Source organism: Blautia sp. St.27G3 (assembly GCF_059728505.1).
Genome location: NZ_BAAGFO010000001.1, coordinates 1,898,497 through 1,954,150 on the forward strand (window position 1 = coordinate 1,898,497; position 55,654 = coordinate 1,954,150).

Here is a 55,654-nt window from a genome sequence, read left to right on the forward strand (position 1 = left end):
AACTCACCGTCAATCACGTCAGAGTCCTGCTGCTTCTTCGCCTTGATCTTGTTTGCTGTCGGAATGACAACGTACTTAATGGCTAACCCGCCAAGCACAATCGCCAAACCAACACCAGCCGCAATCTTGAATCCCTTACCAGAACTCTTCTTCACGATCTCCTCGGTTGCTTCTGTTGCTGTTTCAACTACCTCTTCATTTACCATCATTTCATTAGGTTCCATTGTTGTTCTCCTTTCAAAAATAGAAATTTAGTGGTTCTCTCCATTAAAGTGCTTGTAAAATTTGCGAGCTGTTAGCCGTTGTTACGATAATCGTATCTGGGTTCAACATGGTAATCAATCACCAGACAAGGTGTTCCGTCATCAGCAATCTGAGAACTGAATCGGAGTTCCAAATATCCGGTATCGATGTTCCACCCAAGGTCATCACCCATACTCATATGTGGCAGGCCAACTTCGTAATTGAAATCGTTCCAGGATATAAACATTTCGTCCCGCATCCGTCGATTCAGTTCATTCTCAGCTTTTTTCAGCTTTTCCATATCCGATCTAAAATATCTTCCAGATGCAGAGTCGTAGCAGAGTGTATTTCCTCTTTCTGTTATGATAACCTGCTGAGTGCTTACGGGATGCTGCTCAATCTTTTCTTTGGCAATCGAGTCCCGTATAGCTTCTTCTTTTTTGTCGCCTATCGCCTCAACAACTTTTTCCTGATACTCCCGGAATGCTGATTCCGATAAGCTGTATGCTGTTGCTAACGCGGCTCTTCTACGAACATTTACAGAACTTGCTCCGATGAGGCAAAGTATAGATGCCGTACCGATTGCCGTTGCAGGAATATAACACCTCCATGTGGCAAGAACCAACTCTTTCGGCCTTAACTTCTCCGTTTCAAGTTCTTCTTTCTTCTCCTCAATACAAATCAAGGCTTTAGGGGTTGCCCGTACCGCCAGAACTGTTGTTGTAATCATTCCGGCAATACCAATCCCGGTAAGTATTTCCGGGCTATGTTTTCTAAGAGCATCCTCCATATTTCGGAGAGCCTTAGATAGTGGTTTTGTGTTCATAAGTGACGTTTCTCCTTTCAAAAATATAAACCGCCCACAAGGGGCGGCGATTATCTAACCAGCCAGAACTCCGGACGAACCCCGCCAGAGTACGAGGCGGAGTTGCAGCCCGCCGTGCCACCGGCGTACACATAAGCGAAATAAGCCGAAGAAACGCTTTCTTTTGTAGCATTGCGGAGCCACCACCAGCACCAGTCATCTTCAAAGTCGCAGACACGGTTTCCGCGCCGCTTCATCATCTCAAACTGCTCGTCATTATCCGGCTCAAAGTTTTCATAGAAATCGTCATGACCGAATACCTCGCCGTATGTAGGAAGCGTGATCTCCGTCACCTTGTTTCTCAGCTTATCCGGGAACGCCCGAAGAACAACTTCATTCAGCCACCGTTTCATGTCCGAACCATCGAACCCGCCCTTATTGATATTGGATTCATTCATCGGATGCCGGGCAACGACCTCATCGAACAGGAAGAGAATCCCCTTGTCCGTTACCTTCTGGGCGGTTGCCGTAAACCTGCCGAAGCCGTGAAGCTTTACATTGATCTGATCTCCTACGCAGATTTCGTTTGTTTTGAACTGCACCTTTCTTGCTACCTTCATAATTTTTCTCCTTTTCATTTTAGATTTGTTTGTTAAATGCGCAAAAATATAAAACCGCCCACAAGGGGCGGAGATTAACCTAACCGAAATACCGGACGAACCCCGAGAGAGGCCGAGGCGCAGTCGTAGTACGCATAGCCATAGTAGACCACACGAGCGAAAGAAGCCGAAGAAAACTCTAATTTGTTCTGCAACCATCCCCACTCATAGGCTTCGCCCTCGCGGATTGCGATACGATTCTTGCGGTCTGTCATAAGAGGCCATTGTTTCTTGCCGCTTGACTCGTAACCATCGACATCACCAAAGAATTCTTCCGCATACGGGATACGAAGCAGATCGCCGTTCTTAAAAGGAACCATCATATTCCTGACGGACTCAAAAATTGCCAGGACACTGTTCTTCTGAAGCTCCGTGCGTAAATCACTTGCCTCATAACCGCCCTCGTTCGTGTTCTCCCGATTCATCTTAAAAGGCTCATCAAGATACTGGTCCAGAAGAAAGAGCGCCCCCTTTTTAGTAACTTTCTGACAGGTCGCCGTATACTTTCCGATCTCAATCTGATCGCCAACCTTAAACTCACCTGCTGCCTGAATTGATACTTCCTGTTTTCTTAATGCTTTCATCTTTTTTCTCCTTTCATTTCATCGCATTTAGGATGTCTAAAATATCAGTTGCCACTTCATATGCCACAGAGAAAATTTGGGCATCGTTCTTATTATCGTGATCCATTATTGCAAAGCTTTTCATCTTAATGCTAAAATCAGCAACTGCATCAATGGATTCTTGAAAAGTCGATGCCTCTTTAACAAGTTTCAAAATCTCTCCTGCGGCGAATCTTGAAAAACTTACTTGCCTGAAATAATACTCAGGCCAGTTTCTTTGAGGATCTGTCAAATCATAAATATAATCCTCGATAGCCGATGTAACACGATTGTCCATAATATCCTCCTGCAAACAGAAAAGAAGAGTCCCTGTTAGGACTCCTCGTCTTCTTTATCTCTTTTGGCAATCGCTTCATTGACCTTTTCATCGATCTTTTCGTTCATCTGCTGGTCTTTAACCCAATCGGACAACAAATTCGCCGCTAATCCAACTACGGTTACTACCGTTCCAAGAACTTTAATGATACTGCTTTTTCCCATAAAGCGTTACCTCCTTTCCATAATAGTGATTGTAAATTTTGCGATTTAGAAATATGTTACGGTGAGTCTATGGTTTCCATCGACAATACGCCATATCTCGCCGTTCTTCCTGGCAAGCCTTATCATGGTTTTCTGATACTGCCTTTTGCCGCTGTCTACGCCGAGCTTGTATGCGATAAGCCCGGTTACAAATATGATCCCAGCACCTACTGCAATATCCATAACATCGTGCTTTGTTAATTTTGTATCTTCCATAACGTCAATCCTCCCCTACTATTTCTTCGAGTAATTCCGCTCCAAACTGCTGCGGTTCATATCCTGAAATAATTACACATTCAAGATTGTCTTCGAGAACGGTTTTTCGATTGTCAAAATCAAGCCACATTTCGCCGCCCTCATAAATCTCCTGTAAATTCCATCCCATCTCGTTGCCAAGCTCAATCCCGTTAATACCAAGGAACTCATAATACTCGTTTAGAGTGCAATATCCACGGAGCTGAAGATTACGGTTGATATGATACTGAGCGTTAATAACCGCTGCCATAGTCGTATTAAAATATCTTTTGGAGAACATGTCATAGCACAGAATACGCTCGCTCTCTGTATCCATATCCATGTTATATATCTGATACCCCCAACCACCATCAGCCACCATTGCGTCTTTAGCCATTTCAGCACAGATTTTATCGTCCGCATCCGCCCCATAGACCTTTTTAGCTGCCTGGCGATATTGCTTGTATGATTCGTTTACCATAGCATAGGCGCTGGATAACGCCGCCTGATTACGCTTATCTAAAACACCGATACCAATGATACAAGCGATTGTGGAGGCACCAACCAAAACCGGCGGAATATAACACTTCCAAGTTGCCTCTATAAGTTCCTGAGGGGTCAACTTATCTGTTTTTACCTCGTCTTTCTTAGCTTTAATCAGCACCATAGCTTTTGGTGTAGCCTGTACTGATAATACGGCAGTACCAACCACGCCGATTGCTCCTAAACAAGTTAGGATTGTTGGGGACGCTTTTCGCAGTCCCAGTTGCAGTTTGTTCATACCTCTTTTTCTCCTTTCATTTTTTTGTTTTGGCTGTAGAAAAATAAAAGAGAAACAGATAGGACTCGAACCTATGACCTAATGAGGGGCAAATTACTACCATTCCTCATTCGCTCTACCAACTGAGCTACTGTTTCTCATAATATGCTGTGTAATTTTTGCGAAAAGAAAAGAGCCGCTGTTACACGACTCCTAATTTGTTGCTGCTATAAAATATAATTTTTTTACCAAGTTCTTCAGCTTTACGAATTTCATACCTTGTGCTTTCTCCAACGTAGCAATCTACGTCTACGACAAATATGGCGTCAGACATTGCAATTTTCTCTGTATGCAATTCCAAATACCATTTCTTGTCGTGACGTTCACATCCCATCGCCGGAAATAGCACAATAAACCCCAAATCAGTAAGCTGCTGATAGACACTTACCATTTCTGTTTTATACTTATAGCTCCCACAAATAGTTATAATCTTCATACAATCACGCTCCTTTCATTAAAGAAGTTGTAAATATAACGAAACAGAAAAGAAGAGCCCTTGTTAGGACTCCTCGTTTTTAATCAAAACCGCTTCCCTTCAATATTTTTTTGAGTTCTTCCTTGCTGAGTTCCACATCAATATCCAAATGTGCGTGTGTAGTTCCGTCGTTTACAGTGACTTTCATTTCTTTAAGCCAGATATCCATATCTACACCTAACTTCTTTTTGATAATCACCTTCGCTGCTTTCGACACAAGCGCCGTTGTGAATTTTGATATAATATTCATCTCGTCCATACCTCTTTTTCTCCTTTCGGTCTATGGTTTTCATAAAGGAGCGTGTATAAATTGCGAAAAGAAAAGAGCCCTTGTTAGGACTCAATTTCTTCTAAAGTAATCCAAAGTTTTGATTTTCTAATGAGTGGCAGATACCCTACAATATCACAATACTCGTCAATTTTATACTTACAGTATGGGAACGATTTATTCGCCACATTTATAAAAGGTTGAATACGATCATATACGAGCTTACTATATTCAGGGTTAATATCTTCAATATATTCTCCGAACGCAAACTCTTTTCCCGTCACAGTCCATTCATCATTAACCACTTTTATATGCTCACGAAATATCCTCGCAACCTCATTTCGATGTTTCATAAATTCTTCTCTCATATGTTTTCGCATAAATCTTGGCACCTTTTCAAAGTGATAAAATACCTTAAAATATCTCTCTTCATACTCGTTGTTCATAACCTGAACCTCCTTTCATTAAAGAGGTTGTAATTTTTGCTAAATATTTCGTCTGTCAAAGACCGTTTCCCACCGTTCGCGCTTAATGGGCTTCATCTTCAGCGCCCACATAATTTGCCGGACGGTTACAGTAGGATATAATCCGTCCGTAGCCTCTCCTGCACGTTCGTCAAAGTACGCTTTAAAATGTGGGTGCAAATATATTTCAGCAGTAAGCCACTGATCTATTTCGCTCCACCAGGTACTTTTTGTTTCTTTATCAAATCGCTGTTGAATCACGGCGAGACCTTTTCCACTTATCTCAAATAGAGTACAACTATTATAAACCGGATGATTACAAATATAACGTCTGCCAAACTTTGTCCGTGGCATTGTCGGTTTCTTGTAATGATATCTCATTTTATTTTTCTCCAAAATGCAAGAGAAAAAGCCCTCGTCAGGACTTCCTCTCCCTAATATTACTCGTCAAATGTCGGGCATGATAATTTGCAGCTCGGATAAGGACCTCCGCAGGCTCTACATCCATCAGGTGGTACATTTCCTGCGTACATACTGAGTACCTGTTCTGTCCATTCTTCTTCCTCATCTTCTTCGTACTCATAATCCATCACGTCTATATTCCAACCGCATGATGGGCAGGTATAAATATCATTTCCACCTCTGGGATGTTCCCTCCGGTCCATAACTGCTCCGCATTTGTTGCAAATTGCATACCCTTCGTTCAGGTATTCTATTAACTCAATACCCTCCGGTTTAATAATTTGGCTCATATTATTATCTCCTTTCGTAACTCGGAGTGTACTACATATCATACACCCTTTTCATAGTTAAGTTAAGAGATTAAAGAGCTCTTTGTATCTCCATAAGAGGATATGCAATTTTGGCGAGGAAAAACGAAAAGGCGCTGTAAATCTAACGCCTCTCCGCTTTGGAATCTTCAATTCTCATCGTTTAGTCGGTTTAACGAACCGAACCAAGTTCTTCAATGTCTGAACTGTAAATGTGCCGTCCTTTTCCAAATCATATCCCATCTGATAAATCTTGGCAAAGAACACTAGCGGCACCATAAGTTCGGCCGCAGCAATACCGATTCTGATATATCGATCCTTTTTCTGCTCTGCGAGTTGCTCTTTACGAGACTGCTCATCTCTTTCCGCCTGCTCATTATGGAATTTTTCTTCCTGTTCCATCTGCTTCTTACGGAAATCATCATCGTCAATCTCTTTGTTGTACTCCATTGCAGCTTTAGAATCATCGATTCTTAACCGATACAGCTTGGCCAAACCCTCTATGGCTTCCGTATGTTCCTTGCTTCCTACTGCAAGACCGGATAAACCTCCAAGTTCGGCTTTAATCTGTTCGTCCAACATTGTGATAATGTCTTCGTTCATTTTCTTTCTCCTTTCACTGTTAAGTTTTTAAGCTTCCATAAAAGGAACTGTTAGTCGTGCGAAATATAACTTTTGAGATTTACTTTCAGCATGACCGATTTTTTAGATGCGATAAAGTCGATGCTTTTAGATGCTTCCAGAAATATAAAAGGACCGTCCGGATCAGATGTATCAACCCGTAAGGTCCCGATGCATTTCGGTCTAAGAATCACGACTGCGATTCCACACCCAATAAAAACGCCGACAATAAATATAACGACCGCTTGCATAGTGTTCCTCCTTCCATAGATTTTTTCAGATATCAAGATAGCATGTTTTTCAGTCACCTACGTACTGGTTTCTAAGCTAGATTAAAAATAAAAGAAAAGAGCCGCTGTTACACGACTCTTCCCTCTGAATCATTCGGACTCTTTTACTTCGGACGGCTCAATATTTGTCGGTAAGCCAACGCCCGTAGCGATGTAATTCATGCAGTTGAGAATTTCCGTATCGCTCATTCCTTTTGCTCTGAGCCATTCAGTCATTCTTGCTACTTCCTGAACATTCATCATTTCGGTTTTCTCCTTTTCTTCAAAATTAGAACCTTGTTCCGTCATATGTGTCCTCCTTTCATAAAGGGCGATGTATTATTTGCGAAATAAAAAACAAAAGGTATCAAGTATCGGCTTAATTATACCATTTTTTAAGCTAAAAAGAAAGAGCCCTTGTTAGGACTCCTTCCTCCTTCCAGTAAAGCATTCTCTCATAAAGTCAATCTCTTTCTGTTCATAACCATCTTCCAGTAATTCTTCATCCGTAATCTCTGAAATATGATCTTCAAGCCATCTTTTTATTGCACTCATAAATCTCACTCTCCTTTCATTAAAGGAGATGAAATTCGTGCGAAAAAGAAAGAGCCATTGCTGGCTCAATCTTCAAAACGTTCTGTGATGTCTCCGTCAACATTAAAGTCTAACCAAATACTTTCTCCGTCTTCGTCCTCCTGGATTCCAAAATCGATGTAGTTATCTCCCAACGCATTTTCCAAATCGTAAAACCATCCTACAAATAACGATAACCTTGTTACTTTAAGTCCAAGGCATTCCTGAATATCTCTCAGAAATACATAGCCTCTACATTTCAAAAGATCGTTAAAGTAGTTTTGTTGCGATTTCAAATAGATTAGATTAAACTCTCGATCCTGATCCCAGTTAGGATTACTCGAATCAAATACTTGTGAATACATACTCCTTATGTTTTCCATAAATCTCACTCTCCTTTCATTAAAGGAGATGAAATCTCTGCGACTCTTACTCCCTTTCTTTACTCAGCAACCAGAAGAACCGTCTGTACAAGTCGTAGTAGACATCTTTGCAGCACGGAATATTATACCTTACCCGCAATATGTCATAAGAACAACCCTCTGTTACCCCATGTAAAATATAACTTGCCAGTTCTTCGTCCGTATCCTCTGCGACATCCTCTATCATTGCTATTCGCTCTGCTAAGTACGCTTTTGTAACGGCGCATCTGGCAGTTGGATCACTCACTACATTGAGCTTAGCAAGTATTGGATTATCGTTCGGTCTCTTGCTCAGCCCATCCAACACCCCATACGCTTTCTTCCATGCAGGATACTGCAAACAAAAATGTTTCAGCTCATAATAACGGTGGCGGTCAATCCAGTATTTATTCTTTTCCGAAAGTTCAGGTCTTATAGTCGTACTCATACTTTTTCTCCTTTCCAAAGATATCCGGTTTGCTCGTACAGCAATTTGGGTGAGATATAGAAGTTAATCCGTCCCAGCTTGCTGTTCATTTCTTCGATCTTGGTTACGAGTTGACCATTCCTTGTGGCTTTTCCAATCGGAAGCCAGCCGGAAATAATGCCAGCTCGTACCCAGGAAGCGTCTTTACCGTATACTTTGGCGGCGACCGCGACCGGTACAGAACCAGTTTGAAATATGGCGTCCATACAGTCCTCCTTTAAAATGTTTTTCCAAAATCTCACCCCGGGAATTTTTCGGATTTTGTATGTTAAGGCTATCAGAAAAACATGTCACCTGCGTACTGTATTTAATCTAGGTTAGAAATAAGGAAAACTTTAGCAAGAAAATATAAATGTAGGAGTTGACAATTCCTACACTATTTATTATAATGCAGACGTGGAAGGAGAGTGATGCACAATGCTAATGCAATGCCCTGAATGCGAATTACAAGTAAGCGATAAAGCGACATTCTGTCCGCACTGTGGATACCCTATACAGCCGGACGTAAAACCGAGGAAACCTCGAAACAAGAATAATAAGAGAAGAAGATTGCCAAACGGGTTCGGACAAATTAGCGAGATTAAGAACCGGAATCTCCGGAATCCTTACCGGGCTATGATTACCGTCGGCAAGACAGCGACTGGCAGACCAATTTGTAAACCGTTGAAACCGGAATCCTATTTTCCTACATACAACGATGCATATGCGGCTCTTGTAGAATATAACAAGAACCCTTACGACTTGCAGCCTGCTATTACCATGCAGGAACTCTACGACAAATGGTTCCCAGAGTATGAGAAAACCGTAAAAGACTCAAAGGCTGCCGAGAATGCCTGGGAATATTGCTCTGCTGTTTACACTATGAGAGTGATGGACGTTCGTGCCAGACACATCAAAGGATGCATGGAAGAAGGTGTTGCAGTCGTCAAAGGTGTTGAACAGACTCCAACCGCAACTATGAAGAACAAAATCAAGTCGCTATTTAACTTGATGCTGGATTATGCTTTGGAATATGAAATCGTGGATCGGAATTACTCACGAACTTTTAAACTTCCTGATGAAGTTGTAAAAGAGTGTCACAATGTCAAGCGAGAACATATTGCTTTTTCGGAAGATGAGATAGAGCTTTTGTGGAACCACGTGGATGATAAGAAAGGCATAGACATTCTCCTGATTCAGTGTTATTCCGGATGGCGTCCGCAGGAACTTGGATTGATTGAACTAGCGAATGTGGATTTAACAGAGGGAACATTTAAAGGCGGTATGAAAACCGAGGCTGGAAGTGAACGGATAGTTCCAATTCATAGTAAGATTCGTTCTTTGGTGGAAAAGAAATACAAAGAGGCTGAAGAACTTGGCAGTAAGTATTTACTGAACTGGATTGACCCAAACGCCCGAAACAAGAAAAATATAAAATTGACCTACAACCGTTACACAAAAGCTTTTGATTTGATACGAACTGAATTAAATCTGAATCCAGAGCATAGACCACATGACGGTAGAAAACACTTTGTAACAATGGCAAAGAAATACGGAGTGGATGAGTACGCCATCAAATACATGGTCGGCCACAAGATTGCAGACATTACAGAAAAGGTTTACACCCAAAGAGAATTCGACTGGTTGAAAACAGAAATTGAAAAAATAAAATAGGATGTTATAATGGCGAAAGAAAGTAAAGCCGCAGTTACTTGAAAGGAGAAGTCTATTAAAGAGAGGAGGCGAATAGCTTGACAAATTATCGACAATATTATAAGCCAAGGAAAGACTTTCACCCTGTTTCTTTTTGGCATAGAGAAAACGATAAGACAGAAAGAGTTCACACACCCTATAACTCTTATTACGATCTCAACAAATGCGATAATGACAGCCCCATTTTAAATGTCAAGTTCGTATGATTCACACAAAAAGGAGATAGTTGTTACCAGCAACCGTCTCCTTTTCCTCTCTTTAATAGACTTCTCCTACTTGCATTATATGTAGGAATAGCAGTATAGGAGTGGTGCAGGAATAAAATAGGAGTTACCTACATTTTTCTGCTTTTTACCACTCTTAACCACTTCGACAATCCCGTATTTATGCGGCTTTAGAAGCCGTTAAGGGTGTAGTGAGATTTTATAGTGTATTTGTAGTATATTATGTTTACTCTTTTGTACTTGAAAATAAGTTTTATAAATGGTTATTTTGTTTTATGGTACCTTTACGGCATTCGTATTGCTCGTCAAAGACTCTACCTTACTATCTTCTATTATAGTATGTGCTCCATGTACACGATAGTAGTAACCGCGAGTTACTGAATATGTACTACTATTTGACACATAATTTGTATTCTTTGCTGTTTTCGGTCCAAGCGTAGACACATGTAGCCATCCACTCCCTTCCGTCTTCGTTTTCTGTAAATGCAATGTTACTTTAATTTCATCTACATTCTGGTAAGCTACCGTACTTCCAGCTATTTGTACTTGATTCGCACTGATAGCTGCAATAGAACCACTTCCACTACTCAGATACGTCCCCCTGGCCCACGGATACACAATGCTTACTGCCTCCTTATCGTCTGTGAGAACAGAGCCGTCAACCACCTTACCAAGTAAGTCGTCTGTGGCAGTTGCACGAACTACACCAAATGAAAAACATGTAACTAAAACTGACACCAATATTAATCCTCTAATTCTTTTCATACTTTTCCTCCTGCTATACCCATTTACATAATATAATAACGGATTAAGATAAAAAAAGTTACGTTAGTTTACAATAAATACATATTGCTTACTATTTGTTCCATTTCTTCCAAAGAGAGCCTTCCATTCAAAAGATATCTGCATTCATTAAATTCAAATTCCGCTGCATACGTTTCCTCCTTCTCATTTAAATTAATTTCCCATATTAATACTTCAATATTTTGTTCAGTCTTCATTTTATTCTGTAAGATAGCGCCGCTATCTACAGCGTAATAAGACACACCTTCGTTGTAACTACCCAACAATGTTACAATTAAACTTTTTTCTCCATTACCATAAAATAGAACTGCCTGCGGAACCTCTGGAATAGTCTCACATTTCTGGTATTCGATATTTCCTGGGAGATATGTAAAATCAATGACTGACATCCCAAATTTTTCATGGATTTTCTCCATTGCCACCATATCTTCTCTCACTGTATCCTTTGTTTCTTCACCCTCACCTAGATAAGTCGTCGCAAATAGAAATCCCATATTCCTTGCAACCCCATCCCAGGCTTTAAATATCAATCGTTTGCTAGCTTCGCCTGTCACACCAAGGCCCAAAAAAACCACCATTACAGCCGCTGCCACTCCACTATACCGAATTGCTCTTTTTCTCTTTTCCCGTTTTATCTCGCATGTTTCAAGATCATTCTCGTCACCCCTGCTTAGCTTCAACGCATGCTTATCATTTTCAACAAGCATCGCACAGGCCGTTTCCTGATATTTTTCACTGACATCCTGTTCAAGTGTACTCTTTTCCTCATTGGCCAGCGTATTGATTGTACCAACATCTGAATAAATATTTCCAGTAATTGTATCAGCTTGTAAACGCATATTTACATTCTCAGAGTATATCCTCCCGCCTGCTTTTCCAGTTTCCGTATAAGCAGTCCCATTTGCAGCTTTTAGCTTTGAGCCTGCATCTATTTCATTTGTTCCGTCTCGCGAGAAGAAATTATCACCAGTTATACCAAAACCTGAATGAATGTGCTCGTTACCCGTATGTTCATTTACATCCTCCTGCCAAAGTCCCTGTCTTTTCAATTCGTTTACAATAGAGTCGAACATTCCTTCCGGGGCATCAATGCCTTGCAGCCGGGGATCATTGTTTAAGCGCTCTTCCAATGCATCTGCTGCATCCTGCATGCTCTTTCTTAGAAATCGGTCAAGATCTGAATCTCCCAAGACTGTCTCATCAATGTCGAATTCTACAATTTTTTTGTCATGTTCAGTTTTTTTGTTTTCATCCTTCATCGAACAGGCAAGTCCCTTCTTGACTTTTTGCTAATAGCGGGTAAACTGTAAATAACAAAATATTCTGAAACTGGAGGGCGTTATGAAACGAATCGTACTTACCGGCGGCGGTACAGCCGGACATGTCACTCCGAATATCGCGCTTTTGCCACATCTGAAAAAACTCGGCTACGATATTCAATACATTGGTTCCTACGACGGCATTGAGAAAAAGTTGATCGAAGAGCTCGGCATATCCTATCACGGAATTTCTTCCGGGAAACTGCGCCGCTATTTCGATATCAAGAATTTCTCAGATCCCTTTCGCGTGGCAAAAGGCTTTTTCCAGGCAAAACAATTGTTAAAACAATTAAAACCCGACATTATTTTCTCAAAGGGTGGATTTGTTACAGTGCCTGTCGTACAGGCGGCAAAAGCACAGCATATTCCGGTTATTCTTCACGAATCAGACATGACGCCTGGGCTGGCAAACCGTCTCGCGCTTCCCGCGGCCTCAAAAATATGCTGTAATTTTCCTGAAACTGTTTCACACCTCCCGGAAGGAAAGGCTGTCGTTACCGGATCACCGATCCGCGAGGAATTACGCCATGGTAATCGTCTGGCAGCTCTTCAATTCTGCGGATTTACTGCTGATAAGCCAGTACTTTTGATTATTGGCGGAAGCCTCGGCTCTGTAGCAGTCAATCAAGCGGTCCGCAGCATTCTACCGGAGCTTCTGAAATCATTTCAGGTGATCCATCTGTGCGGAAAAGGCAATCTGGACGATTCTCTAAACGATACGTTCGGATACGTACAATATGAATACATCAAAAAAGAACTGGCCGATCTATTCGCTCTTGCTGATATCGTAGTTTCCCGCGCAGGGGCAAATGCAATCTGTGAATTGTTGGAACTTCGTAAGCCAAATCTTTTGATTCCTCTTTCCGCTGCCGCCAGTCGGGGCGACCAGCTGCTAAATGCCGCTTCTTTCCAAAAACAAGGATTCAGTGTCGTACTTCAGGAAGAAGACCTGACCTCAGATCTGCTTCTTGACAGCATTCTGAATCTCTATCAAAACCGTCAGACGTATATTAACGCAATGGACAAAAGTAGTGCCAGCAATGCAGTCGACACTATTGTCGCGCTCATAGAAACCATTGTAAATAAGTAGTCATCAAAAAAATCCCTTCTCCTCCTGTTTTATTGTTTCAGAAAGAGAAGGGATCCCCTTAGTTTTTAGAGCTTACATTCTTTGTATTCGTCTCCGAATTTCTCTTTGATATACACCCGTGCCCTGTATAATCTCGCTCTCAAAACGCTTTCTGAAATATCAAGTTTCTTTGCTGCCTCCGCATAACTCATTCCCTCTACACAGCAAAGGATCAGCACCTCATACCATTGTTCATTCACTGCCCTGACTTCCCGGAAAATTCTTCCCGCCAAATCACGACTGTACATCTTTTCCTGGTATAACTCCATACTTTTTTCTACGAGATTATTTCCATCCACCGAAACTGAATTGGTTGAGAGAACCTCCTTTTTTGTCTGCGCCATTCTCATATAATCAATTACGGCATTATTAGTACAACGAATCAACCATGCTTTTACGAATGCTGGCTCGATACGCTCCATATTCGTATAAAATGCAATAAATACCTTCTGGCAAATTTCCTGAGCTACCTGATAATTTCCAATTCTATCCATAGCAACTTTAACCACAAGGCTTCTGTACTTTAAATAATATTCCTCAAAATCCCTATTTTTCATTTCTCAATCCTTTTTTATGAGCATTCATGCTCTATTTTTCAAACAGACTAAGAATTTCTTTTTTGTCATTCTCAGTCAGTTCTCCCGGTCTCCAGGTTACGTTTACTGTATCATTCTGATATCGCGGTATAATGTGCATATGAAAATGAAATATAGTTTGTCCTGCTGCTTCGCCATTATTCTGCACAAGGTTTACACCATCCGCATGCAAGCCTTCTTGCAGCACTGCTGCAATCTGCTTTGCCAATACCATTACTTTTGAAGCTGTTTCATCTGTTAATTCAAACAAATTTGCCGCATGTTTTTTAGGAAGTATAAGAGCATGCCCCTTCGAGGCCGGACTAAGATCTAAAATTACACGGAAATTCTTATCCTCATACAAAGTCGCCGATGGAATTTCACCATTGGCTATTTTGCAAAAAATACAGTTTTCTTCCAAATATAGTCTCCCTTCTTTTTTTAATAAAATCTATGTAGCTCAAATTGAAATCTTAATACACCCAATTCATCCATTATATAGCAATAACCTAACAAAATCTCATAATTAATACTATAAAAACTATGTCGGAAATTGTCAATAAATTATCGTTGCTATTTTGTTCATATAGTGCTACACTTTGTATCATTGTTTTCACACGACATTATTAGCTGCAACATCACCACCTATTCTGCTTATTAAAACACAAAAGGAGCCAATCAAATGAAAACCTCCGTTTCATCCTTTGAAAAAACTGCCAGAGAAAACAGCATATCTGATTCTTTTTCTGAAACTGACTATCAAAACTGTATTTCCACGCTTTCTCATGAAGTCAAAAATCAGCTGACTCTTATGGACAGTTCTATGCAGCTCTTATCCAAAAAGTATCCGGAAATAGCTGAATCGCCACTGTGGCAGCAAATCTGTCAAGATCTTCATGAAACGTTTCGTGTTCTGAAAACAGCCTGCTCTTTTGCCACAAGCAAAAGTCTTTACCAGGAGCCGATTCACATAAAATCATTTCTCACAAATATAGCTCGTTCCTTTTCATCTATGATGCATGAAAAAGGAATTTATTTTGATGCAGCATTTGATGACTGCCTCTCATCTGTTTTTATTTCTGCTGATGCAACTAAACTGAAAGAAGTGCTTACAAATCTGATTCTCAATGCTGTGGACGCACTATGCCTAAATACACCAGACTCTTTATCAAAAAACCGTTGCATTTCTCTTTTGGCCGGATTGGACAGTCAAAATCTCTCCTGCCTGAATATTCATGTAAAAGATAACGGTCCTGGAATCCCTGACGAATACCTTCCGACTCTCTTCGATCCTTTCGTTACCCATAAAGCAAACGGTAACGGACTCGGACTTTTCATCGTCAAAGATATCATAAACCAGCACAGTGGTTCTATCTCTGTTCAGACATCCTCCAGTGGAAACGATACTTATACGGATTTCCGTATACAACTTCCGCTTATTCAAGTATAGCTTTTTACAGTTCGTCTCCTAAATTCAATACGTTCTATTCGCCAAATAACTATTTCCAAAATATTCCATATTTTCGTTTTATACTACCACAAAAACCCTTTTTTTACAAGCAATAAGCGTTCTGGAGTGGCTAATCTCCAGATAAATCTTTATAATCAATGATTCATTCAATACTTACAGAACTTTCATGTTTCTTTCGATACAAAATCATAGCCAGTAAAAAGCCGGACACCATACCTCCTATATGTGCCCAGTTGTCCACACCGCTGGTTGTTATTCCCTCTGCCACGGACAATCCTGCCATCAAAAGCAACCTTTTCCCAGAATAATCCTCAACTCTGCCTTTATTACGGAGCATGATCCACAAAAGCGCACCTACTACTGCAAAAATTGCGCCAGAGGCACCAGCTGACACTGTAACCTTACCTACCTTCCAGTCAGACCACAGTGACATTACGTTTCCTGCAATTCCTCCAATAAAATAAATCAAAAAATAGTTCATTTTACCTGCGACTTTTTCTAAGACATCTCCCATAAAAATCAGCACCAGCATATTATAAACAAGATGCTCTGCGCCAAAATGCAGAAACATACTGGTCACCAGTCTGTAATACTCCCCGCCTTCAAGAACCGCAGACGTATAATTTGCTCCGTGTCTTATCATAAAAAGCAATTCTTCCGTATCTCCAATAAAACTCAGTGCAATAAAAAGAACAATATTCGCACCCACAATCGTCAGATTTACGATCTGCCTGGAGCAAATAAATGAACGTAACTCCTGCATAGTTTCCCTTTCTGTACACTATTTTACATCTTTGCGTATTCATTCAGAAATCTTCTCTTTGCTTATTGTAACAATTCTCAAGGCACAAAGCAACGCTGTTTTATACATTTATTTTAATTATTGATTGAAATCTTTTCAACTGATATAATCAATATACTATTATTTTTTGATATTTGTATAAAAACACAATTTAAGGACAATTTATATGAATCATACCGCTTATATTAAATTAATAGAAGAACTTTCACTGAACGCTTGGCCTTCTCACAAAATAGAACTGTATGACGGATGGCTTATTCGCTTTTCTCATAACTATTCTCACCGTACAAACAGTGTGGAACAAGTCGGAGTATCCTTGTTACCCGTGCAAGAAAAGATTGTCTACTGTGAACAGATTTATAAAAATTATCATACACCTTCTATTTTCAAGATCAGTCCATTGCTGGAATCATCTTTTGATCATCTGCTTGCATCAGCTGGTTACGAAATACAACATACTACAGAAGTGATGACCATGGATTATTCCCAACTCCGTGCATGGCCTCCCTCCTCTGCTGAATATGGACACCCTGGAGAAAACTGTGCTCCTGCATCCTTTATCACTTTTCCAGGTGACATTACTGTTCAGCTTCAAGATCAAATTACCGATGAATGGATCTCTTCGTTTTTCAGTCTGAATGGAACCACAAATTCAATCCATCGCCGGATTGTTCCTTCTATGTTCAAGGCAATTCCAAAGCAAACGATTGTTGCAAGCATCCGGATGGATGGTCGTATGGTTGCCTCAGGTCTTGGCATTTTAGACCGTAGCCACGTCGGACTCTATGCAATCTATGTCGATGCTTGTTTTCGCCGTAAAAATTTTGCCAAAGCCATCTGTTCTTCCATACTTCACGAAGCCCGAAAAAAAGGAATGACACATGCGTATCTTCAGGTAGTCCAGGGAAATATTCCTGCAAAACAGTTGTACCATGCGCTCGGTTTCCATGACCTATATACATACTGGTTTCGAGTAAAATGATATATGATACTGCCATAGGATTTATACTCAGGAAAAGGATGAAACCCTTCGATATTCGATTTCTGCAAATGCAATAATATCTCCTTCCTGAATCGTTCTTTGTTCCTGCGGGCGGAGACGCTCGCCGTTACAAAACGTCCCGTTTCGGCTGTTTAAATCTTTCACGCTACAGCCCTGATCATTTTGTATTATCATCGCATGCATTCTGCTAACCGTAGGCGAATTCAAAAATATATCAGATTCTCCTTTCATTTTTCCTATGTAAACCGGCTCTTTCCCTATCACAATATCAGGATATTGTGTAGCTTTGTTTCCTGATTGCACACAAACAAAGCGTATACGTCTTTCGTAATCATCCCGTACAAGACAACAGGTCTCTTCTATCTGATCCGCTTCTTTTTCTACTGTTTTTTCATACATTTCCTCCTGCAAAAAGCGATACATTTCCTCATCTCTGTCTTCTTCCCAACGGTTCTCTGCTTTCTTTTTCTTGTCTTTTATCGCATGCCAATATTTATTCAACAATGCCTCCACAGAAATGATCAAAAAAAAGATGCCTCCTGCTTCCGTTACATCCAACAACCCGAAATAATATACCGCTTCAAGCATCACGGTTAAAAATAAGCCGGAAAGAAGCACTGCCGGATGAATTGCAGAAAACACCTTATCTGAAAACTTCTCTGTACATCCGGCTTGATCTTTACGCTTTTTATGCACCACTTCATACTCATTTTCTGCTTCCTGTTCTGCCCTTGTTCTTTCTATGTGATACTCCTCCATGTTCTTATGCGTTGCTATATTACTACATACTTCCGTAAAATCTCCTGATTTTTCTGTATTGTTCTTATCGCCACTATCCTTTGGCGATAATAAAATACCTTTTAACAACTCCTGCAAACTAAAGTTTTCTTTTAATGACTCCTGATAAAAACCATATCCAATTTTTACTGCCTCACCATCATCATGTTCCAGTCTTTTTAACACAAATTCTGCTAACGGGACTATTGATGTCTCGTGATAGACGCCCGGTATATAACATAAGTTTACACTGCTTCGATCAGGACGCAGAAAAATATACGAAGGAGCAAACAGAACCTGTGCAGGATTCAGCAAATACTTCTGTAATTCTTCCAGAATATTTCTTATTCCCGATAGTAGAAAGACAATGTCCTGATATCCCATCTTCTTTTTCTCGAACATACTTTCCAATGGCTGTAATGATGTAATTTCATAATTAAGCTGCAACAAACCGTCTTTTCTGCAACTATGGAACGGTAAAAGACCCTGAATTTTATTTTGTTCCAGCATACGCATCTGATAACTGTCTTCTTCTATTTCTGCTGAAATCTCCAGTATCAAATAATTATTTTGGAGATCTCTTTTATATTCTGATTTCAATCGTTGCCTCCTGTCAGGACATCCCCGATTCCTTTTATTTTTCGAATCATATCCGCCGGGTCCAAAACTTTTACACTCCATGCTCCCCTGACTGAGAATTTGTTTCCGAACAGATACCCCGTACTAAAACCAGGCATTGGATACGTTCCCTGCCATACCGCATTTACATCTTTTGTCCCAACAGCTATTCTTTGCTTTACATTCCGGCTCCCCATAAATCGTCTTCCATCCACCAGATCTTTCACAATTTCTGCTGCTTTCTTTCTCTCGTCGCTTTTTATAAAATTAGTTCCAACTGACGCTGCCTCACACGCTGCACTTTGAGCAACTGCACAGTCATGTATGTAAAATATACAGAAAATAAGCGTTGCCAATATAAAAAACATAACTGAAAATATAACCGCAGCTTCCAAGGTATAACTTCCCTTTAAATATTTATGTTTCATGCGATCCTCCACCCATAATTAATCATACTCCCACTGTTATAAGCAGTACACCCAGAAATAAGTATGGTACAAAGGCCATTTCATATTTGCGGCCTTTTTTCATTACTATAGACAAAACCAGCGCGCTCAATCCTGAAAAAAGGAATGCAAAAAGCAGAACCTGTATCACAGTCATAAACCCCAGAGCCAAACCGCAGACTATAATCAGAAAGCTATCACCATATCCGAATGCTTGTTTACTGATGCACGAAAACAAAAGGCATACACACCCTGGCAATGCACTTAAAAAACCTTCCTGCACCACTTTGTCGATATCACTTATTCCATTCGTTATCCCATAGATCAATGCATCCGTCACCCTTCCGCCAAGAAGTAAGCCCCCATACAAAAGTAATGCTTTCATGTATATTTTCCGATACCGGATATCTGTATAAGAACAAAATCCTAGCATCAGCAGACTCAATATTTTAAAATACATCCTGCTCCCTTTTTTACTCCTGAACATTTTTGCCTATCTACTGTTTACGCGCTACCACATTTGGAACAAGCCCTTTTCGCGCTCAGATCTTCTTTCCGTACCTGACGTACCGTTCGTTTCAGGCCACTGCACGAAAGAGAGCTGTGGTATTTCTCCCCCTCCCTCGTAATGTAGGCACGACCTTCCTGCGCAAGCCCTCCGCATTTTTCACAGCTATGATAAATACCGCCGTTGTTGTTTCGCAGCATCCCCAGTGCACTGGAATCGACCTCCCGAATGGACAGTTTCAAATGTGTACACTCTGGGTCCTCATGATATACGCTGCCTGTCTGCGTCATGTACACATATTCTCCTTCAGCCTCTTCGTCCTCCTTTTTCTCCCCGTATTCCGGTGGTATCCTCCCAGTCCAAGCTCTTACTCTCGCACGCTGTATAAAAAAATTACCTGGTAATTTAACAACTGACAAAGGAGAACGCAGCTGATACGTCATAATCAAATCAATTGTTTCATCCTCCTGTAAAAAAGATGATAAGGCCAGATTGGTATTTTTTACTGCTGGTGAATTGCCTGCCTGTGAGAGAACTCTTCCGTGAGCAAATGCTGCTGATAGCGCTCCCGCTGCAAACTCTGAAACTCCGTCTGTATCTCCGCCATATCTGGACACATAAGCAGACGCCGCGATAATCTTACTTGTCTCAGCAAGAGAATTTCCAAATCTCACTGCCGTTCCCATCACATTACCAAACTGCATTATACTAATCATTACAAACAGAAAAAATGGAACTATAATTGCAGCCTCAACTGTAAGTGTCCCGGGAAGCGAAGCAAAAAAGAATGCACTTGTACTCTGTTTTATTTTTTTAAGATAACATAAACAAAGGGGAGAGACTTTTTCCTTTCTGATTATTATTTTAATTGAATTTATATATGTCTTGAACTGAACTGGCATAAAATCTTGCTTGCTTCTATCAAACTGCATACCAGAATACAAATACATTCTTTTTCACCCCGCTTCCTGGTATTTCTCAATACGTAATACTCCCTTTTTGCACAAAATCTGTCCTTTTTCCTGATACCCCCATCACCGCTTGCGGAAGACTCAAAAATACCGGACGGCAATTCCACACCGTATTTGTTTCAATCGCAACGATACAATTCTCTGCCTTAAAATGCGGACTTTGATCTGTTGCCCGAAGTTCTGCCTGAATCATGTCCAGTGCGCGCATTTTCTGTGATGAGACTGAACCCATATGCAAAAGAATTCGCAGATATTCCTGATAGTTCAAACCCTTGCCTTTATCCCTGGCCCCCTCCCTGAGAATTTCCGTAATCCGGCCCAGATTTTCAATCGTAAGAGCCCATGTAGATGTATCCTTAAAAACGGGAACTTTACCTCCATCAAGCAGAATTCTCACATCAACAAGGCTTTCCCCATACGCCCATGCCAGCAGCAGCGCATGCTTTGTCGCCGCAGTAAGTGCAGGTATTCCCAGAAATCCCGTCAATGTAATTGCCAGTCCTTCTGTCTTCATACTCATATTCTGATTCTGAAGGCCATAAAGGTAATTCATTCCTTCCCGGATCAAGAGAAGTCGGTTCACAACGTATTTCAGATTTTGCTTGTCTGTATTTTTTCCACCTAATATATATTCTAACTGATAGTCAAGTGCCGTGCCTTCTCCATCGCTCAGATAGTCCGGAAAATGCATCATAAGATATTCTCTGAACAATACATCTGAAATCAATCCGCTGTGCTCCTTCTCCAGTTTCAGAGTTCCTTTTCTGTTTCTGTTTTTAGATGGAAAATTTCTGATGTTTATCTTTTTTTCTGAGATTTCTTTGTCCCATGTCACGATTTCCAGCGTACTTTTTTTGCGCAGTTTTGCAATTTCTTTCAGAGGATTATTCTTCGGTTCCTCTGGCACAAGTACGATTTCTGTTCCATTTTCTTTTGCTTCCTGTGCTTCTGACTCCATTGCCTCAAGCTTTTTCTGTTTTTTATCTTCCAGCTGATAAATCTCGTCATCGCTGTTTTTTTGGCTTTTCTCATACTTTTCCTGCCAGTTTTTAATCTCTTTTGTCTCCTTCGTGTACTCCAACAATTTATCTATTGCAAGCACTGCCGCATTTGCCTTCATATAAGAAACGGCCTGCTGATAAAATGCTTCTCCCTTTTCATCCGTTAAGAGCGCATATCCTGAAACTTCACTATCTATCAGTTCCAGATTCCAGGGGTCAAAATGCCACGGAAAAAATACATCCTTTTTCGGGTCTGCATTATAAGAAAGATATTCCTCTAAGCGCTGTTTTACTTTTTCAATACGAAAAGCTCCCTCACCATAAGAACCGTCAAGAGAAAATATACCGTATGATTCCAACAATCCATTTTCATATTCGCCAAGCAAAGAAAAATTTCCCATGCCTATAATATTTGCCGCCTGTGCTTTTGCCCCCTGAACTCTGGCGGATTCCACCGTTGCACAGATCAGAGAAAGGAACAATAGGCAAACCATACTGAAAAATACTGTTATTGATCCTTTGAATTCTTTTCTGCCCATGCTTCCTCCTTATACGTTGTTACTCTGGCTTATTATTTTACTGAAAATATTTGCAACAAGACTTGTCAGTTGATTTTTAAAAATCAAAACGAGACTGATCAGGACCACGAGAATCAAAATAATCTCCACTACTCCAACTCCATCCTCTTCCTTCAGAAATGCCTTCAGATGATACATACTTTTCTCCTTTCATGAAAATTCCCGTCCAATTGTTATCAGAAAGACAAAAACGCAGGAACCATTAGAATGACAAGTACAACGGCAAGCATCAAAACCATAGGAACTAGAAGCTTGGTTCCTGCCTGTTCTCCGATTTTTCGAGCATGATTCCTGCGGTCATTCAAAGATGTCTCAGCCTCTGTCTCCAAAAGATATGCCAGACCTTTTGCTCCCTTCTTTACATTCTGCGACAGAACACAGCCAAGCCGAATATATTCCGGTAACTGACATCTCTTGCCGAACCGCTCATATGCCTGAGCCTCCGACACACCGCTTTGCATCTCATAACACGCGCTTGTTACCTCCTCGTATACATATCTGATTGTTTTATGCAGTCTCTTCTTTTTTCCAGAGTCCTCCTTTTTCTTCCTCTGATATTCCCCGGATATCCTGAAAAATGTTCCACGAATACTGAGTCCCGCACCCAGAAGCATGGTCATCTTCCACATCAGATCCGGGTAATCAAGCATAAGCTGCGTTTTTCGGGCCTCTGCCCTCCTGTGTACCGCACTGTCCATTTCCAGATATATGCATACTGCCATTACCAGCGTCAGAATAAACATTGCCGGAAAAGGATTTTCTGCCGGATAACTCCATAGCAGATTCTTACCTTCCACGTATTCGGGCAGCCTGATTGACGTTTCGTGGCTACTTTGCGCATCCGCACGTTCCACTTCTTCTTTCAGAACCCGATTAAAACGCTCCTCTGGCGGAAGATTTGGCGGAAAAACTTTTGCGTATGATTTATATACTGCTTCTGTCCCGCCGCATGTAAGTGTCGCCTGTATCTCCACCAGAACACCAGCTTCATCCGTCACTTCCTTCAAACTTCCATCCTCTTGAATGACTCCATAAGGAATCGTCAGCCAGCTTATTTTTACAGCCCCATTTTCGCTTTCGGATGGAAAGTTCAGATTACTTCGCACTTCATCCAGAGAGTGGTTTTCCCCTGGAAGAACCTGCTCCACGTTCTGGAGCGCCTGATCGATCAGCTTTTGTTTTTCCTGGTCTGTATACTTCCTCTCCTGAACGGTAATCTCCAACTCGCGTGTGTTTTCCTCGCCCTCGACCTGTACCTTCAATGCTTCCTTCCGGTCTCCTTCTCCATAATCCGGACGGTTCAAAAGCTGTGCCATTTCCCTTTCCGGAACTGCCATATAAATGGCCAAGCCCAGAAAAGAAAACAAAAGACCTGCGAAAAGAACCATAAGCAAAACAGAAACTTTCCGGACATAATAATTTCTGACTGCCGTTTTTCCCTCCGCCGACAAAGCAATCAGCTCCTGATGTATCCCCTCTTTCCCCTTTCCCGGCCGATCCAGCTTCATGAGATCAACCAGAAACACACCCATTTTTTCAAATATCTGTCTCATACATTAAACCTCGACCCGAACAATCTTTCTTCCCCAAAAATATGCCAGAACGTATACCAGAAAACAAAGGACCATAATTGTAACTCCTGTCAAATTACCATACATGACACTTAAAAATTCCGAGGAGGTAAACTTCACATATGCTAAAATCAAAAGTGGTATCATACTCATAACATTCTGTTCCATCACTTTTCCTGCCAAAGAAGTCTCAATCTCTTGCAGGGTCTCCTGTTTTTGGCGGATGCAAAAAACCGTGTTACGTATCACTGCAATCAAATCTCCGCCGGAACGCTTTGCTGTAAAAAATACTTCTGCAAAGCTCTGTATATCATCAATTGCGCTGCGCTCTCCAAAATCCATAAAAAGATCTTCCATATTTCGGTTAACCGCAAGCTGCGTTTCCATTATTTGAAATTCCTGCAAAATAAAAGCTTCTGGTTCATATACTCTGGCAAGTTCCTTCACGGCCTCCCGGATGGAATTTTCCACAGAATATCCAGCCTGCAAAGAAACTGTCAACATCTGCATACTATCCATGAACTGACGTTTCATCTCTACTGCTCTCTTTTTCTGCAATGCCAATCTCCGTTCCCGAACAAACGGTACTGCACCTGGAAGCAACAGCACAAAAGATACCCAGGAAAAAAAGAATAAATAACTGATGCATGCATCCAGCACAGTATATAAAATCAGATACTTTATCCATTCTCTGAATGAAAACTGATAAACACTGTAATCCTGACAGACAGGCAGTATCTTTTCTTTCAGATCTGATACCCTGCCCTTTGCAGCTTTTGCCGTCGCATCAGCTCCCGCCGTTTTTTCAATGTCCCCATTATGTTGCCGCATGCATCTTCCCCCTCCTCTTCAAAGTCATACAATACCTGTGTCTGCACCTCTCCGCTTTTGCTGTCATACCCGAGAATCTCTAAAATCTGCAATACCTTCCTGCTCTTATCACGCAGCCTTCCCAGATGAACCATAATATCAATACCGGATGCTATCTGCCGACGTACCGCCGTAAGCGGAATCTCAAGCCCCATCAATACCATGGTCTCAAGTCTTGCCAGCATGTCCTCCGGACTATTGGCATGCCCGGTACTAAAAGAACCGTCATGTCCGGTATTTAATGCCTGTAAAAGATCAACCGTTTCACTTCCCCTTACTTCTCCGATCAAAATCCGGTCAGGTCGCATGCGCAAGCTTGATCGAATAAGATCCCGAATCGTAATCTCCTTCTCCCCCTCCGCATTTGCATTTCTCACTTCAAGCCGCACAAGATTCTTCACGCCCTGAAGCTGTAGCTCTGCATTATCTTCAATGGTAATAATCCGCTCATCCTTCGGGATAAAATTAGAAAGTGCATTCAAAAATGTCGTCTTTCCGGAACCTGTTCCACCTGATATAAAAATATTGTAGCCAGCACGAACCAGTTTTTCTAAAAAGTCTACAGCTTCCCGGGATACAGCGCCCCACCGTACCAGCTGTTCCATCTGAATCGGTTGCTCCGGAAAACGTCGAATTGTGATAATGGGGCCGTTCAATGCAACCGGAGGCATCACAATGTTTACTCTTGCCCCGCTATTCAGCCGGGCGTCTACAATCGGTACGGATTCATTTACAATCCGATTGCAGCTTCCTACAATCTGCTGAGCAATATCCTCCAGACGTTCTTTTGATACAAAACACTTGTCCCATAACATCAAATGACCATCCCGCTCAATAAAAATACCTTCTGTTCCATTAACCATAATTTCTGTCACGGAATTGTCGTCAATTAATTCCTGAAGGATATCCAGGCGTCGAACGGAATTAAACAGCTCCCGACGGAGCTCTCCCCGCTCAGAAAGCCGGATATAAAACTCCACACCGGTGCGCAGAATCAATTCATCAATGCTCTGATAAATTTCCTCATCCTGAACCTCCCTGTGCTTTTCCAGACTTTCCATAAGCTGTTCCCGCAGCATGGCAAATTTTTTCTGATCCATTATTTACCGGTTCTCTCCCATCCTGTTTTTCCTCCCACAACAAACTCCGTACATACTCTCCCATTTCTCCCCATACCATCTGCTGTACCAAGTCTCCTTCCTTCTGCGGCATCTGTAAAGGCAGCCTCAGGCGGTGCGTTTTCTCTAATATCTCGGTCATGTCCAGCATCCGGAGCAGTTTTTCATACTGGGCAAGTTTTGCCTGAGAAATCACGTCCTCCTGAATCGGCGTATAAATTCTGTCACAATGTTTCATAATCTGAAACAGCTCGTCTACCTGTTCACTAAGGTCAAGAATTATTACATCATACTCACAGCACCTTATAATTTCATCCAGAAAATCGAGCCATTCCTTGCCGGAAACATCCCGGATATCAGACGGTGAGATCGCCGGCGGGACATATTGCAGCTCATGAAATGTCTGAATCACGGAATTTAGACGAAAAATAAAACCATCTCCCTTTTGCCTGGAAAAATAAATCAGATCGGAAATATCCGCCCGATACGTTGTCTGAAACAACTCCTCAAAGCCTGCGAACTCCTCAAAGTTTAAATAAAGTACATTCTTTGTTTCTGACAGAATCTCACCCAGTGTCAGTGCAAAAGAAGTCTTTCTCGACCTGCCAACAGGTGAATATATGCCGTACAACTTCGTTTTCCGCCATGCATTCGCCAGTACATACGGCTGAGGATTTGCTTCCGCATAATACTCCATCACTTCGGACAGAACGATATCCGAAGATTGATATTTATATACAAACGGATACTCCTCAAGATAATCCTGAAGCGGCTCCCCCTCCGACAATATGATGGTACGGTTTACCGGAAGATTTCGGATTTCATTGCACATCGCCCTTGTCGATATCAGAAGAATTTCTATTTCATGCTCCTTCGTAAACTCCTGTAAGCTCTCCACATTTGTAAATGCCTGGACTTCAAAAGGTGTCGTACGCTTTTTATTCAGGTAATCCATAAGATTGCAGGCATAAGCTGCTTCCAGATCACAGACCGCAAATATACTTTTTTTCATTAAATACCTCCCATATAGTAAAGAATCCCCAACAATACTGGCACCGAAAAACAAAGTTTCGCATCCTCCTGCGTACCTTCCAGATAAGAATTCCACCTTCCGTCTTTTGAACAACGGCTTACATAATCCGAAAAACAGACAAGCCGCTGATTAAAATTGTGTCGATGGGCCATAAGTACCATGGAAATCACACCGCCGGAAAGAACAGCAGCCACAATACAGGAAAAACACGCGGATGGTCCAAGAAAACCGCCCACAACACACAGAAGCTTAACGTCTCCTGCTCCTATCATACGAAAATAATAAAATGCTCCAAACAGTACAACTGGAAGAAACACTCCGCCCAAAAAAATCATCGTGCCCAATATCCCTCCTGTAAACAGATGGTACGCTCCTCCCAGTAAAATTCCTGTAACTATAACACTGTTTGGGATACGCCCCCGTTGCAGATCAAAAAGCACTGCCGTCATCACTACACACAACAAAGCTAAAAGCTGTATTTCTATCAATAGCCTTTCATCCCCCTTCCAAGTTTTTTAAATATTTTTTTATTTTGTTTATTAAAATACTTTTTTAATATTTAAAAATTCCCCAATATTTTTATTTAACATTAACGTTTTTTATTTGAACTCCTACTATCAGCCCTTCTTATTCTCTTATTTATATTATATGCAACTTATTATTTATAAATGTATTATATCATACTTTTTTCATTTGTAAAGTATTTTTTGTGATTTTATAAATATTTTTTGTGATCTTTATAATTCCCTTCAACCTGCTGCGTGCTCCGGCAGACCAGAGGAATAAAATGATTGTAAATATTATGGAAATAAGGTATGATTATGAAAAAATTAATACCGGATACGGAACATCTTTCAGTCCGCATAAAAAAGAAAGAGAGGAATGTGAACGCATGATTTCCAGTCAGATTTTACAGAATACGTTAGATGAATTGCATACGATTACCAGGGTAGACTTTCTTCTGACAGATACAGATGGAAATGAAGTTGCATCCACAGTTTCAACCGAAGGTACAGACAGAACAGCCGTCGTACAGTTTGCCGGATCTCCGGCTGACAGCCAGGTCGTGCAGAGTTCTCACTTTTTTAAAGTATTTGTAACTATTCAGAGCCAACACTATTCAAAGATGAAATTAGGGTGGCCTGAAATTGCATTTTTGATTGCTTCGTAAGCATTGTATCCCTGCTTATGTGCCGTACCAACGTAGGACATGATTTTCAGATAATCTCTGGCGCCTTCTTCAGTTCGGAAGCAGCCGGATACTTTGGTCTTAACCTTTATCATCCGAAGATCACGCTCTGCCTGGTTGTTATCAAACGGAACCATGAAGTTATGGATAAAAAGGCAGACCGAGGCCTTGTGATTCGCAAGGCGTTCTACCAAGGCAAGGATTTTTCCCTTTTTCTTCCGTCCACGTTTTTTCTCTGTGGTTTCCAGAAGAGGATTTTCTTTCCTTGCCAGTTCGAGGAGTTCATCATACTTCTTATCGAACTTATGATAGTGATAATAGCTCAGAGAGTCCTTGCCTTTCTCTATCGCTTTCTCTTTGACCTTTTTCATTTCCAGTAAAAGGTTTATAAACGCAGATGTCCATTTCTGGTCAGGATGATTTTCATTTATCCCTGTCAGCTCACGGAGTAGATGGGCACAGCAGACTGCATGCCGTATATCCAAGTAGTTCCAGTAGGAAGCCCAGCAGTCATGCATGGCAATCCCTCTGAATTCTGGGAGAACACCGCATTGCTCCATGCCTTCGGTCCCACGTTTGGGACTGATATCAAGATAGGTATATTCACAGTTTGAGGCATCATGAACCCACCAGAGCTTTTTATCCACTCTGGTTCCGGTTTCATCGAAATGTCCAAGTGAGGAACCGATCATCTTATCCTTTATCTTACCGACTGTTTCACTCAGGCTGTCAGCGCATCTTTTTACCATGCTGCTGATCGTTCCTGTTGCAATCGGAATGTTAAATACTCCGGAAAGAATCTCATGAGTGCGTTTGATGCTGACTGCACCCACGGTGTTTAATGCGACAGATAGTGCCTGCAGGTTTTCACCATATTGTACGGTTGCTTTTACATCAGAAGGGAATTCTCCTCTGCGGGTGTCCCCATGCAGCATACAGATTGGAAGTTCCAGTGCCTGATGTTCTGTTACATTGACTGTAACAACCGCATCAATCACATGGCGTTTTTCTGCGATGCATGCGGTGCCTTTACACATCTGATAGTGCGGACATCCTCCGCATGAGGATGGCATATGCCTGACGATTTCGTCCGGAGCTGTTATCACCGCCAGATGTGTTCCCTGGTGTCCGCTCTGCCCGCCAGCTTTTTTCCCGGATGGCTTCCGGAGACTCTTTGGGGCAGGCTTTTTAAAGCCATCGCTGGATGGCGGTTTGGAACTGTTTTTGGAATTCTTGTTAAGCTGTTCCTTCAGTTCCTGTATGGTCTGATTGAGTTGGGCAATCAACTGAGTCTGAGCAGCGATAGTTGTTGATAATGCTTCATTTTGTTGTAATAACTGTTTAATCAGTTCATCGTTTGTCAACCGGACCACCTTCTTCCGATAAAATTTGATACTTCTATTTTAACGGAAAATGAGCCAAAAAGCGAATCATATCGTTTTGGTGTACTGTCAAAATGACGGTGGATAACCAGAAAAAATCAGAGATTAACTGCCGATAACTCTCGGATAAAATTGACAAATAGTCCATTATTAGGCTGTGATCAAGGATTGATGATGCCATAATCCACAGGCCAAAAGCACTTGGCAGTTATATTGAAAAGTTATCCACTTTTCGTGATAAAGTAATGGTAAAACAGAAATTTTATTTTCTCTGTTTTGACCAAAAATCAATATGCACTAAACGGGGTGCTGAATAGTTACAAGTATTTGATGATAAAAAGCTCGAATATATTCTGATCTCACAGGGCGCTTCCGAAGATGCCTATATGCTTGGGCGGGTAGCGGTTTGCCAGATACAAAATCTGATCGTCGCTTACCGGGAACGTTATGATAAAAATAACTATATCCAGAATCTCCTTCTGGATAATATGCTTTCGATCGACGTTTATAACCGCGCCAGAAAGCTTCATATTGAAACAGAGGTTCGCCGGATTGTTTATCTGATTGAGACCAAATACGAAAAAGACAACACGGCGATGGAAATCGTAAAAGGACTGTTTGGCAGCCGCACAAAGGATTTCATCACAGCGGTAGATGAAAAAAGTATTATTATTGTTCAGGAATTACGGGAACACGACGACTACGAAGATGTGGAACAGACGGCGCGTATGCTACGCGACATGCTCAATACAGAGGCCATGTCAAGTGTCCGAATCTCCTATGGTACGATTGTCAGCGAAATCTCTCAGGTATCCCGCTCCTACAAAGAGGCAAAAATGGCTCTTGATGTCGGCAAAATTTTTTACATGGAGCGCTCTATCGTTGCATACAATACGCTTGGAATCGGCCGGCTGATCTACCAGCTTCCGGTACCGCTGTGCCAGATGTTTATGAAAGAAGCGTTTACCGCAGATGTAACTCCGGATGCCTTTGATGAAGAAACCTTGACTACCATCAACAAATTTTTTGAAAACAGCCTGAATGTCTCAGAGACGGCAAGGCAGCTTTATATTCACCGAAATACGCTCGTTTACCGTCTGGAAAAGCTTCAGAAAAGTACTGGTCTCGACATTCGTGTCTTTGACGATGCGCTGACCTTCAAAATTGCCATGATGGTCACAAATTACATGAATTTTATGGAAAATAATCAATAGCACCAAAATTTATCCAGAAAAAGTTCTCAGTTCATACTTTTTTTGATCGCAGAAACCGAAAAGAGAGACTTCCCTGAGATTCAGAACCTACAGAACGCTGAATCTAACAGAAGCCTCTCTTTTTTAACGGTAATAAATTTTCATTCCATACTGTTTATTTATATTTTTCCACCCATGCTTTTAATTCATTTTCGTTTACATGAACTGGAAACACTTTGCCTTCCTTCAGTTCCGCACCAACGCAGGACAGCAACAGTTCTTTGTTTGTATTCCCCATACCACTACCGCCAGATGTGGCAACGGGAATAATCTTCTTACCTGTAAGGTCGTACTGCTCCAAAAATGTGTTGATAATGGTCGGAGCTACGTACCACCAGATGGGAAATGTAAGAAAGATTGTATCATATTGTGTCATGTCCTCAACCTGATTTGCAATAGCCGGGCGGAAAGATTTATCGTTCATTTCCACACTGCTGCGGCTCTTCTTATTCATCCAGTCCAGGTCAGAAGAGGTATATGGTTGCTGAGGTTTTATCTCATGCAATTTTGCTCCAGTTACCTTTGCCAATTTTTCTGCCAGTTCTGCGGTTGTGCCTGTTGCACTAAAATATGCGACTAATATGTTTTTCATCATTTTTATCCCTCCTGAAAAAATAAATTTGCTAACTCATATGTCCTATACTGTATGAATTCGCCGTTTTGCAACAGCACCGATCCTTTTTTATTTTTCAGCTCATATGTAGTTTCATTTTTACATACTCTCTTTGAGCTATTTGTTTGGAATCAACTTTAACAGACTCTTGTAAACCATCTGATAAATCGTTGGTTCCCTGAATTTTACACCTGCTAATTTCATCGCTTCTTTCTGCTTTTCGGTATGGAAAGCGAAAGGATATACGCCAAACAGTAACGCACAGAAGCTGTTGCAGAAATCCTCACATTCCATACCTGTCACATCCGGCTTATAGGCACGAAGTATATCCGAAAGAGCAGTGATACACCTTAAGTAAAGTTTTTTGAATTCCGCCAATCGTTCCACACGGCTGTTCAGTTCAATCTCAAAAAGATTCATATTAAGAATCCGCAGCAAGATTTCTTTATTTTCCAGCGTATGTGCAATCTTTTCTGAGAGCGTTTCTGCTGTATATCCACAGGCCGTCGGAATTATTTTTTCTAACTGTCCACACCAAATCTCATATTCTCTTGCAAGCAGGCCAAGAAGAATCTCCTCCTTGGTTTCAAAATAATTATAGATTGCAGGACGTGTCAAACTGACTTCAGAACTGATTTCCTTAATATTGACTCCATAAAATCCCTGGGCCTTATACACCTTTTCACAGGCATCCAGTATCTCGCACTTTCTTCTCTCTGTTCGTTCCGGTGAACCTTTCGGCATATCGTTTCCTCCTTTCATCTCGCATATTGACACTGTGTAAATATATGATACTTCTATTTTTACACAGTGTCAATATATATTTTAAATAAATTTCAGGGGAGGCAGTGATCTGTACAAGTCACTGTCTCCCCTGTTCACGGCTGCCCATTCTCTGGCAGTCTGTTTTTAAAATTTAAATACCGCAACTCCATACGCCGGCAGATCGTATGCAAAGGAAAAATCTCTTCCGTCGCATTCCTGCTTTACTGCCTTATAAATGACCGGCTGCTCCTTCCCACTGCCTCCAAACTGCAAATCATCGCTGTTCAGAATCAGCCGATACTGTTTTCTTCTCGGCACACCCACACGGTAATCCGGTCTTGCCACCGGAGTAAAATTAATCACAAAAAGCAAATTGCTCTTTTTATCCTCTGAATGACGTACAAAACTGAAAATACTGCGGAAACAGTCATCCGCATTGATCCATTCAAAACCGGACGGATTGGCGTCTGCCTGATACATGGCCGGGTGTTTCCGGTACAGGGTCAATAAAGCTCGCACATAATTTTGCATCTGCCGGTGCTTTTCCTCCCCCAGCAAATACCAGTCAAGCTCTCTTTCCTCACTCCACTCCTGAAGCTGCGCAAAATCCTGCCCCATAAACAAAAGCTTTTTGCCCGGATGCCCGAACAGAAACGAGTAACCTGCTTTGAGATTTGCAAACTTGTCATCGTAGAGTCCCGGCATCTTGTTAATCATCGAGCATTTCAGATGCACCACCTCATCATGCGATAAGACGAGCACGTATCGCTCCGAATAAGCATATGTCATTGCAAACGTCATCTTATTGTGATTATACTGACGAAAATACGGGTCCAGCTTCATGTACTCGAGAAAATCATGCATCCAGCCCATATTCCACTTCATCGTAAAACCAAGCCCATCCTCCTCCGGTTTACCTGTAACCTTCGGCCATGCCGTAGATTCCTCCGCGATCATCATCAGTCCAGGATAGCGGCCGGTCATAAGGCTGTTCAGATGTTTGAAAAACTCAATTGCTTCCAGATTTTTATTTCCGCCGTATTCATTCGCAACCCACTGCCCGTCATTTTTCCCATAATCCAGGTACAGCATGGACGCCACCGCATCCACGCGCAGCCCATCCACATGAAACTGTTCCACCCAGTAAATCGCATTTGCGATCAGGAAATTTTTCACTTCATTTTTCTTGTAATCAAATATTTTGGTACCCCAGTCCGGATGCTCCCCTTTGCGCGGGTCCGCATATTCAAACAGACAGGAACCGTCAAACTCAGCCAGACCTTGTGCGTCCCGCGGGAAATGCGCCGGTACCCAGTCGAGAATCACTCCGATTTTCTTTCTGTGCAGATAATTCACAAAATATGCAAAATCCTCCGGCGTACCGTAACGGGATGTCGGCGCATAGTATCCTGTCACCTGATATCCCCAGGAGCCGTCAAACGGATGCTCCGCAATACCGATCAGCTCCACATGCGTATATCCCATCTCTTTTACATAATCTGCCAGCTCATGCGCAAATTCCCTGTAATTATAATAACCGCTCTCCTCTTCGCCGTGCGGATGGCGTTTCCAGCTTCCCGGATGCACTTCATAAATAGCCACCGGGCTCCTGTCCTGATCAAACAGACTTCGATTGTCCATCCATACGGTATCGGACCAGCGGATTTTTGAAAGATCTACAACTTTTGACGCCGTTCCCGGGCGGAATTCCGCGTGATTGGCAAACGGATCTGCCTTGTAAAGCTTTCTTCCATCCGGTGTAAGAATCAAAAATTTGTACAGATCCCCCACCCGGGCCTCCGGCACAAACGCTGTATAAATCCCAAGCGGTTCCTGGCGCTGCATCGGATGACTCTGTTCATCCCATTCATTAAAAGAACCAATCAGAAAAACTTCTTGGGCATGCGGCGCCCACACTGCAAAATGCGTTCCCTGCTTCCCCTGCTGCTTCGTCGGATGCGCGCCAAGCTTTTTAAAAATGTCGTAATGCGTTCCCATTCCAAACAGATACTGATCCAGTTCCGTAATGAATCCCGTCTCCGTTTCTTTTCTCGTATTTTCTGCCATACTCACGTCTCCTCGTTTTACTTAAAAATATCAGACAATTGCAAAACTCTTTTTCAGGAACGCCGGTTTTCCGGGTGTTTCACAACTGCCTGTTCGAAAACATACTCAGTTCCAATCAGGGCTTCAAAAGAAGAAGCTCACAGCCCCCTGCCGGAAGCGTCCGGTTCACTCTTCCATTTTCCTGAGAAACCATTTCCCCTGTTTCCAGATTTATTATCTGGGAAGCCCCCGTTGGAAGCGGAACAGAAAGGTAGGCCTCATTTTCATCATTGTTGGCAAGCACCAGTACACTTTCCTGATCTCCGATTCTCGCATACGCAAACTGCCGCGTAGTAAGCAAAAGCTCTCTGTACCGTCCCTCTCCGATCACCGGATGCTCTCTCCTGCATCTTCCAAGGAAAGCAAGATATGACGGAAGCTCCGGATACGGCGCATGCTTCTCCATTTCCGCTAAAACAATTTGCGGCCTCAGTGCCGGGTCTCCGCCATTCGCCTTTGTGCCTTCCACACCCCACTCGGAACCATAATAAACAGAGGGATTCCCGGGCAGCGTATACAACAGCGTGTACACCGGTTTCAGGTGTCGCTTATCATTCAGCTTTGACGCGATACGGTCCACATCATGATTATCCACAAAGGAATACAAAACTCTGCCGCGGTATATCCCGCCGTTCTCATCAAACTGCCGCCGGATAGTATGCGCAATCTCAAAATAATTATGGTCATTGTGCCCGGAAAACAGCCCTTTATGCAGCTCATAATTCGTTACAGAATGAAGCACCTCCGCATTCGCCCAGCGCGCATAATCTCCGTGAATTACCTCGCCCATCAGCCAGAAATCCTTTTTCTCATTCCCTGTCATCCAGCGCATCTCTTTCATAAAGTCAAAATCAAGACAGTCTGCACAGTCCAGACGGATTCCGTCAATGTCAAACTCATGAATCCAGAAACGAATCACATCAAACAGATAGTCCTTGACCTCCCGATTTTGCAGGTTCAGATTCACCAGCTCAAAACAGTTTCTCCATGCCTCATAGCCAAAACCGTCATTGTAAGGGTTATTCCAGCCAAAATTAATCCCTTTATACCATCCGCAATACCTGGAGTTCTCGCGATTCTGCTGGATATCGCGAAAAGCAAAAAACTCTCTGCCTGTGTGATTGAACACACCGTCCACAACGATCCGCATTCCCAGCTCATGAGCCTGCCGGACAAACTCTTTCAAGTCCTCATTGTCCCCCAGTCTGCGGTCCACGGTTTTATAATCTCTGGTATCGTACCCATGCGTGGTTGATTCAAACAGAGGTCCGATATAAATCGCATCACACCCGAGCGCGCGTACATGCGGAAGCCACTTCTTAAGCTCCTCAAACCGATGTACAATCCCTTCTTCCTTATTCTCAAAAGGCGCGCCGGTCATACCCAGCGGATACATATGATAAAAAACTGCATTGTCATACCAAACAGCCATTTTTTCTCCCTTCTAATTACACGTTTCATTTCACAGCGAACAGTGCGCTTACGTGAATATTCCATACATAAACTGATTCACGAGAGAGGTGATTTTTTCCTCCTCCAGACGCTCCCCTGCATCCGCCTCGCTGTGAAGCAGCAGATAGTGCGTAAGCGTCCCGATAAATCCGATCGCAAACTGTCTCTGCCTGCCATACATGTTGCCAAGCTGTCCGGAAGCACGCTCAAACGCCTGTACCACGGTCTCATAAAATTCTGTGACATACGGTTTTACCGCCTGATAGGCCTCATTCTCCCTGGCGGAATAAAACAAAGCCATCATCAGCATATAAAATTCCCGGTCCCTCTCAAAAAAATCACAGTATGCCTTCGCCATGTGATACAGAACCGAACGGATGTCCTCTTTTAATTCCGCTGCCGCCCTGACCGCTGCATGCGGCTCCTCAAACTTCGTCTCCAGCAGCGTCTTCAGCAGCCCGAGCTTACTGCCAAAGTAGTAATAAAGCGTCGGCTTGGTGATTCCGGCCCGGTCTACAATTTCCTGTACTCCGACTGCATCATAGCCCTTTGCATAAAACAGTTCCTTCGCGCATTCCATGATACGCATTCTGTTTTCCATGAAAGCCTCCCCTCCCGTTATTTTCCCCAAAGTTTGTCTGTTCATCACTCTTTTCAATGAATTCTAATGCATTTATTATACCGTTCGGTATATCAGATGTCAAGTATCAAGCTGTGTCTATCCCTGTGCCAGCAGAGCACCCTTTGCTTCTGAATAGGAATTCGAATATGACGTACTTGCTCAAAAATCTTCAGATCAATCTCGCGTGCTGTCCTCTCACTAATTACATTGTTTTCCGCATTCTGGTTATTTTCCTGGCTGTTGGCAAAGAAATGTTTCACGGTCACTCCCACGCCCGGATTGGACTGCACGTCCCCTGTTACATATGCGCCCAATTATAGCATATCAATATGAGTACTGTCATACACAAAAATTTATTTGAAAAAAGCTGCCTCACAGGAAATCGTTTCATACCATCTGTATCAAAATGTTTCCTTTAAGGCAACTTTGTTTTACTTTTTTAACTTTTAAATTTACTCTTTGCTTTTACATTTAGATTTCAGCTTTCCATCGCATACGGCCCACAATCAGAACCGCCAGCATAAGTACAGCTGCAATCACTGATAGCCACAGCGGATACGCGACATCATAATAAACGCCACCCTCTCCCGGCTCACTCATTGGAACCGGATCATATGCCAGGCCATTGTCAACTGCCATCTGGCGCATATTCAGCATATTAACAACCGGAACGCCGCGTGCAGCATACTCATACATCAGTCCGCGGTTTTTCGTTGTCGGAATCTTAGGCGGATCTAGTACAAGCCCCATCGGGAAGTCAAGCGTGTACGCGCTCGTACCACTGTTTGCACTGGCGCCTCCCACGTTTACAAAGCAGTCAATCTCCTCGCCGAACAGCTCCAGACGCCTTGCAATGCTCTTTTCAATATCATTGTAATCAATAAACTCAACGCCTGTCTCTGCCGCCATCTCAAAGATCAGTTCTCTGGAATCCGGCCAAAGCGCGCTCTCTCCGTAATCATTTGTTCCGCCCGGCGAAACCGCCAGCAGATCAAATGTAATCAGATCATTTTCTTCCAGAATGCTCATCATACGGTACACATTAAGCTCCGGTCGCGTCGCGCCATACATAGAAGAGCAGAACGACAAAATCACCTTCACATCCAGATCCATTTCTTTTGCCGCACATAACGTCGCGATCAGAAGCCCCGGGAAGGAACCGCTCGTACCAACAGCAACCGTATCGCCCTGATTCAGTCCTGCCTCTTTAAAATAGCGCACCAGAACCGCCGCAATGTTAGGATCAAGAGACGTCCGTTTTGCATCCTCAATACCCGGCGTGGTCGTCAGCGGCGTCCACTCCGGCCCGATTAGTCCTGTCTTATTCAGGTCAATATCCTCAATCGGAATATTCTCCTCCTGCACAACCTCCAGCAACACTGCTTCGGCCTGCTGCATACGTTTTGCTGCAGCAAGCTGCAGCTCCGAATACTCCGTCGGCGTACTTCTGCGCAGCGCCCATGTCAGAAGTACGCCCAAAAAACCAATGACAAGCGCAAGCATCAGATATCCCTGGTGAATTTTTGCATTTGAACCATATTTTCTCATATACGTACCACCACCGTCAAAATCAGGCGAATCAGGAACGTACTCACCATCGCCATTCCAAGCGTGCGCACAATTCCCTGTTTGCACATATCATTTGCAAGAAGTCCTGGAATAATGTAACCGATAATACGCAGATCCTGCGAAATGCTGCTGATATAATATGCCTGACTTTCATACAGCCATCCCAGCAAAATGCCGACAATTACCGTTACCATGAAACGCCTGCGCCCATAAAGAATGACCACCTTACTCACCAGCTTCGTAATGGCATATACGATTACAGAAAGCACAAGCGTCGATAATATGCGATAAGGCTGCTCAATAAAGAAGGCCAGATATCCGGCTGAAACCAGACCCCCGGTAAAAACACCGAGCAGCTCCGTTGATAAAAATGATAAAATAATACTGAGCGTTATAGCCTGCTGCAACATAGATCCGATCCTCCCAGCGCCTCAAGGGCTTCTATTATCTGTTTTCCGTCGTTTGCAATATTTCCGATACAGAGCACCGCGCACTCCTTCTTTGAAATGCCGTCCAGCCAGTCCATGGCCGGAACTGCCAGTTTTTCTGCTGCAATCCCTGTCTTTCGGATAAAATACCGGACCGCCTTGTTCCTGTTTTCTCCCGTCACCACCATACTTGCCCCTTCGCGGGCAAGCTCCTGAACGAACGGAGCAAACTCCTGCAGCCGGAATTCCCGGTCACTGCGGTTATTAAAAAGCACGTAAACCGGCACCTGCTCTAGCTTATATTTTTCTACATTTCTCCGGAATACTGTGCGTGAAGATTCGATGTCATTCGCGGCAAATGCATTAATAATCAAACATTTACCTACGCGGAAGGGTCCCCGCATACCAATATCCGGAAGCGCACGTTTCATCCCCCGGAGCGCTGTCACCCGGTCAATATCTAGCATACGCGCTACACGCAGCGCCAGACGGATATTGTCCTCATATACCGGATACTCAAAAGATTCTATGTACGCCGGATCAATCGGCTCGTCCATGGCATCTACGCGTTCTGACGTATACGCATCGAACCGCGCGTCATCACATACAAGAGCTGTGTCTTTTCCAATTGACAGCGCAAGCGTACGAACCGTCTGTGCCTCCGTAGCCCCGATCTCCATCACATGGTCAACGCGGACATTTGTGATCACACCAATCGTCGGCTGCACAAGCTCCTCAGCCATCATACGCTGATTTTCCGGATGCAGCGCCATGCATTCTACGACTATAGCCTCTGCCCCATCCATTTTTGCCTTTTTAATAAACGGAATCTGTTCTCTTATATTTACGGGACGTTTTTTCCGGTATTCCTGTTCCGAACCATCCGGTAAAATCCATGCGGCCTGTGTACCTGTTGTCTTCGCCCATGTCCGAATACCGGCTTCGCGCAAAATGGCAGCAATCAACCGGGTCACACTCGTCTTTCCACGTGTGCCGTTTACCATGATTCGAATCGGAATTCCTTTCAGATTGCGTCTGTGGTACCATTTTTCCATTACTCCCGCAATCAGCATAAGAATACAAAGAATTAAAATGACTGTAACTGTATAATTTTTCATAAGCTTATAGGAACGGGGTTTCCGACGGGCCCGTAAGACCCTCGGAAACCCCGTTTAAATTGTGGTTTAATAAACAGTTTTAAGAATCAATTATTTTGCTTCTGTTTCTACTTCTTCCTCAACCGGTTTCATCGGTGCTGCGTTCAGAACTTCTTTGTACCAGTCTGAGTATCCCGGATTTCTGAACTCTACGATATCCCACATAAGTCTTCCCATCAGCTCATCGCCGAGGTCAAGCCAAATTTCGTACCACTCTTCAGCGGTCTTGCAAGCGTAATCTGTCAGCTCTGCAACAACTGCATCTGTCTCGCCGTTTTCGATTCTAGCTGCCCACTCTTCCTGGAGTTTAGCAACTTCTTCGTACTGAGCTGCCATGCGCTCACTACGACGCTCTTTGATGATTTCGATTGCATAGTCATAGTTAGATGTAGCTGCCTGCTGTACGTAGGAAGCGATCCACCATCCTGCTGTACGGTCAAGTTTCAGATCGTAACGGCTGCCATGGTCATACAGTTCCGGCATAGCTGTCTGAGAAGCCCACAGCGGAGTCAGGAATGTAGAATCCGGAGCGCCATATCCGTGCCATACAAGACATTTAACTTCGTCCGGAAGCCAGCTCTTGATGTTAGCAAGCATTACATAACATGTACGGAACATGTTGATCGGACGGTTCGGGTTGTTGATGTTCAGCGGGTTGCCATAATCGCCAGCGTATGCTGTCATAGAAACGTCATACTCTGTTCCCTCATAGTAGTCGCCAGCCAGTTCGAAAACATCCTGTACGGACAGTTTCTCTTCCGGAACTACATAAAGCGGGTATGTTCCTGTAGTAACTTCAACGCCAAGGCTCGGAGCTACAAGATCAATTGCACGCCACTCACGAAGTGAGCAGTACTCGTTAGCACACGGACCATAAGCCTGTGCCGGGCTGAATTCTTCGCCAGAATCTGCTGACCAGAGGCCATTCTCTTCTGCAAAGCTCTTCAGGTTCGGGGAGCACAGATAGTTCTCTGTATCTTCGAAATCAAACTCATTGATACGAGCACGGTTAGCTGCTACAAAGAAAGCATTGTCCGGAATACGAACTGCTGCCCAGAGATCAAGACCATAAGCCTCGAATACCCAGCACTCATTTCCGTCACAGATGTTGATTGTCTCACCGGAATCTTTCCAGAGATATGTCTCACACAGTTCACCCATGATTTCAACTGCTTCACGAGCTGTTGAAGCACGCTCAAGAGCGATATCCTGTGCATTCCAGCAGTCGATGATACCATTGTTGCTGCCAAACAGAACTTCCATAACCTTGTCAGCATGCTCTGTTCCACGGTCATAGCTGAATGTAGACTCACCCATTGCCACACCCTTCTCGTTCAGGAAGGAGTAACGTGAATGGAAGTAAGCGTAAGTATCTTCCGGCTGATCGATTTCAGCTACAGCGTAACCATTACCGTAATCTTTTACTTCCGGGAAGTTCGTGAAATCACCGTAGTTGTGTGAATCAACAACGAGATCACGCTTCATGCCTTCGCCGCCTTTCATAGACGGTGTCAGCCACAGACGGAAGTCTGCACTTGTTGAGTCGTCGTTGTGTGTTGCGATGGTAGATCCGTCTGTTGTAGCGTCTTTACCTACCAGGAACGTGGTACAAGCACTTGCACTCAGAGAAAGTGCGAGGGCACTTGTCATTACTGCGATTGGCAGCATGCTCAATCTTTTTTTCATACTTCTTTCCTCCTAGATTGTTTTTTATAAAACAGGCCGGAAGTATCCGCCGGCCTGTGATATACAGTACCGATTAAACTTCGTATACAAAGTTCGGATCTGCGGTAGACGGATCGTGCAGGAATGCTCCTACACCCTTTTCTACCAGTTCGTTATACAGCGGCCATGTTGCCACCAGTTCTTTTTCCGGATAGAACATACCCATATACTGGATTGCCTTAGCACAACCGGAAAGATGACGACCTACACGAGTTTCCATCGGCCAACCTGTTTCCAGATCATACGGTACGTAGGTAAGTCCCTTTTCGCCTGCAAAGGACAGGAACAGGTCCTGACCAGTTGTCATCAGTTCTTCTGTCATTGGACCTACAATACGGTCGATGAACGGTTCCGGAGTCTCCATCAGGATAGCGAGTGTATCACTGTAGTCACCCCACTCACGGTGTGTGAAGCCCTTCAGACTTCCCGGAGACTGCTCGATCTTCATATCGAACTCGGAAGAAGAAAGATCCATTGCTGCCATCATAGCGATATCCATTGCTCTGTCATGCGCTACATAAGTACCTACTACCGGGTACATAATGGAAGCCTCATGGTAGTCAAAGGAGATATCAATGTTGTTCTGGCGGATCACTTCCATGATTGCATAAGCAACACGCTCTGTGAAAGTACCATCCAGACGTCCCGGATAACAGCGGTTCAGGTTACGAAGATCGTTGTAAGCCTGAGACTGTCCTGACGGGTAGTTGATGTAAGTAAAGTTATCCGGCCACTGATCCAGCGGGTTCGTGTTACGCTCGCCGATCTTGTATCTTACTTCGCCCCATTCAGTTGTTACGCCAACGGTTGCCGGGTATGCGTTACCCTGTACTCCAAGCGTTGTAGCAGAATAGCTTGACTGCGGGATAACAAAAACCTTACCTTTTTCTACCTGAATGTTCTCCATCAGAACATATGCGGCAATACTGGTTGCCGGCTCGTATGGATGTGTACCGCCGCAAATAAGAGCAGAACCGCCCTCTACGCCTGAATCAAATACAAAAATCGGTGTATCACCAAATGTTCCTTTCAGTTCCGGAACATAATCGCTGAGCCACTGAACCTCAGTCAGCGCATCAGAAACAACAACGGTCTCTTTATAATGACGCTGCTCATAAAAACTGTATCCTGAAATAACAGTCAGTACGAGTGCCACTACGATACAGATAATCTTTTGTGTCATCGGTTTTTTCAATGCATTCATACCTTTTCCTCCCTCTCTCACTTAATATACAAGACACGAAGAAGGAACGGGATAACACAGTAGATGTAAACAATGTCGTATACTAATCCCAGTTTCTTCTCCCTCTTGAAGAAATTCCTCAAAAGGAGCAAGCCCATAATGGCTGCCATAATGAAGTATGTATAATGAATAATAGCCTCAATTAATGTCATATTCTAACCTCCATTCCTTAAGCTAAGAAAGCAAACCAAGCCGGTTTAACCAACATCAACAGTGCCAGTAAGCCAAGTACGAGACATGGCAGGAAAATCTGCTTCAGGAATGACATGTAGCTGCCTTCGTAGCCGGTTGTCTCAAGTGTAACACGTCCTACGATTCTTGACGGCGGCAAGCAGTCGCCGATCGGGAACATAAGACTCATTGCTGCAACGACAACTGTCGTGTTCATACCAGCAGTGTTAAACATGAAGATAAGCGGAGTACCAATAACGATAGCACTACCATAACTCATAGCACCCTGTGCAAACGGTCCGACAATGAGGATCAGGATGTAGATCCAGATGAACGGAAGCAGTACGAATGCTGTACCGATCAGACCCTTAACACCAGAAGCTGCCATAGCATTCTGCATGATACCAATACTCAGAACGGTTGCGATCAGAGAAAATGCCTGATCCATCGTACCTGTAAGGATCTTGTAGTAATCCTTTACGGACATCTTCTTCGGATTGCAGATAATTGCGATAACTGCACAGATTACGAACATAAGCGGAAGTCCGAGTACCGGGAAGCTGAACGGAATTACCAGAGTCAGAACGAACATAACAATCAGTGCTACCAGCGGAAGGAGAATACGTACCAGGCCGCCAACACCCTGCAGTTTTGCATCTGTCTCCGGCATGGTTGCCAGGATTTCTTCCTTCGGAGTACGTTTGGAACCCCAGCCAAGGTAGATGATTGTAAATGCACCTGCGATGACAATCGGGATAATAAGCAGAAGCTCAAATCCAACGTACGGCATGTTTGCCTGAGCTGTCATCAGCATCGTCCAGAGGTTAACTGGCGGTGCTGCCGCACCCATGATAGCGAACACGAATACGAAAGCGCTTGCTTTCTTATCGGAAAGTCCCATGAAACGAACGATCGAATAAACAATTCCTCCAAGCACGAATACAGATACGCTACCTGCGCCTGAAATAGCGCCCGGAATGATCATCAGAACTGCCATAAGTGCAAGAAGAAGCCATTTGTTATTTACATGACTAACAACACTTCTTGTTACAGCGGTCATCGCGCCGCTGCTTGAATAAATGTTAATAAACAAAGTTGCAAAAAAGAATGTCATAGCCAGGTCCAGGTTTGTAAACAGACCTTCTACGATAATTTTGACCGGCTCATTTGTCCAGCCATGAGCTGCAGTGAAAATTACAGCCACAACACCTGCGATTGCCATAGAGATCTCTGTGGACTTCAACAGCTTGCTGCATACCACGAATGCTATGACCATCGCGATCAGGATAATGACTATATCCATTACTGAATAGTTCATACAATTCCTCCCTTATAAGAACCCTCTGCACGGCGCTTTTACACCGCCGTGCAGATTCTTCTCTATCCTATAGTTTCTACATTCTCAATCGATCACTCTTTTACGAAAGCTTCTTTTGCAAGCTCTGTAAAGTCAAGTGTCGTATCAATAACTGTAAGCGGAATATCATACTCCTCTTTCAGTTTGTCGAAACGTCCGTCTGTGTTTCCGTCAGCAACAACGATCATCCACTCTGCATGCGGGCAGATAGCATCGATACAACGCTCATTTGCGTTTGTCTCGATATCGGAACGTTTGTCTTTCTCAAGCAGAACTGCTACGATCGGAAGCTCGATCTTCTCTGCATGCTCAACCATAACCTCAAGACGCTTCAGCTCATCTTCGATTGTGATACCGGATGCTCCCAAACCCTTGTCTGTGGAACCGATAACTACTACAAGGCTTGAGTACTCGAGATCTTCCAGATCTTCCGGCTGCGGCTCTGATTTGTAGAAGTAGTCTGTATCCAGCTCTACAGTACCTGCCTGGCTAACCAGCAGACGAGCCATTTTTCCTCCCGGGCCCTGTCCTGCATTTGTGATCAGGAACGGTGTTCCGTAAGTTTTGATTTCGTCTCCGGTAATTGCTGCAGAAGCAGTCATTGAGAGACTAAGTGCCATTGTTGCGCAAAGAGCACCACTAATAAGTTTTCGCATAATCTTTTCCTCCTGGTTTTGTTTTTATATGCATGTTTCAGATCTTTATCTGAACAACATGATCAATAGTAAAGTGACAGCTTAATGATGCTGTGTTTCAGCTGTTGCCTCTGGCACTGCTTCTTCCAGTGCTTTCAGCGCTTCTTCGTTGTAAGTTACTTCGTATTCTTCTGCCCAGTCCTTCAGCATATCCGCGCGCTTCTGGCTTGTCAGATATTTTTCGATGCTTTCATGGATCGGATCGCTCATCTCTACCGGGCCGCTTGGCACATCACTCAGATAATACAAAATCTGAATTCCGTATTTGCTGACAACCGGATCACTGACATCGCCTGTTTTCTGCATCTTGTCTGAAAATGCGCCTTCTGCAAATTCAGCGCCCCAGACTGCACTTTCCTGGTGAACAAGATATCCGTTCTCCACCATATCTTCATCAAGTCCCGGATCTTCACTGTACTCTTCCATCAGAGACTTGAATTCGGCTCCGTCCTCAAGCTTTTTGTAGATCTCATCCACCGTATCCTGACGGGCTGCCAGAATCGCTTCTTTAGCCTCCTCAACGCCTTCTTCGCTGTCGGCTGCCTTTTTGTACGCATCCGTAAGTTCCTCGTCCACCTTCAGGAGGATCTGCTGTACCTTGCGGAATCCTTCCGGTGTATACCATACATCGTAATTCTGATAATATGTAAAGTACTCATACATCCTGACGTTGTCTTCAAACTGAGTCCGATCTTTCTCAATCTGCTCTTCAAACACCTGCTGAATTTCTTCTTCTGTATTTTCTACTTCCATTGTCTCAAGCAGACGGTCACGCGTTTTGTTAAAGATGTGCGTCTCTTCTGCAGACTCTTTTGTGGTTCCGATCTCTTCCCAGAGGGTTTTCAGCTGTTCTCTGAATTCAGCTTTTTCTTCATCGGAAAGCTCGGCAGCATTTTGCTCCTCATAGTAGGTCACAAGCGCATCCAGCTGCTGCTCATAGTATTCATCTGCTTCCTTTCTCAGCGCTTCCAGCTCTTCGTCTGTATACTGATCAAGTCCAAGCTCCGCAGCCTTTGCTTCGGCTACCAGCTGATTCTCAATCATGTATTCAATCGCTTCCCGGTAAGCCGTATCAGAAGAAATCATACCGCCCTGCGCATACGCAGCTGTCCTCTGTACCAGCTCACTTTGAAATACGTCTTTCCCGTTGAAGGTAAAGAGTACAGGATCTTTTTCCGCAGCCGCTGCTGTTGCACTCATTATTGTCATAATTGCGGCAGCAACCGCCCATATACCTGCTTTCTTTTTCATAAAATCTCCTTTTCGCTTTCTGGATTTTTTACCACGTATGTCTAAGTTTACTATTTTTTTATCGTATTGGCAAGTTTTTTGTTGAATTTTTTTATATTTTCTTAACATACTTTGTTCACTTTATCCAGAACTCTTCACTATATTTTTATGATGCAGGTATTTATTTATTCATTTTTTCCTTTTTTACCTGACAGACCGCACGTCCTTCTCTGGAATCCAAAATGAGTCTCGCCAAATCTTCACTCAGATCATACACCATAATCATCCCGTACAGTTCCTCTGCCTCCGGATAATTCTGTGCAAATATCTCCGGAAACTGTTCCAGCAATTCCGGTTGATACAGTCGTGTCTTACTGTTCTCGTTGATCGCACCGTAATACACATCCGCTTCCACAAGATCCTGGAACATATGGCTGCCATACGAAAGTGCAGGATTATACCCTGCCTTGCTGTATGCCACCTCACAGATAGCAGAAAATCTGCTCACATCAGAATAGGTCACAGGAACGCCAAGCTCCGGAGAAGAAGTCCCGATGCGGCCTGGTACAAGCAGGAGCATCTTTTTTCCTTCCTTTCCAAAACGCTTGTTGATGCGTCCGATCATCCGACTTACATCCGGCTTTTTACTGTACGGATATTCATAATATTTCTGAGGGTCAACCCTCACTATCACATCAAGCGCAACTTCCTTGGAACGCCGCATAGAGGTTCTGCGGACATCAAACAGAATCTCATGGTCGACTCCTTTCGGAATCTTTACCTCCTCAGAAGCATCGTGTTGCTGTGGCCTGCACTGGTACAGATTAATACGCAGTTCTCCGTCCTCTTCACATTCTAGCGCAAATTCAATGTCCACCGGACGGCCGTATTCCCGTTCCAGCGTCTTCAGAATCTGCGACATCATACGGATAAACTCATTTTCGTACGCAATCCCCTGACAGTCCGCAAAATATACGTCCCGGTACTGTCTCATTTCGGCAAGCCTTGCCTCCGCATCCGTATCATGACTGAGCACCAGCTTCTTTTCCCTGCGGGAAAGAAGTGGAATCAACTGTTCCAGCCAGATCGACACCCGCCTTCCCTTTGCGGGATAAAGTACGTCCACCTGTCTCTGTGAAAATTTATGCCGCTCTGCAACACTCGTATAAATATTTCCTTTTGCCCGGTCAAGACCAACCAGTCTCGGATAATCTCCCGGCGTACGCTCAACGGCACGCGTTCCAAGCCCTGTCACAATGCGGAGCATACCCGCATCCGGGTTCATCTGTTCCATCCATTTATAAGGATTGTAAGAGCATCCCATGCCTGCTGCCAAAGGAAGATAATATTCGCCCAAAAATCTTCCCTCCACACGCTGAACAAGCAAAGCCATCTGCTCTCTTGTATCCATAATATTTCTCGTCCTGCGGTATTCAATCGCCTCCTTGTTCTGTGTACTGGCATACACACGGCGCACCGCATCCTTCAGCTCTTCCAGCCGTTCTTCTTCGCTGCCCTGATTCATACAGAAAACAGACTCATATTTACCGGAAAATGTATTCCCGAACCCATCCTCCAGAAAACTACTGGACCGTACCACAATAGGCTCCTGTCCACAACTGGCCAGAAGCTTCTTTAAGTCATTTTCCATCTCACAGGATATGGTTCCGCTGCGAAGCCGCTCGTACAGCTCCTCCTCCTGCGTAAATTCATCCTGTTCCTTTATCTGCCTTTCCAGCAGCTCCACACAATCATTTTCTTCCAGGTACCGGCAGAACATTTCTGAACCGATAAACCAGGAATGGTGTGGCAGAAGCATATCCATATATTCAGGCAGCTTCCTCTCAATTATTTTTCTCGCCATCAACAGACCGCAGGCTTTTCCGCCGATCAGCCCTCCGCCAATCCTGTTGCGCAGTACTTTTTTGAAATCCTTTTCTGTAAAGAATTTCAGTATCAGCGCCTCCATTCGCGGTTCCGTTGTCATCAGGCCGTTACAGACCTCTTTTTTCTGTTCTAAATCCAGGAATTCGCCGTCTTCGAGCCTTTCCCATACTGATATTTCCGTCTTTGGCATCCTGTCTCTCCTATCTATTTCCTTATGACTGTCGGGCCAAAAGTATACACTCTTGGCCCCAACATTTAGGAGTATTATGTTATGGCCAGATCGCTCTAGCTTTCTTCGCTTTCACAACACGTTCTACGGCAATCAGATATGCGCCCATACGAAGTGTCGTGTTCTTTTCCTGTGCAATATTCCATACTGCTTCAAAGGACGGGTCCATAATATTCTTCAGCTTTTCATTGACTTCTGCCTCTGTCCATGAAACAGACTGAATATTCTGTACCCACTCAAAATAAGATACCACTACTCCACCTGCATTTGCAAGGATATCCGGTACAACAACGATATTTTTTTCTTTCAGAATCGGATCGGCCTCTGCTGCAGTCGGTCCGTTTGCTGCTTCTACGATTACCTTCGCACGAATGCGGTCTACATTGCTTGCGTTAATCTGGTTCTCCAGCGCTGCCGGAATCAGTACTGTCACGTCAAGCTCAAGCAGTTCGGAATTGGAAATTCTCGTCATTCCCTCTTCCTCATAATCCTTCAGAAGATTTTTGCGGTCTGCACCGAGGAATTTCAGGATTGCCGGAATATTCAGACCTTCTTTTTTATAAATACCGCCGGATACGTCGCTGACTGCAACAACTTTCATTCCTTCTTCGTCAAGCAGTTTTGCAGTGATGCTTCCTACATTTCCCATACCCTGTACAGCTACGTCTGTACCCTTAAATTCCATGCCGAGTTTTTTCATGATGTTTTTTGTTGTAAACATAACGCCGCGGCCTGTCGCCTCATTACGTCCCAGAGCTCCGCCCAGTTCAATCGGCTTACCTGTTACAACACCATGGACACAATGTCCCTTCAGCATGCTATATGTATCCATCATCCAGCCCATAACAGCTGCGTTACTTCCTACGTCCGGTGCCGGAATATCCTGATCCGGACCAATCAGCGGTGCGATTGCTGCCGTGAATCTTCTTGTGATTGCACGCAGTTCTCTCTCAGAAAGCTCGGTCGGATTACAAACCACGCCGCCCTTGCCGCCGCCGTAAGGAATGTTTACCACTGCACATTTGAATGTCATCCATGCTGCCAGCGCCTTTACCTCATCAAGGTTTACTGCCGGATGGAAACGAACACCACCCTTTGCCGGGCCTCTTGATGTAGAGTGCTGAATACGGTACCCCTCAAATACTCTCGTTGTTCCGTCGTCCATAACGACCGGAATCGCTACCTTCAGCTCACGCTCCGGATATTTCAGTGCTTCAATATCACTGCTTGAATATCCCAGAAGTGCTGCAGCATCATCCATTACCTTCAGTACGTTATCATACGGATTGTACGTCTGTCCTGCCATCATTTTTCTCCTTTACCTATCTTTAATTTTTTACTGCTCGTTTAAAAGTTTTTCTGTTCCGGCTACTTTTACACACAGTACAAAAATATCCATAGCCTTTTCCAACTCTTCCACAGTCGGATAAGACGGTGCAATTCTGATATTGCTGTCTGCCTCATCTTTTTTATATGGATACGTTGCACCCGCACCGGTCAGCACAACGCCGGCTTCTTTTGCAAGACTTACCACACGTTTTGCACAGCCTGGCATCGTATCTACGGATACGAAATATCCGCCCTTCGGATTACTCCACGTTGCCAGATCCGTTTCACTTAAGCCCTCTTCCAGTTTGCGAAGGACCACGTCAAATCTCGGTTTCAGCTCTGCCGCCATTTCCTTCATATGTAATTTCAGCTTTTCCGGAGTTCCGAAATACTGAACGTGACGCAGCTGGTTGATTTTGTCATGGCTGATTGTCTGTGCAGACATATGTTTTTTCAGTTCTGCAATATTGCCTGCTCCGGATGCCACAAGTGAAACACCTGCTCCCGGGAAGGTAATTTTTGCAGTTGAGAAGAAATAATATGCTCTGTCCGGATGTCCGCACGCTGCACATTCCTTCAGAATATTTTTTAACGGTACTTCTTCATATATATGGTGTACACCGTATGCATTGTCCCAAAAAATACGGAAATCATCTGCTGCCGTCTCCATGGATGCCAGCTCTGTCACCACTGCATCGCTGTAGCATACGCCGCTCGGATTCGAATGCAGAGGAACACACCAAATTCCCTTGATCATAGGATCTTCTTTTACAAGCTTTTTCACCAGCTCCATATCTGGTCCGTCTTTCAGAAGCGGTACGGTAATCATCTCTATTCCCAGTTCCTCACAGCATGTAAAATGTCTGTCATATCCCGGAACCGGACAAAGGAATTTCACAGGAGTTCCTTCATATTTATAATAAGACCATGGTTTGCTTCCGCCTGTGCCAAAAAGGCAGTGAGATGCAAGCGTATCAAACATCAGATTGAGGCTCGATGCGCCTCCCATAATAATATGATCCGGATTCAGATCAAGAAGCTCGCCGAAAAATTCCCTGCACTCAGGGATTCCTTCCAGTATTCCATAATTTCTTACATCTGTCCCATCTCTTAATGTAAAACTCTTCGGATATTGCAGTAACTCCATACTTTTATCCAGCTGTGCTGGTGATGGCTTTCCTCTGGCCATATTCAAACTCAGGTTCAATGCCAGAATTTCCTTATACTGACGCTTTAGCTCACGAAGATTCACTTCCAGTGTTTCTTTAGAGACCCGCTGCTTTCCCTCCATATTTTTCTCCTTCACATTACTTGATGTTTTGATGTTTTTGCCGTCTTCTTAGCTTGTAATTATTATAAAACTAGTTTATAATATCAGCAAATACTTATTTCAAGATAAATATCATAATTATTTATTTATGTGTCTGACATTTCTCCCACTATTTTTTTACATTTTTTGGCTTTTATCAGAATCAAGGATATACCGTCAAATAGCTATATTAGTATATAATGTATAACTTTTAACTTATGGAGGTTTTATGTTTAGTGGAATGCACTATGTATACGAGGTATACAAGACCAAAAGTTTCTCAAAAGCGGCGAAAAATCTCTATATTTCCCAGCCAGCTTTGAGCGCTATGATTAAAAAAATAGAAGGGAAGGTCGGCGCTCCTCTCTTTGACCGATGCACAAATCCGGTGCAGCTCACAGAATATGGAAAACGCTACATAAAAATTGCAGAAAAAATTATGGACCTCGAAGACGAGTTTGCCTATTACACAGACAATCTTGACGAACTAAAAACCGGGCATTTATCCATTGGAAGTGCCTCCTTTTTTGTGTCCTATATTCTGCCCGGATATATTTCCGCGTTTTCTTCTGCATACCCAAATGTAAAGATAAACCTTTTTGAGAGTGACTCCTACAAATTAGAACAGAAAGCAGCCAGCGGTGAACTTGATCTTGTAATTGATAATTATCAGGTCGATCCCAAACAGTACAAAACACATACCCTGACCGAAGAACATCTGCTGCTCGCCGTTCCTGCTTCATTTCATGCAAACCGCAGTGCAACCCGTTATCAGCTGTCATGGGAAGACGTCAAAAACAACGTTCATCTGAATCCGACACGTCCCGGTATTTCCCTCAAAAAATTTGCAAACGAACCTCTGCTCACACTACGACAGCCAAATGACACACGCAAACGAATGGAGGCCATCTATCAGAATGCGGGCGTAAAATTTTCCCCTATTCTGAAACTGGACCAACTCCTGACCATGTACCATATGATTGAGTACGGTCTCGGACTTTCCTTTGTCAGCGACACACTCATCAAATGTCTTCCGTACAACCCAAATGTCATCTATTACAAGCTGGAAGATCCCAATACCGTCCGATATGTCACCCTGTATTACAAAAACAGCAAGTATCTGACACGAAGTATGCAGGAATTTATCAAAATTGTATTGCTCCAAAACGAAAACTCATCACAGCCATAATCCAGGGGAAAATAAAAAATGAAAAAAATAAAAAGCTATTTACTGCATTGTCTTACAACAGGCCTGGCCATATGTCTGCTCACAGGTTTCATGCACTGTGAAGTATCTGCAGCTTCCGACAACAGCACCCGTGCACAACAAATCTTGAAAACAATGACCTGGAAGGAAAAAATTGCACAAATGTTCGTCGTTGCCGTTCCTGCAAAGGATGCGGAAAAAGTTCAAAAGAAGTACCAATTCGGAGGCTACGTATTTTTTGAAAATGATTTCAAAGGCAGCACACCAAAAAAGACGCGAGCACAGATTAAAAAGATACAAAAAGCATCGAAAATCAAAATGCTGATTGCCATAGATGAAGAAGGCGGAACGGTCAACCGCGTCTCAAAACTCACTACATTTCGCAAAAAGCCGTTCGCGTCTCCACAGACTATATATAAGAAAAAAGGATGGGACGGTATCCGTAAAGATACCACCGACAAAGCAAAATTCTTAAAAAATCTCGGTATCAATACAAATTTTGCTCCTGTTGCCGACACTCCTTATAAAAGTTCTGATTTTATTTATAAAAGAAGTTTTTCGACTGATGTGACTTCTGTTTCCAAATACATAAAAACTGTCGTAACAGAAATGAAAAAGAACAATCTGGTGAGTACCCTGAAACATTTTCCAGGCTATGGAGGGAATGGAGATACCCATACGCTAATCATTACTGATCGGCGTTCCAAAAAAACTTTTACCAGCCGTGATCTGAAGCCGTTCTCTGCCGGTATCCGCGCAGGCTGCGATATGATTATGGTCAGCCACAATATTGTAAATTGTTTTGACAAAAACGCTCCTGCCTCCCTCTCAAAAAAAGTCCACAAGTATCTTCGCAATCAAATGAATTTTAACGGCGTTATCATTACAGATGAACTTTCTATGACTGGCGCCGCCGCATTTGCAGGCAGCAGCTCCAAAGCGGCGGTAAAGGCCATTCAGGCCGGAAATGATATGATTTGCACAACACGCTACAAAGATCAGTTTCAGGCCGTATACAAGGCATTTAAAGATGGAAAAATCAGCAAGGCCCAAATTAATGAGTCCGTAAAAAGAATTTTGATTATGAAGTTAAAACGTGGCATTATCAAATAATAGCCTTTTTGTCTCCTGCATCTAAAAAATCACAGAAACAGTACCTTACAGGTGATTGAAGCAGCCTCTTATCTTAATCTGACACATTTTCATCGCTTCGATTGCATTTTTATGGCTCTTGGGCGTAACTCCGGCACAACATGAAGCGTCAACGAATAGCGGAATTTCCGGAAATTTAGCTTTCAGAATCATAGCATTTGAAATTACGCATATATCCGTACAAAGCCCAACCAGCTCGATTTCCTCAATTCCCTCCAAGCCCGAAATGTATTCCGCCAACTCCAATGAACCAAAAGAAGGCTTATCTATAACTACACAACCCTGTACAAAAATCTCTTCCCTAATTTCCCATCCGTGAGTTCCTTTCAGACAATGCGGCACAGGAAGGTTTTTCCCTTCCTGTGTATCCATATAATGTTCTAAATGTGTATCTCTTGTATAAAGTACCGTATTTTTCTCCTTCAGATACTCATCAATTTTTTCTCTTACACACCCCGTAATTGCCACCGCTTCTTTCGTTCCAAGCGCTCCATCAATAAAATCATTCTGCATATCAATCACTACCAGTACTTTCATATCGTCCTCCTTTTTACATACTAAAAAAGGAAAGCCCTTCCAGACCTTCCTTTTCATTCATGAGACATCGGGGATTCGAACCCCGGACAACTTGATTAAAAGTCAAAGGAATGTCTTTTCGTATATTTCCTCTTTTCCTGCAAAACCGCATAAATACGGCATTCTTGAAAACCTATTTCTTCTATTATAATGTATCTTCCTTTATTTTTTCAAGTCTTTGGTAGTCAAATGGTAGTCAAATTACAGCTCACACCAGCTCAAGCGCCACCCTCTCCGTGCTGCTCGTCCATGTCCGGTTGAACTGTTCCGCCCCATTCCCCCGGTACGCTGCTGCCTCCTGTTCTTCTGTCAGGAATGGCCTAAGCTGGCGCACCCGGTGCGATCTGCGCAGCTCATAGATTCCCTTCCGTTCGATCTGCCGGATATTTTCCAACGTACACCCTTCTGCTTCGCCGATCTCTTTCAGGGTCTTTCTCCCCTGATATCTGGCACGCAGCACAGTAGGTATCTGCCCCGGCAGCGCATCCACCATTGGCCAAAGTACAGCGGAAAGTTCCGCCCTATTGACTTCATCCAATACGCCGGATTCTACGTCCGTATCGCCCGGCAGCAGGTCTGCAAGCGTCGTTTCCTGATCTTCCCCGACATATATGTCAAGGCTCGCTGTATCAAGCCTGTGCGCCGCTTCTTTTGCCGTCTGAAGCTCCCGCTTGCTTATCCCAAGATAATAGCAGGCCTCAGCATCTTCCGGCTCCCTGCCGTATCTCTGCGCGTACTGTGACACGAACAGCCGGTATTTCCTTGCCCTCTGGTACAGGTTGATGCCTACAGGCGAATTACGCGCGATATACCGCAGCATGTGCTGCTGAATCCAAAACTTTGCATACGTGAGGAATGATGCTTCTTTCCCCGGTTCGAAGTGCTCCACGGCAGCACACAGCCCAAGGAACCCCTCCTGCATCAGGTCATCATATTCAGATGCCCACTGGTATTTTCTGGCCAGCATAGAAAGAAAGCCCTGGTTCTGCTCCCAAAGCTGCGCCATCAGTTCCCCGTTCCTATCCTCTCCGGCCTGGATCCGGATTACAAGCTGCTCGTTCGTCATGCCGTTACTCCTATTTATTAAAACGCCCCAGGCATCCATACAGAAAGCCCAGGGCATCCATTTTATTCCTGTGTTGCTGTCGGCTGTGCCTGGTAATAGATCGCCTTTTTCTTATTATCCAGCACATGGGCATCGTAAGCAATACGCCCTTCTACCAGAGTACCGCTGATTCCCGGCGGGTCCTGATGAATCTTGTAATCCTCAAGCTTCGTCGGTGCCACGGCAGCACACGGGTGCGCCACCATAAACCCGAAATTCTCAGGCACCCTCTTAGACGATACCTTAATAACGTTCATGCCGTCCAGGTTGGAGATCACGCCTTTCAAGCGCATATCCTCACCGATGTTCGTATTAAGCACGATTTCTTTGCTCTGCTTCATTAACCGGTATACTTCCGGCACAACGAGCAGCACACGCCCTGACTCATTTACCTCTGCATCATCAAGTACAGTTGTTGCCTTAACAATCTCAGAATAGATATTTTCCGCAGTCAATGCCAGCGCAGCAGGCTTTGTTCCAGCCCCGGCGCACATCTCGCCGTATACATAGGCATCCACCTCCGGCACAGCCACCTCCCGGAGCTGCCGCGCGAGTGCTGTTGCTGCTTCAAGCGTTCTGCCTGTTTCGTCGCTGTCAAGCTTGTCGATCACGAAGGTGAAAGAGCGGTCTTTTGTAATAAGCATTGTCTGCGTAGCTGCTGTCAGATTACCGATTGCCCCGTATCTGGAGCCAGTCGCGCCCGATCCGGTTCCGTCCCTGTCGTAATCATTCATTTCAGACGTGCCGATCTTATAGACCTTTACTGTGTGCGCACCTGTCCAACTGAAATCATTGTTCGTTAAAAGTGACTTTTTACTTTCTGCCGCGAATAATTCATCTACATACGGCAGATACTTGGTTACTAATTCTATTGCCATTACTTAATCTCCTATCTTTTTAGCCCCATAGCAGCCCGGATTGCATCCACGCCGGAGCCTGTCCCCCCTGTAGGGCCTACAGCATTAAAAATCGGCTCGCTTGCTTTCCGTGCGTATGGAGTCACTATTTTAATTACTTTGTCAACGGTTGCTTTGTCCATTCCCCGCAGTTCTTCCGCAAACTCTTTCGTCAGTCCCGCCGCATCTGCTGCTTCTCTCGCATACAGTGCATTTTCCCGTTCCTGTAATGCAAGTTCCCGGTCATCCAGGGTTCCGGCTGCCTT

64 protein-coding genes, 1 tRNA gene and 1 pseudogene (2 of these 66 running past the window's edge) are annotated in these 55,654 nt (G+C 43.4%); 8 read left to right on the forward strand and 58 right to left on the reverse strand.

Annotation, left to right across the window (positions count from 1 at the left end):
* The 21 genes from AC6I2O_RS08950 to AC6I2O_RS09050 form a co-directional block, all read right to left on the reverse strand.
* A protein-coding gene (locus AC6I2O_RS08950; RefSeq protein ID WP_279115305.1) for a hypothetical protein crosses the window boundary here: on the reverse strand, positions 1-224 show its 5' portion. Its footprint begins 61 nt before the window's first position; the window shows 224 of its 285 coding nt (coding positions 1-224); its start codon is at positions 222-224; its stop codon lies off the left edge, out of view.
* Positions 225-295: 71 nt separating this feature from the next.
* Positions 296-1,069 carry a DUF6353 family protein gene (locus tag AC6I2O_RS08955; protein WP_279115303.1) on the reverse strand — a complete coding sequence of 258 codons (774 nt, stop codon included), beginning with the start codon at positions 1,067-1,069 and terminating at the stop codon, positions 296-298.
* A 50-nt stretch (positions 1,070-1,119) separates the two neighbouring features.
* Positions 1,120-1,668: a DUF6273 domain-containing protein gene (locus tag AC6I2O_RS08960; RefSeq protein WP_497742422.1), complete on the reverse strand. Its 549-nt coding sequence runs from the start codon at positions 1,666-1,668 to the stop codon at positions 1,120-1,122.
* A gap of 74 nt (positions 1,669-1,742) precedes the next feature.
* Entirely contained in the window at positions 1,743-2,291 is a 549-nt protein-coding gene (locus tag AC6I2O_RS08965) for a hypothetical protein (protein WP_497742423.1), read from the reverse strand.
* A 13-nt stretch (positions 2,292-2,304) separates the two neighbouring features.
* On the reverse strand, positions 2,305-2,607 hold the full coding sequence (locus tag AC6I2O_RS08970) for a hypothetical protein (RefSeq protein ID WP_279115296.1): 303 nt from the start codon (positions 2,605-2,607) through the stop codon (positions 2,305-2,307).
* A gap of 35 nt (positions 2,608-2,642) precedes the next feature.
* Positions 2,643-2,810 carry a hypothetical protein gene (locus AC6I2O_RS08975; protein WP_279115294.1) on the reverse strand — a complete coding sequence of 56 codons (168 nt, stop codon included), beginning with the start codon at positions 2,808-2,810 and terminating at the stop codon, positions 2,643-2,645.
* A gap of 45 nt (positions 2,811-2,855) precedes the next feature.
* Positions 2,856-3,065 (reverse strand): hypothetical protein, encoded by a 210-nt coding sequence (locus AC6I2O_RS08980; RefSeq protein ID WP_288878272.1) that lies wholly within the window; start codon positions 3,063-3,065, stop codon positions 2,856-2,858.
* 4 nt (positions 3,066-3,069) lie between these two features.
* Positions 3,070-3,864 (reverse strand): DUF6353 family protein, encoded by a 795-nt coding sequence (locus AC6I2O_RS08985; protein ID WP_288878271.1) that lies wholly within the window; start codon positions 3,862-3,864, stop codon positions 3,070-3,072.
* Positions 3,865-3,914: 50 nt separating this feature from the next.
* Positions 3,915-4,001 (reverse strand) — tRNA-OTHER (locus AC6I2O_RS08990).
* 44 nt (positions 4,002-4,045) lie between these two features.
* A complete protein-coding gene (locus AC6I2O_RS08995; RefSeq protein WP_288878270.1) occupies positions 4,046-4,339 on the reverse strand; it encodes a DUF4406 domain-containing protein in 294 nt (97 codons plus the stop codon).
* A gap of 79 nt (positions 4,340-4,418) precedes the next feature.
* Positions 4,419-4,637, reverse strand: coding sequence for a hypothetical protein (locus AC6I2O_RS09000; RefSeq protein ID WP_288878269.1), 219 nt, complete (start codon positions 4,635-4,637; stop codon positions 4,419-4,421).
* Between the two features lie 74 nt (positions 4,638-4,711).
* Complete coding sequence (locus AC6I2O_RS09005) at positions 4,712-5,092, reverse strand: hypothetical protein (protein WP_288878268.1); 381 nt, start codon at positions 5,090-5,092, stop codon at positions 4,712-4,714.
* Positions 5,093-5,131: 39 nt separating this feature from the next.
* Positions 5,132-5,491 (reverse strand): hypothetical protein, encoded by a 360-nt coding sequence (locus tag AC6I2O_RS09010; protein ID WP_289225492.1) that lies wholly within the window; start codon positions 5,489-5,491, stop codon positions 5,132-5,134.
* 59 nt (positions 5,492-5,550) lie between these two features.
* The gene (locus tag AC6I2O_RS09015; RefSeq protein WP_288878266.1) at positions 5,551-5,862 is read right to left on the reverse strand and encodes a hypothetical protein; all 312 of its coding nucleotides are present in this window, start codon (positions 5,860-5,862) and stop codon (positions 5,551-5,553) included.
* A 174-nt stretch (positions 5,863-6,036) separates the two neighbouring features.
* Positions 6,037-6,483 carry a hypothetical protein gene (locus AC6I2O_RS09020; protein ID WP_288878264.1) on the reverse strand — a complete coding sequence of 149 codons (447 nt, stop codon included), beginning with the start codon at positions 6,481-6,483 and terminating at the stop codon, positions 6,037-6,039.
* 50 nt (positions 6,484-6,533) lie between these two features.
* Positions 6,534-6,752 carry a hypothetical protein gene (locus tag AC6I2O_RS09025; RefSeq protein WP_497742424.1) on the reverse strand — a complete coding sequence of 73 codons (219 nt, stop codon included), beginning with the start codon at positions 6,750-6,752 and terminating at the stop codon, positions 6,534-6,536.
* Positions 6,753-6,881: 129 nt separating this feature from the next.
* Complete coding sequence (locus AC6I2O_RS09030) at positions 6,882-7,079, reverse strand: hypothetical protein (protein ID WP_497742425.1); 198 nt, start codon at positions 7,077-7,079, stop codon at positions 6,882-6,884.
* Positions 7,080-7,190: 111 nt separating this feature from the next.
* A complete protein-coding gene (locus AC6I2O_RS09035) occupies positions 7,191-7,325 on the reverse strand; it encodes a hypothetical protein (protein ID WP_288878261.1) in 135 nt (44 codons plus the stop codon).
* 65 nt (positions 7,326-7,390) lie between these two features.
* A complete protein-coding gene (locus AC6I2O_RS09040) occupies positions 7,391-7,726 on the reverse strand; it encodes a DUF6353 family protein (protein WP_289187960.1) in 336 nt (111 codons plus the stop codon).
* 46 nt (positions 7,727-7,772) lie between these two features.
* Positions 7,773-8,192, reverse strand: coding sequence for a hypothetical protein (locus AC6I2O_RS09045; RefSeq protein WP_288878257.1), 420 nt, complete (start codon positions 8,190-8,192; stop codon positions 7,773-7,775).
* Complete coding sequence (locus AC6I2O_RS09050) at positions 8,189-8,437, reverse strand: hypothetical protein (protein ID WP_288878256.1); 249 nt, start codon at positions 8,435-8,437, stop codon at positions 8,189-8,191. The genes AC6I2O_RS09045 and AC6I2O_RS09050 overlap by 4 nt, the downstream gene beginning before the upstream one ends.
* Positions 8,438-8,654: 217 nt before the next feature.
* Between AC6I2O_RS09050 and AC6I2O_RS09055 the strand changes: the two genes are divergently transcribed.
* Positions 8,655-9,884, forward strand: coding sequence for a site-specific integrase (locus AC6I2O_RS09055; RefSeq protein ID WP_353057880.1), 1,230 nt, complete (start codon positions 8,655-8,657; stop codon positions 9,882-9,884).
* 536 nt (positions 9,885-10,420) lie between these two features.
* Here the strand turns inward: AC6I2O_RS09055 and AC6I2O_RS09060 are convergent.
* Together AC6I2O_RS09060 and AC6I2O_RS09065 are read right to left on the reverse strand one after the other, a co-directional pair.
* A complete protein-coding gene (locus tag AC6I2O_RS09060) occupies positions 10,421-10,912 on the reverse strand; it encodes a DUF6147 family protein (protein ID WP_497742426.1) in 492 nt (163 codons plus the stop codon).
* A 68-nt stretch (positions 10,913-10,980) separates the two neighbouring features.
* Positions 10,981-12,210 carry a DUF4367 domain-containing protein gene (locus AC6I2O_RS09065; RefSeq protein WP_497742427.1) on the reverse strand — a complete coding sequence of 410 codons (1,230 nt, stop codon included), beginning with the start codon at positions 12,208-12,210 and terminating at the stop codon, positions 10,981-10,983.
* Positions 12,211-12,292: 82 nt separating this feature from the next.
* Here AC6I2O_RS09065 and murG point away from each other — a divergent pair, with 82 nt between their 5' ends.
* Positions 12,293-13,360, forward strand: a complete 1,068-nt coding sequence (murG, locus tag AC6I2O_RS09070) for an undecaprenyldiphospho-muramoylpentapeptide beta-N-acetylglucosaminyltransferase (RefSeq protein ID WP_497742428.1) — start codon at positions 12,293-12,295, stop codon at positions 13,358-13,360.
* A gap of 65 nt (positions 13,361-13,425) precedes the next feature.
* Here the strand turns inward: murG and AC6I2O_RS09075 are convergent, their stop codons facing one another.
* On the reverse strand, positions 13,426-13,956 hold the full coding sequence (locus AC6I2O_RS09075; protein ID WP_120393464.1) for an RNA polymerase sigma factor: 531 nt from the start codon (positions 13,954-13,956) through the stop codon (positions 13,426-13,428).
* Positions 13,957-13,987: 31 nt separating this feature from the next.
* Positions 13,988-14,395 (reverse strand): HIT family protein, encoded by a 408-nt coding sequence (locus tag AC6I2O_RS09080; RefSeq protein WP_497742429.1) that lies wholly within the window; start codon positions 14,393-14,395, stop codon positions 13,988-13,990.
* A gap of 261 nt (positions 14,396-14,656) precedes the next feature.
* Here AC6I2O_RS09080 and AC6I2O_RS09085 point away from each other — a divergent pair, with 261 nt between their 5' ends.
* Positions 14,657-15,424, forward strand: coding sequence for a sensor histidine kinase (locus AC6I2O_RS09085; RefSeq protein WP_497742430.1), 768 nt, complete (start codon positions 14,657-14,659; stop codon positions 15,422-15,424).
* 163 nt (positions 15,425-15,587) lie between these two features.
* Here the strand turns inward: AC6I2O_RS09085 and AC6I2O_RS09090 are convergent, their stop codons facing one another.
* Positions 15,588-16,208, reverse strand: coding sequence for a rhomboid family intramembrane serine protease (locus tag AC6I2O_RS09090; RefSeq protein WP_497742431.1), 621 nt, complete (start codon positions 16,206-16,208; stop codon positions 15,588-15,590).
* Between the two features lie 205 nt (positions 16,209-16,413).
* Here AC6I2O_RS09090 and AC6I2O_RS09095 point away from each other — a divergent pair, with 205 nt between their 5' ends.
* The gene (locus tag AC6I2O_RS09095; RefSeq protein ID WP_120393409.1) at positions 16,414-17,229 is read left to right on the forward strand and encodes a GNAT family N-acetyltransferase; all 816 of its coding nucleotides are present in this window, start codon (positions 16,414-16,416) and stop codon (positions 17,227-17,229) included.
* Positions 17,230-17,256: 27 nt separating this feature from the next.
* Here AC6I2O_RS09095 and AC6I2O_RS09100 read toward each other — a convergent pair whose 3' ends face one another.
* The 11 genes from AC6I2O_RS09100 to AC6I2O_RS09150 form a co-directional block, all read right to left on the reverse strand.
* The gene (locus AC6I2O_RS09100; RefSeq protein ID WP_497742432.1) at positions 17,257-18,627 is read right to left on the reverse strand and encodes a DUF6382 domain-containing protein; all 1,371 of its coding nucleotides are present in this window, start codon (positions 18,625-18,627) and stop codon (positions 17,257-17,259) included.
* Positions 18,624-19,073, reverse strand: coding sequence for a TadE family protein (locus tag AC6I2O_RS09105; RefSeq protein WP_120393411.1), 450 nt, complete (start codon positions 19,071-19,073; stop codon positions 18,624-18,626). Before AC6I2O_RS09105 ends, AC6I2O_RS09100 begins: the two co-directional genes overlap by 4 nt.
* Positions 19,074-19,095: 22 nt before the next feature.
* Positions 19,096-19,578, reverse strand: a complete 483-nt coding sequence (locus AC6I2O_RS09110) for a prepilin peptidase (protein ID WP_120393412.1) — start codon at positions 19,576-19,578, stop codon at positions 19,096-19,098.
* 17 nt (positions 19,579-19,595) lie between these two features.
* On the reverse strand, positions 19,596-20,303 hold the full coding sequence (locus AC6I2O_RS09115; RefSeq protein WP_497742433.1) for a hypothetical protein: 708 nt from the start codon (positions 20,301-20,303) through the stop codon (positions 19,596-19,598).
* A gap of 274 nt (positions 20,304-20,577) precedes the next feature.
* Positions 20,578-22,110 (reverse strand): DUF5702 domain-containing protein, encoded by a 1,533-nt coding sequence (locus AC6I2O_RS09120; RefSeq protein WP_497742434.1) that lies wholly within the window; start codon positions 22,108-22,110, stop codon positions 20,578-20,580.
* A gap of 9 nt (positions 22,111-22,119) precedes the next feature.
* Complete coding sequence (locus AC6I2O_RS09125) at positions 22,120-22,287, reverse strand: Flp1 family type IVb pilin (protein ID WP_497742435.1); 168 nt, start codon at positions 22,285-22,287, stop codon at positions 22,120-22,122.
* A 38-nt stretch (positions 22,288-22,325) separates the two neighbouring features.
* On the reverse strand, positions 22,326-23,702 hold the full coding sequence (locus tag AC6I2O_RS09130; protein WP_497742436.1) for a type II secretion system F family protein: 1,377 nt from the start codon (positions 23,700-23,702) through the stop codon (positions 22,326-22,328).
* A 3-nt stretch (positions 23,703-23,705) separates the two neighbouring features.
* Complete coding sequence (locus AC6I2O_RS09135; RefSeq protein WP_120393432.1) at positions 23,706-24,551, reverse strand: type II secretion system F family protein; 846 nt, start codon at positions 24,549-24,551, stop codon at positions 23,706-23,708.
* A complete protein-coding gene (locus AC6I2O_RS09140; RefSeq protein ID WP_120393433.1) occupies positions 24,467-25,690 on the reverse strand; it encodes a TadA family conjugal transfer-associated ATPase in 1,224 nt (407 codons plus the stop codon). The genes AC6I2O_RS09135 and AC6I2O_RS09140 overlap by 85 nt, the downstream gene beginning before the upstream one ends.
* On the reverse strand, positions 25,614-26,720 hold the full coding sequence (locus AC6I2O_RS09145) for a P-loop NTPase family protein (protein ID WP_120393434.1): 1,107 nt from the start codon (positions 26,718-26,720) through the stop codon (positions 25,614-25,616). The genes AC6I2O_RS09140 and AC6I2O_RS09145 overlap by 77 nt, the downstream gene beginning before the upstream one ends.
* Positions 26,720-27,229 (reverse strand): A24 family peptidase, encoded by a 510-nt coding sequence (locus AC6I2O_RS09150; protein WP_120393435.1) that lies wholly within the window; start codon positions 27,227-27,229, stop codon positions 26,720-26,722. The genes AC6I2O_RS09145 and AC6I2O_RS09150 overlap by 1 nt, the downstream gene beginning before the upstream one ends.
* A gap of 299 nt (positions 27,230-27,528) precedes the next feature.
* Between AC6I2O_RS09150 and AC6I2O_RS09155 the strand changes: the two genes are divergently transcribed.
* Positions 27,529-27,912 (forward strand): hypothetical protein, encoded by a 384-nt coding sequence (locus AC6I2O_RS09155; RefSeq protein ID WP_497742437.1) that lies wholly within the window; start codon positions 27,529-27,531, stop codon positions 27,910-27,912.
* Here the strand turns inward: AC6I2O_RS09155 and tnpC are convergent.
* Complete coding sequence (gene tnpC / locus AC6I2O_RS09160; protein ID WP_497741574.1) at positions 27,858-29,294, reverse strand: IS66 family transposase; 1,437 nt, start codon at positions 29,292-29,294, stop codon at positions 27,858-27,860. The genes AC6I2O_RS09155 and tnpC overlap by 55 nt on opposite strands.
* Before the next feature lie 338 nt (positions 29,295-29,632).
* Here tnpC and AC6I2O_RS09165 point away from each other — a divergent pair.
* Positions 29,633-30,526 (forward strand): annotated as a pseudogene (locus AC6I2O_RS09165) (PucR family transcriptional regulator); the annotation flags it as partial.
* A 154-nt stretch (positions 30,527-30,680) separates the two neighbouring features.
* Here AC6I2O_RS09165 and AC6I2O_RS09170 read toward each other — a convergent pair.
* From AC6I2O_RS09170 to AC6I2O_RS09245, 16 genes are all read right to left on the reverse strand, one after another.
* Positions 30,681-31,157 (reverse strand): flavodoxin, encoded by a 477-nt coding sequence (locus AC6I2O_RS09170; RefSeq protein WP_497742503.1) that lies wholly within the window; start codon positions 31,155-31,157, stop codon positions 30,681-30,683.
* Between the two features lie 138 nt (positions 31,158-31,295).
* Positions 31,296-31,922, reverse strand: a complete 627-nt coding sequence (locus AC6I2O_RS09175) for a TetR/AcrR family transcriptional regulator (protein ID WP_497742438.1) — start codon at positions 31,920-31,922, stop codon at positions 31,296-31,298.
* A 165-nt stretch (positions 31,923-32,087) separates the two neighbouring features.
* Positions 32,088-34,010 (reverse strand): 1,4-alpha-glucan branching protein GlgB, encoded by a 1,923-nt coding sequence (glgB, locus tag AC6I2O_RS09180; RefSeq protein ID WP_120393437.1) that lies wholly within the window; start codon positions 34,008-34,010, stop codon positions 32,088-32,090.
* A gap of 115 nt (positions 34,011-34,125) precedes the next feature.
* Positions 34,126-35,481: an alpha-amylase family glycosyl hydrolase gene (locus AC6I2O_RS09185; RefSeq protein WP_120393438.1), complete on the reverse strand. Its 1,356-nt coding sequence runs from the start codon at positions 35,479-35,481 to the stop codon at positions 34,126-34,128.
* 48 nt (positions 35,482-35,529) lie between these two features.
* Complete coding sequence (locus AC6I2O_RS09190) at positions 35,530-36,102, reverse strand: TetR/AcrR family transcriptional regulator (protein WP_497742439.1); 573 nt, start codon at positions 36,100-36,102, stop codon at positions 35,530-35,532.
* 492 nt (positions 36,103-36,594) lie between these two features.
* Entirely contained in the window at positions 36,595-37,671 is a 1,077-nt protein-coding gene (gene pgsW / locus AC6I2O_RS09195) for a poly-gamma-glutamate system protein (RefSeq protein ID WP_120393441.1), read from the reverse strand.
* A complete protein-coding gene (gene pgsC / locus AC6I2O_RS09200; protein WP_120393442.1) occupies positions 37,668-38,102 on the reverse strand; it encodes a poly-gamma-glutamate biosynthesis protein PgsC in 435 nt (144 codons plus the stop codon). The genes pgsW and pgsC overlap by 4 nt, the downstream gene beginning before the upstream one ends.
* A complete protein-coding gene (gene pgsB / locus AC6I2O_RS09205; RefSeq protein WP_120393443.1) occupies positions 38,084-39,238 on the reverse strand; it encodes a poly-gamma-glutamate synthase PgsB in 1,155 nt (384 codons plus the stop codon). The genes pgsC and pgsB overlap by 19 nt, the downstream gene beginning before the upstream one ends.
* 90 nt (positions 39,239-39,328) lie before the next feature.
* Positions 39,329-40,963 carry a dipeptidase gene (locus AC6I2O_RS09210; RefSeq protein ID WP_120393444.1) on the reverse strand — a complete coding sequence of 545 codons (1,635 nt, stop codon included), beginning with the start codon at positions 40,961-40,963 and terminating at the stop codon, positions 39,329-39,331.
* A gap of 73 nt (positions 40,964-41,036) precedes the next feature.
* On the reverse strand, positions 41,037-42,206 hold the full coding sequence (locus AC6I2O_RS09215; protein ID WP_120393445.1) for a succinylglutamate desuccinylase/aspartoacylase family protein: 1,170 nt from the start codon (positions 42,204-42,206) through the stop codon (positions 41,037-41,039).
* 208 nt (positions 42,207-42,414) lie between these two features.
* The gene (locus AC6I2O_RS09220) at positions 42,415-43,734 is read right to left on the reverse strand and encodes a hypothetical protein (protein WP_497742440.1); all 1,320 of its coding nucleotides are present in this window, start codon (positions 43,732-43,734) and stop codon (positions 42,415-42,417) included.
* 92 nt (positions 43,735-43,826) lie between these two features.
* The gene (locus AC6I2O_RS09225) at positions 43,827-44,429 is read right to left on the reverse strand and encodes a DUF6305 family protein (RefSeq protein ID WP_497742441.1); all 603 of its coding nucleotides are present in this window, start codon (positions 44,427-44,429) and stop codon (positions 43,827-43,829) included.
* Between the two features lie 81 nt (positions 44,430-44,510).
* A complete protein-coding gene (locus AC6I2O_RS09230; RefSeq protein WP_497742443.1) occupies positions 44,511-45,719 on the reverse strand; it encodes a peptidylprolyl isomerase in 1,209 nt (402 codons plus the stop codon).
* A gap of 160 nt (positions 45,720-45,879) precedes the next feature.
* A complete protein-coding gene (locus AC6I2O_RS09235; RefSeq protein WP_120393448.1) occupies positions 45,880-47,775 on the reverse strand; it encodes a PEP/pyruvate-binding domain-containing protein in 1,896 nt (631 codons plus the stop codon).
* Between the two features lie 79 nt (positions 47,776-47,854).
* The gene (locus tag AC6I2O_RS09240; RefSeq protein WP_120393449.1) at positions 47,855-49,120 is read right to left on the reverse strand and encodes a Glu/Leu/Phe/Val family dehydrogenase; all 1,266 of its coding nucleotides are present in this window, start codon (positions 49,118-49,120) and stop codon (positions 47,855-47,857) included.
* 30 nt (positions 49,121-49,150) lie between these two features.
* Complete coding sequence (locus AC6I2O_RS09245; RefSeq protein ID WP_120393450.1) at positions 49,151-50,434, reverse strand: aspartate aminotransferase type Ic; 1,284 nt, start codon at positions 50,432-50,434, stop codon at positions 49,151-49,153.
* A gap of 247 nt (positions 50,435-50,681) precedes the next feature.
* Here AC6I2O_RS09245 and AC6I2O_RS09250 point away from each other — a divergent pair, with 247 nt between their 5' ends.
* Positions 50,682-51,641 carry a LysR family transcriptional regulator gene (locus AC6I2O_RS09250; protein ID WP_120393451.1) on the forward strand — a complete coding sequence of 320 codons (960 nt, stop codon included), beginning with the start codon at positions 50,682-50,684 and terminating at the stop codon, positions 51,639-51,641.
* 18 nt (positions 51,642-51,659) lie between these two features.
* Positions 51,660-52,772 (forward strand): glycoside hydrolase family 3 protein, encoded by a 1,113-nt coding sequence (locus AC6I2O_RS09255; protein WP_497742444.1) that lies wholly within the window; start codon positions 51,660-51,662, stop codon positions 52,770-52,772.
* A gap of 45 nt (positions 52,773-52,817) precedes the next feature.
* On the opposite strand, the gene AC6I2O_RS09260 is transcribed toward AC6I2O_RS09255, so the two are convergent.
* The 4 genes from AC6I2O_RS09260 to AC6I2O_RS09275 all read right to left on the reverse strand — a co-directional run.
* Complete coding sequence (locus AC6I2O_RS09260) at positions 52,818-53,348, reverse strand: cysteine hydrolase family protein (protein ID WP_497742445.1); 531 nt, start codon at positions 53,346-53,348, stop codon at positions 52,818-52,820.
* 247 nt (positions 53,349-53,595) lie between these two features.
* The gene (locus AC6I2O_RS09265) at positions 53,596-54,453 is read right to left on the reverse strand and encodes a sigma-70 family RNA polymerase sigma factor (RefSeq protein WP_497742446.1); all 858 of its coding nucleotides are present in this window, start codon (positions 54,451-54,453) and stop codon (positions 53,596-53,598) included.
* Between the two features lie 62 nt (positions 54,454-54,515).
* On the reverse strand, positions 54,516-55,370 hold the full coding sequence (locus tag AC6I2O_RS09270) for a phage major capsid protein (RefSeq protein ID WP_497742447.1): 855 nt from the start codon (positions 55,368-55,370) through the stop codon (positions 54,516-54,518).
* A gap of 11 nt (positions 55,371-55,381) precedes the next feature.
* Positions 55,382-55,654, reverse strand: partial view of a hypothetical protein gene (locus tag AC6I2O_RS09275; protein WP_497742448.1) — the 3' portion only. 141 nt of this gene lie beyond the right edge of the window; 273 of the gene's 414 nt are visible here — the last part of the coding sequence; its start codon lies beyond the right edge, outside the window; its stop codon occupies positions 55,382-55,384.

What these genes read in the sequence shown, in the direction of transcription:
- AC6I2O_RS08955 (WP_279115303.1), bottom strand. Translation starts at nt 1,069, where the DNA reads ATGAACACAAAACCACTATCTAAGGCTCTCCGAAATATGGAGGATGCT.
- AC6I2O_RS08960 (WP_497742422.1), bottom strand. Translation starts at nt 1,668, where the DNA reads ATGAAGGTAGCAAGAAAGGTGCAGTTCAAAACAAACGAAATCTGCGTA.
- AC6I2O_RS08965 (WP_497742423.1), bottom strand. Translation starts at nt 2,291, where the DNA reads ATGAAAGCATTAAGAAAACAGGAAGTATCAATTCAGGCAGCAGGTGAG.
- AC6I2O_RS08970 (WP_279115296.1), bottom strand. Translation starts at nt 2,607, where the DNA reads ATGGACAATCGTGTTACATCGGCTATCGAGGATTATATTTATGATTTG.
- AC6I2O_RS08975 (WP_279115294.1), bottom strand. Translation starts at nt 2,810, where the DNA reads ATGGGAAAAAGCAGTATCATTAAAGTTCTTGGAACGGTAGTAACCGTA.
- AC6I2O_RS08980 (WP_288878272.1), bottom strand. Translation starts at nt 3,065, where the DNA reads ATGGAAGATACAAAATTAACAAAGCACGATGTTATGGATATTGCAGTA.
- AC6I2O_RS08985 (WP_288878271.1), bottom strand. Translation starts at nt 3,864, where the DNA reads ATGAACAAACTGCAACTGGGACTGCGAAAAGCGTCCCCAACAATCCTA.
- AC6I2O_RS08995 (WP_288878270.1), bottom strand. Translation starts at nt 4,339, where the DNA reads ATGAAGATTATAACTATTTGTGGGAGCTATAAGTATAAAACAGAAATG.
- AC6I2O_RS09000 (WP_288878269.1), bottom strand. Translation starts at nt 4,637, where the DNA reads ATGGACGAGATGAATATTATATCAAAATTCACAACGGCGCTTGTGTCG.
- AC6I2O_RS09005 (WP_288878268.1), bottom strand. Translation starts at nt 5,092, where the DNA reads ATGAACAACGAGTATGAAGAGAGATATTTTAAGGTATTTTATCACTTT.
- AC6I2O_RS09010 (WP_289225492.1), bottom strand. Translation starts at nt 5,491, where the DNA reads ATGAGATATCATTACAAGAAACCGACAATGCCACGGACAAAGTTTGGC.
- AC6I2O_RS09015 (WP_288878266.1), bottom strand. Translation starts at nt 5,862, where the DNA reads ATGAGCCAAATTATTAAACCGGAGGGTATTGAGTTAATAGAATACCTG.
- AC6I2O_RS09020 (WP_288878264.1), bottom strand. Translation starts at nt 6,483, where the DNA reads ATGAACGAAGACATTATCACAATGTTGGACGAACAGATTAAAGCCGAA.
- AC6I2O_RS09025 (WP_497742424.1), bottom strand. Translation starts at nt 6,752, where the DNA reads ATGCAAGCGGTCGTTATATTTATTGTCGGCGTTTTTATTGGGTGTGGA.
- AC6I2O_RS09030 (WP_497742425.1), bottom strand. Translation starts at nt 7,079, where the DNA reads ATGACGGAACAAGGTTCTAATTTTGAAGAAAAGGAGAAAACCGAAATG.
- AC6I2O_RS09035 (WP_288878261.1), bottom strand. Translation starts at nt 7,325, where the DNA reads ATGAGTGCAATAAAAAGATGGCTTGAAGATCATATTTCAGAGATTACG.
- AC6I2O_RS09040 (WP_289187960.1), bottom strand. Translation starts at nt 7,726, where the DNA reads ATGGAAAACATAAGGAGTATGTATTCACAAGTATTTGATTCGAGTAAT.
- AC6I2O_RS09045 (WP_288878257.1), bottom strand. Translation starts at nt 8,192, where the DNA reads ATGAGTACGACTATAAGACCTGAACTTTCGGAAAAGAATAAATACTGG.
- AC6I2O_RS09050 (WP_288878256.1), bottom strand. Translation starts at nt 8,437, where the DNA reads ATGGACGCCATATTTCAAACTGGTTCTGTACCGGTCGCGGTCGCCGCC.
- AC6I2O_RS09055 (WP_353057880.1), top strand. Translation starts at nt 8,655, where the DNA reads ATGCAATGCCCTGAATGCGAATTACAAGTAAGCGATAAAGCGACATTC.
- AC6I2O_RS09060 (WP_497742426.1), bottom strand. Translation starts at nt 10,912, where the DNA reads ATGAAAAGAATTAGAGGATTAATATTGGTGTCAGTTTTAGTTACATGT.
- AC6I2O_RS09065 (WP_497742427.1), bottom strand. Translation starts at nt 12,210, where the DNA reads ATGAAGGATGAAAACAAAAAAACTGAACATGACAAAAAAATTGTAGAA.
- murG (WP_497742428.1), top strand. Translation starts at nt 12,293, where the DNA reads ATGAAACGAATCGTACTTACCGGCGGCGGTACAGCCGGACATGTCACT.
- AC6I2O_RS09075 (WP_120393464.1), bottom strand. Translation starts at nt 13,956, where the DNA reads ATGAAAAATAGGGATTTTGAGGAATATTATTTAAAGTACAGAAGCCTT.
- AC6I2O_RS09085 (WP_497742430.1), top strand. Translation starts at nt 14,657, where the DNA reads ATGAAAACCTCCGTTTCATCCTTTGAAAAAACTGCCAGAGAAAACAGC.
- AC6I2O_RS09090 (WP_497742431.1), bottom strand. Translation starts at nt 16,208, where the DNA reads ATGCAGGAGTTACGTTCATTTATTTGCTCCAGGCAGATCGTAAATCTG.
- AC6I2O_RS09095 (WP_120393409.1), top strand. Translation starts at nt 16,414, where the DNA reads ATGAATCATACCGCTTATATTAAATTAATAGAAGAACTTTCACTGAAC.
- AC6I2O_RS09105 (WP_120393411.1), bottom strand. Translation starts at nt 19,073, where the DNA reads ATGAAACATAAATATTTAAAGGGAAGTTATACCTTGGAAGCTGCGGTT.
- AC6I2O_RS09110 (WP_120393412.1), bottom strand. Translation starts at nt 19,578, where the DNA reads ATGTTCAGGAGTAAAAAAGGGAGCAGGATGTATTTTAAAATATTGAGT.
- AC6I2O_RS09115 (WP_497742433.1), bottom strand. Translation starts at nt 20,303, where the DNA reads ATGCAGTTTGGTAATGTGATGGGAACGGCAGTGAGATTTGGAAATTCT.
- AC6I2O_RS09120 (WP_497742434.1), bottom strand. Translation starts at nt 22,110, where the DNA reads ATGGGCAGAAAAGAATTCAAAGGATCAATAACAGTATTTTTCAGTATG.
- AC6I2O_RS09125 (WP_497742435.1), bottom strand. Translation starts at nt 22,287, where the DNA reads ATGTATCATCTGAAGGCATTTCTGAAGGAAGAGGATGGAGTTGGAGTA.
- AC6I2O_RS09130 (WP_497742436.1), bottom strand. Translation starts at nt 23,702, where the DNA reads ATGAGACAGATATTTGAAAAAATGGGTGTGTTTCTGGTTGATCTCATG.
- AC6I2O_RS09135 (WP_120393432.1), bottom strand. Translation starts at nt 24,551, where the DNA reads ATGCGGCAACATAATGGGGACATTGAAAAAACGGCGGGAGCTGATGCG.
- AC6I2O_RS09140 (WP_120393433.1), bottom strand. Translation starts at nt 25,690, where the DNA reads ATGGATCAGAAAAAATTTGCCATGCTGCGGGAACAGCTTATGGAAAGT.
- AC6I2O_RS09145 (WP_120393434.1), bottom strand. Translation starts at nt 26,720, where the DNA reads ATGAAAAAAAGTATATTTGCGGTCTGTGATCTGGAAGCAGCTTATGCC.
- AC6I2O_RS09155 (WP_497742437.1), top strand. Translation starts at nt 27,529, where the DNA reads ATGATTGTAAATATTATGGAAATAAGGTATGATTATGAAAAAATTAAT.
- AC6I2O_RS09170 (WP_497742503.1), bottom strand. Translation starts at nt 31,157, where the DNA reads ATGAAAAACATATTAGTCGCATATTTTAGTGCAACAGGCACAACCGCA.
- AC6I2O_RS09175 (WP_497742438.1), bottom strand. Translation starts at nt 31,922, where the DNA reads ATGCCGAAAGGTTCACCGGAACGAACAGAGAGAAGAAAGTGCGAGATA.
- glgB (WP_120393437.1), bottom strand. Translation starts at nt 34,010, where the DNA reads ATGGCAGAAAATACGAGAAAAGAAACGGAGACGGGATTCATTACGGAA.
- AC6I2O_RS09185 (WP_120393438.1), bottom strand. Translation starts at nt 35,481, where the DNA reads ATGGCTGTTTGGTATGACAATGCAGTTTTTTATCATATGTATCCGCTG.
- AC6I2O_RS09190 (WP_497742439.1), bottom strand. Translation starts at nt 36,102, where the DNA reads ATGGAAAACAGAATGCGTATCATGGAATGCGCGAAGGAACTGTTTTAT.
- pgsW (WP_120393441.1), bottom strand. Translation starts at nt 37,671, where the DNA reads ATGAGAAAATATGGTTCAAATGCAAAAATTCACCAGGGATATCTGATG.
- pgsC (WP_120393442.1), bottom strand. Translation starts at nt 38,102, where the DNA reads ATGTTGCAGCAGGCTATAACGCTCAGTATTATTTTATCATTTTTATCA.
- pgsB (WP_120393443.1), bottom strand. Translation starts at nt 39,238, where the DNA reads ATGAAAAATTATACAGTTACAGTCATTTTAATTCTTTGTATTCTTATG.
- AC6I2O_RS09210 (WP_120393444.1), bottom strand. Translation starts at nt 40,963, where the DNA reads ATGAAAAAAAGATTGAGCATGCTGCCAATCGCAGTAATGACAAGTGCC.
- AC6I2O_RS09215 (WP_120393445.1), bottom strand. Translation starts at nt 42,206, where the DNA reads ATGAATGCATTGAAAAAACCGATGACACAAAAGATTATCTGTATCGTA.
- AC6I2O_RS09220 (WP_497742440.1), bottom strand. Translation starts at nt 43,734, where the DNA reads ATGAACTATTCAGTAATGGATATAGTCATTATCCTGATCGCGATGGTC.
- AC6I2O_RS09225 (WP_497742441.1), bottom strand. Translation starts at nt 44,429, where the DNA reads ATGCGAAAACTTATTAGTGGTGCTCTTTGCGCAACAATGGCACTTAGT.
- AC6I2O_RS09230 (WP_497742443.1), bottom strand. Translation starts at nt 45,719, where the DNA reads ATGAAAAAGAAAGCAGGTATATGGGCGGTTGCTGCCGCAATTATGACA.
- AC6I2O_RS09235 (WP_120393448.1), bottom strand. Translation starts at nt 47,775, where the DNA reads ATGCCAAAGACGGAAATATCAGTATGGGAAAGGCTCGAAGACGGCGAA.
- AC6I2O_RS09240 (WP_120393449.1), bottom strand. Translation starts at nt 49,120, where the DNA reads ATGGCAGGACAGACGTACAATCCGTATGATAACGTACTGAAGGTAATG.
- AC6I2O_RS09245 (WP_120393450.1), bottom strand. Translation starts at nt 50,434, where the DNA reads ATGGAGGGAAAGCAGCGGGTCTCTAAAGAAACACTGGAAGTGAATCTT.
- AC6I2O_RS09250 (WP_120393451.1), top strand. Translation starts at nt 50,682, where the DNA reads ATGTTTAGTGGAATGCACTATGTATACGAGGTATACAAGACCAAAAGT.
- AC6I2O_RS09255 (WP_497742444.1), top strand. Translation starts at nt 51,660, where the DNA reads ATGAAAAAAATAAAAAGCTATTTACTGCATTGTCTTACAACAGGCCTG.
- AC6I2O_RS09260 (WP_497742445.1), bottom strand. Translation starts at nt 53,348, where the DNA reads ATGAAAGTACTGGTAGTGATTGATATGCAGAATGATTTTATTGATGGA.
- AC6I2O_RS09265 (WP_497742446.1), bottom strand. Translation starts at nt 54,453, where the DNA reads ATGACGAACGAGCAGCTTGTAATCCGGATCCAGGCCGGAGAGGATAGG.
- AC6I2O_RS09270 (WP_497742447.1), bottom strand. Translation starts at nt 55,370, where the DNA reads ATGGCAATAGAATTAGTAACCAAGTATCTGCCGTATGTAGATGAATTA.